The organism is Pseudoalteromonas atlantica, from assembly GCF_043641955.1.
Classification (GTDB): domain Bacteria; phylum Pseudomonadota; class Gammaproteobacteria; order Enterobacterales; family Alteromonadaceae; genus Pseudoalteromonas; species Pseudoalteromonas atlantica_A.
In genome coordinates this window covers 210,336-268,006 of sequence record NZ_JBHZRV010000006.1, presented here as the reverse complement: position 1 = coordinate 268,006, position 57,671 = coordinate 210,336, and the positions used below count along the sequence as shown (strand labels likewise).

Here is a 57,671-nt window from a genome sequence, read left to right as displayed (position 1 = left end):
TAATTTTTTCCGTTTTATTGTACATATTTCATGGTTAACGCCAACATAACCTTCAGTAATTAAGTTTTTTGCTTGGCCACCACCTTCTACTAAATCAAGAACTTTGAGTAGCTTGCATAGTTCAATCGGCTCTTCTTCTAATTCAATTTCAATGTATTCGTCGTTCATGTTTGGTCTCAGTGAGGTAGGGCATAGCCTTTATTATAAAGGCTTAGAGCGAGTTTTGCACTATCGCCTAATTGGCAATTAAAACTCTTATCTGAATTTTTAAAACTTTTTTAGTCTTTCTCACGTATTTAAAAAAACTGAAGCATTTAAGCGTTAAGCTCCAGCTTTCAAATCTGGCCTGTTATTTGCCAATACATGTTTCAAATTTATATCCGCTAGATAGCAGCAACCAAAGTGTAAATGTTATTACATTGATTATGGAGTAGAAAATGGGCGTAAGATTAGCAATGAGAAAAGAGTTAATGGGGTTGAATAACTCAGATATGTTAACAGCCGATGATGTCAGAACCCACCTTACAAAAACAGTTAAGCAGCGTTCACCAAATATTGCAAAAGGGTTTTCAGTGATTTCTAAGTTTAACGATAATCACAGTCAGCTTGTCAGTGGTGACAATAACAAAGAGCGCTTACTCAAATTTGAGCGCCATCGTTTGTTCAAAGATGTGTTGTACACCCGCCAAAGTGTTGATGCGTGGCTAAATAGTCAAATTAACTAAGTTGCTTTTAATGGCTGCCTCTAATAGACTACAGCTGTAATCAATCGGAGGCAACCATGAAAAACGGATTTTTAACATTCATCTTTCTCGTATTTTTGGCAGCATGCCAACAACCCACCGTTTATATTTTTAGTGACAATCTTCAGGATGAACAGCGTAATCAGCTTGATGCGGCGCTAAAAGCACAATCACTACCTTATGAGTATGTCGATATTGGGGTGCCAAGAGAATTTGGCGCAGCTACATTGATGTTAGCAAATGATAAAATTCTCCGCGCGCAGGTGCAGCAATTAGCGGTCATAATGCAAGAGTTGGGATACCAGCCAGAAGTAAGTTATACAACACGTGCAAATCACTTTTATGGTGATGGTAATATCGGTTTTTATTTAAAAGGTGCTGATCCGGATAAGGTGTTTTCGATGCCAAAACGCCTGCGTACCAGTCAATGCGAGCAGGATGAATTTAATGATTTAGCGGTGAGCTTTACTGATCAGCATGCTGAGTTCACATTAACCAGCGGCGCAAAAGTGACGTTGAAATGGGAATATTTATATGGTTACTTAGTTATTTACTATCGTAATTATTCGCAAACATACAACCACACTCAGCCATTGATCAATACACCTTTTGGCGCCAAGCCATCAGACACATACACCATAACGGCTTATGTTAATAAACCAAGCTGGTTAAATTGCTCATTACAAGTCGTTTATATGGATTAATGCAGATCTAACCATGGTTTTCAATATGCTCACTAAGCTTTGCAATACGCTCGCTCATTCCTTCAATTATACGGTCTTTAATTTTTTCGCGAATAACATTGGGTAATCGTGTTAACGCTTCTGGGGTGACAGCTAATACGATAGTATCGCACATTGCACGGGCGCTGGTGCTTCTAGCACGGTTATTAATAAACGCACCTTCACCTATAAATTCACCGGGCTCAATTGTGCCTAGGTCGAGCAAGTGGCTATGCCTAAAAATAACAATTTTGCCGCTCAATACAATATAGAGCTGTTTATCGTTATCAAATTGTTTAAACACAAAACGATTTTGTTGTACCAAATATAAGTGGCTAAATGATTCAAGCAATATTTGTCGTTCGTCTAAGCTAAACTCTTTAAAAAAGTTTAGCCTGTTGATGATCTCCATTTGCCTTATTAGTGGAATATGTTCAATTAACTTCATATAAATAGGTCATTGCAGTTACTAGCTATCAACTGATATTGCGCTCTTTTAACTTACGGGTCAACGTATTGCGCCCCCAGCCAATTTTAACGGCCGCTTCTTGCTTATGCCCGGCACAGTTAGCTAATGCTGTTTTTATTAAACGAGTTTCTAGTTGCGCTTGAATATTCGGCCAGATATTTTCTTTTCCTTGTTTTAACTCTTGATTGAGCCATTGTTGGAAAGAATCAAGCCAATCGCCTTCTTGTTGAGTGGCTTCAGCTTCCAGTATTTCAGGCGGTAAATCTTGTTCACTTATCAACTCACCAGGCGCCATAACAGTTAACCAGCGGCAAGTGTTTTCAAGTTGTCTAACATTCCCAGGCCAATTAAAAAGACGCAATTGTTCAGTGGCTTTAGGGCTGAGTATTTTACTTTCTACTTGTAGGTCTTTTGCGCTTTTATGTAAAAAGTGCTGCGCTAAACGCTCGATATCTTCGGTGCGTTCACGCAAAGCAGGTAAGCGTAACCTCACCACGTTTAATCGGTGAAATAAATCATCCCTGAATTTACCTTGCTTAACAAGATCTTCAAGGTTTTGGTGCGTTGCCGCAATAATACGTACATCAACTTTAATACTTTGATGGCCGCCTACGCGATAAAACTCGCCATCAGCAAGCACACGCAGTAAACGTGTTTGCACATCAAGGGGCATGTCACCAATTTCATCCAAAAATAAAGTGCCGCCATTTGCTTGCTCAAAGCGACCTTTACGTACGGTGTCGGCACCGGTAAATGCACCTTTCTCGTGGCCAAAGAGCTCAGATTCAACCAACTCTTTTGGGATTGCCGCCATATTTAAAGCAATAAATTGATTTTCTTTGCGAGGGCTGTGATTATGCAAGGCACTTGCAACGAGCTCTTTACCTGTGCCTGACTCTCCATTAATGAGTACGCTCATACTGGATGCTGACAGCTTACCAATCGCTCGAAATACCTCTTGCATAGCAGGGGCTTCACCAATAATGTGCGCACTTTTTGGGGGCGCAACTTTACGCTTTGTTTTCTTTGCTGAGTTTGCACGGCAAGCACTCTCAACTAAAGCGACCGCTTCATTTAAATCAAATGGTTTTGCCAGGTATTCAAAAGCGCCTTTTTGGAATGCATTTACTGCTGAGTCTAAATCTGAGTGGGCTGTCATGATGATTACCGGTAGCCCTGGATTTTGTTCTGCGATTAACTCCAGCAGTGCCATGCCATCCATGCCAGGCATGCGTACGTCAGAGACAAGTACTGTTGGTTGGCTAAATTTAAGCGCCGTTAATACATCTTGTGCATTAGCAAAACTTTCTGTATTAAATCCTGCGCGCGAAAGCGCTTTTTCTAAAACGAAGCGAATAGACGCATCATCATCAACAAGCCAAACTGTTTTCATGGCGACTCCAAACCTATTAATCCACAAAAGGCAGATATATATTAAATTCTGTGTGACCAGGCCAGCTGTCGCATTCTATATAGCCGTTATGTTGGTCTATAAGAGTTTGCGCTATTGAAAGCCCTAATCCGGAACCACCTTCTTTGTTGGTGATCATCGGATAGAAGAGAGTCTCTCTAATACTGCTATCTATTCCTGGTCCGTTGTCTGATATTTGGATCAGCAGTGCTTTTTTAGGCGCTTTACCGGGTCTGCGTTGTTGATGGTTAATGCGTGTTTTTAGTTTAATCACACCCCCATTAACAAGTGCTTGCTGGGCGTTGCGAACAATATTTAATACCACCTGTTGAATTTTCCCTTGATCGATATACACATCAGGAATACTCGGGTCGTAATCTTTTTCTAAGCTAATATTGTTATTACTATCAAGTGTACTTAATTTAACAACCGACTCTAACGTTTGGTGAATGTTACCGTATGTCTTTTTTAGTAACTGATTCGGCCCTAACAATTTATCTACGAGCTCACGTAAGCGATCGGCTTGTTCAATTATAAGTTCAGCACATTGGTCTCGCTCTTGCTGATCAACCTCATACTGCAATAATTGCGCCGCTCCTCGTATTCCACCAAGGGGATTTTTTATTTCATGGGCAAGACCCCGTATTAGGTTACGCGCGGCTTGGTATTGGTGCATCTGATTGGAAGCTTGGTCGTGGCGTATTTCATCATCTGTTTGGCGACATTCAAACAAAATATAAAACGCATCGTCAAGCTTTACACGTCGTGCGCTAATGGCTAACTTAGCGTGTCGAGAATCGACGAAAACCACGTCAGCTCTATGCTGGTGGCAATCAACTCCATCAATGAGTGAGTAGTGAGCTATACGTTTAAGGTCTACAGAATGGTAGTTAAATAAACTATCGAAAGGTTGGTTGAGCATCCGTTTTGGACTGAGTCCTAACAACTCACTGGCGCTGTCGTTTACATAAACAAGGGTAAAATCTTTGTCTACCAAAATCACGGCGGTGGTTAGGTTTTTCCAAATACTGGCGAGTAACTCAGGATTAAATTTTTTATTATCGGGCATGTTGCACCATTTTAGTGCGTTGATGATAAAGCCAGCTTAGCATACTTTATTTATTTACAGTCGCAACTTAGCTGACTGCTTTATATTCATAACGCAGACTGTCTATGCATAAAAAAGACACTGCTTGGACTTACTGCGATGACTTTGCCTGCTGGGTCAAATAGCTTAACTTGTAAAGAATGTTCACCACGGTCAACATTACGAAGCGCAAATGTATTAGTTGCACTTGGTTGAGCATGTGCGATTCCATCAACGAATAATTGAACTTTAAAGTCACTTTCAAAGCGAGGGGTTACGCGGCTATTTACGTATACCGAACCTGTATTTTCTCGGATAGTTTGCTCATTTTCCGGCGACGCTATTTCTATCTTAAAAGGCTTTATTGCAGTCGGTTTAGTTTCATTTAAAACACTGGTATCTGTTGTTGGCATCGAGAGTACTTGGCTTGTGAGTTTGACTTCTACTGCCCCAGGCTTGGGTGTGTCTGAAAAAACGAGTACGCCATTTTTATCTTTCCATGAATAAATCTTCTTTTCACCGGCATGACTGTAAAGACTGAATAAAATGATTATCAACAAACCAATAATGGTAATTTTCACTTTTCGGCCGACCTTGCATTTCAAAAAACTGATTAAACTTTAGTGGAAAAAATTACTTTTTGCCATAAAAAAAGCCCGACAAGCGGGCCTTGAGAACACACATTAAGACTTGTCTATAATCTAGACAATTCTATCTACAGCGCATTAAACACTGTAGTACATTTCAAACTCAATTGGGTGAGTTGTCATGTTAAGCTTTTCAACTTCTTGAGACTTAAGGTTGATGTATGCATCGATTAAGTCATCAGTAAATACGCCACCTTGCGTTAAGAATTCACGGTCAGCACTTAGTGCTGCAAGCGCTTCGTCTAATGAAGCCGCAACTTGTGGAATTTCAGCTGCTTCTTCTGCTGGTAAGTCGTATAAATCTTTATCCATTGCATCGCCAGGGTGGATCTTGTTTTTGATACCGTCAAGACCAGCCATAAGCATTGAAGCAAATGCAAGGTAAGGGTTAGCAGTTGGATCTGGGAAGCGTACTTCAATACGACGACCTTTCTCAGATGGTACTACAGGAATACGGATTGAAGCAGAACGGTTACGTGCTGAATATGCAAGCATTACTGGCGCTTCAAAACCTGGTACTAAACGCTTGTACGAGTTAGTTGAAGCATTAGCAAAAGCGTTGATTGCTTTAGCATGCTTAATGATACCACCAATGTAGTAAAGTGCATCTTCAGAAAGACCGCCGTACTTGTCGCCAGCGAATAAGTTAACACCGTCTTTAGCTAAAGACTGGTGACAGTGCATACCAGAACCGTTATCGCCAACGATAGGTTTAGGCATAAATGTCGCTGTTTTTCCGTATAAATGAGCCATGTTATGAATAACATATTTCATTTCTTGGATTTCATCTGCTTTTAATACCATTGTATTAAAGCGAGTAGCGATTTCGTTTTGGCCAGCAGTTGCTACTTCATGGTGATGTGCTTCAACAACTTGACCTAGCTCTTCAAGTACTAAACAAGTAGCTGAACGCCAATCTTGTGAAGAATCAACTGGTGAACATGGGAAGTAACCGCCTTTAACACCTGGGCGATGGCCTGAGTTACCGCCTTCGTAGTCTTTATCAGAGTTCCATGCAGCTTCTTCAGCATCAATTTTATACATTGAACCTGACATGTCAGTTTTATATTTAACGTCGTCAAAAAGAAAGAACTCTGGCTCTGGGCCGAAAAGCACAGTATCAGCGATACCTGTAGATTTCATGTATTCTTCTGCACGTTTTGCAACAGAACGCGGGTCGCGCTCATAACCTTGAAGTGTAGATGGTTCTACAACGTCACAACGAACAATTAATGTTGCTTCTTCTGTAAATGGGTCAAGCTTCGCTGATTCAGCAACAGGCATTAGTACCATGTCTGATTCGTTGATGCCTTTCCAACCTGCGATTGAAGAACCGTCGAACATTTTACCGTCTTCAAAAAAGTCTTCATCAACTTGGTGATGAGGAATAGAAACATGTTGCTCTTTACCTTTAGTGTCAGTAAAGCGTAAATCAATGAACTTGACGTCATTTTCTTTAATAAAATCTAAAACCGATTGTGACATGTGTCCTCCAACTGTTGGGTTTTATTATTGCTGCATAACTGCTTTTGAGTTTAAGTAAGCTGATTTTGTGCCAGTTTTATAACCGATTGTTTATAATGTGGAAAAATAAAAACACTTTAAATGCCAATAAACAAAAGCACCAAATTGGTGCGTAAATGTTACTTTTTGGTGCAATGTTTACAATGCCTGTTTGCTGACAATTTAATCACTTTGAAATTAGCATAACCTAAATGCTGAAGACTACCAAAAATATCCTAAAAATAGTCAAAATGACCGAAGTGAGCTAAATAATTGAAATTTAATTCATATATTTGTCACATATAAAACAGATACTTAGTGAAAGTATTAAGAAAGTTTTCAAATTTGTATTGGATAAACTTTCATCCATGTCATTAATGAGGGATAATATGCGCCCTTTTAAATCCTATGCTGGGACATCTGGTGAAAATGCAGATGAGTGCGTAGATCTTGCAGGATCAATGAGAATTAATTTCTCTGAGTAAATATATGAGCATCGAAAACTTAAGAAACATAGCGATTATCGCGCACGTTGACCATGGTAAAACAACCTTAGTTGACAAACTACTTGAGCAATCAGGTACATTAGAAACACGCGGCGGTAACGAAGAGCGCGTGATGGACTCAAACGACATTGAGAAAGAGCGTGGCATTACCATTTTGGCTAAAAACACGGCCATCTCTTGGAATGACTACCACATCAATATCGTAGATACCCCGGGACACGCCGACTTTGGCGGTGAAGTTGAACGCGTACTTTCGATGGCTGACTCAGTATTATTACTTGTTGATGCTCAAGAAGGTCCAATGCCACAAACGCGTTTCGTAACGCAAAAAGCATTCGCGCAAGGCTTAAAGCCAATCGTTGTTATCAATAAAATTGATAAGCCAGGCGCTCGTCCAGATTGGGTTATGGATCAAATTTTTGATTTATTCGATAACCTTGGCGCAACTGACGAACAGTTAGACTTTAAAGTAATTTATGCATCAGCTATCAACGGCTGGGCAACATTAGATTTAGACGAAGCATCAGACAACATGGAACCTATGTTCAAGATGATCGTTGATGAAGTATCACCACCAGAGGCAGATCCTGAAGGTGACTTCCAAATGCAGATCTCACAGCTTGATTACAACTCGTATAAAGGTGTAATTGGTATTGGTCGTATCAAACGTGGTTCTGTTGCGCCTAACCAACAAGTTACGGTTATCAGTGCAGACGGCACGACTCGTAACGGTAAGATTGGTTCAGTACAAAGCTACTTAGGCCTTGAGCGTATTGAAACAGACCGTGGTTATGCTGGTAACATCGTAACAGTTACTGGTCTTGGCGAGCTTAAGATTTCAGATACGCTTTGTTGTCCTAATAACGTTGAAGCATTACCACCACTAAGTGTTGATGAGCCTACAGTAACGATGACGTTCTCTGTAAATAACTCTCCGTTCTGTGGTAAAGAAGGTAAGTTTGTAACATCACGTAATATCCGTGAGCGTTTAGACAAAGAATTAGTACACAACGTTGCACTTCGTGTTGCGGATACTGATAACCCAGATAGCTTCCGTGTATCGGGTCGTGGTGAATTACACCTAGGTATCTTAATCGAAAACATGCGCCGTGAAGGTTATGAGTTAGCTGTATCTCGTCCAGAAGTAATCTTACGCACAGTTGATGGCGTGTTAGAAGAACCGTATGAAACACTAACTATTGACTGTGAAGAAGAGCACCAAGGTTCTATCATGGAGCAAATTGGTCTTCGTAAGGGTGAGCTTACTGACATGGCACCAGATGGTAAGGGCCGTATGCGTATGGACTTTATGATCCCAAGCCGTGGTTTAATCGGTTTCCAAACTGAGTTCATGACATTAACTTCAGGTTCTGGTTTACTCTACCATACGTTCGATCACTACGGTCCGCACAAAGGTGGCGAGCTAGGTGTTCGTAAGAACGGCGTAATGATTGCAAACGCAACAGGTAAAGCACTGACTAACGCATTATTTAACTTACAAGAGCGCGGCCGTTTATTCATCGGTCACGGTGTTGAAGTTTATGAAGGTATGGTTATCGGTATTCATAGCCGTGATAACGACCTGACAGTTAACGCGCTTAAAGGTAAGCAACTTACTAACGTTCGTGCATCTGGTACAGATGAAGCACAAACACTAACACCAGCACTTAACTATTCACTTGAGCAAGCGCTTGAGTTTATTGCTGATGATGAGTTAGTAGAAGTAACACCTGAGAACATTCGTATTCGTAAACGCCATTTAACTGAAAATGAGCGTAAACGTGCGGGTCGTGCTCCTAAGTCATAATCTATTAATTTAGATTACTGATTGAAAAGCCGCTGTATTGCAAAATACAGCGGCTTTTTTGTGGATGCAAGCTGTCAGGTTAGAGCAGTGTAGTTGGATCACTTGGTGTTTGTATAACTATGAGGTGAAAGCCGCTAGATTTCATAAACCGTGCAATATTATCTTTTTCCTCTAAAAGCGCAGCGTCTCTTATTCTCTTTGTGAATGATTCACTTAAAGATTTTTTGCACAAGGAGAAGGGAATGAGAAGAAAAAGAGAGAAGGCTTAAAGAAGCCGGTAATGCAAAGCTTCAATGTTTGTTAGCAGGGTATTTTTCGTTGGGTTTCGCTGCGCTCAACCCAACCTACGCGCCAACTTTTTCACTTTTTCGATAGTAATGTGATCTTACCAAAAACGTCGGCATCGATATAGCCGAGGTTGCGGCTGCCGTTAACAGGCTGTATTTCGTGAGAACCCAAAAAGTGTTCGCGAACTTTACTACCGTCGTTATCGCAGTAGGCGAGCATAAAGCCGACTACTTGTTTTTCCGTTAATTTTAGCTGAGTGTTTTGCGCACCTTCTTGATAGTCATTAGGGTAGAGCTTTATTGCGACTTCCCAAGTGATGTTATAGGGCGTAGTGGTACTGCGTTTCCAGTTACTAACTAAGTGGTCGGTATATAAATGTGCTTTTTTATCAGGCCCGTAATCAGCAGCTTGGTTATCAAGGCCAATATGATAGGCAAATGCTGTATGGTTGAATTGATGGTTACCGCCAGATGCGTCACTATCAATAAAGACCTCGAGAGCATCATCATCCCAGTATTTTTCGGTTGGATTTGGGTGTGTATCAATCAGTACATCATCAACAATATCGGCTTGCAAGTATAGATAATCTTCATCCCACAGTAAGCGGTAGCGACCTTTAAAATCCTTATCTGAGCTTGGTAGGGTGCCATCCATTAAGTATGGCATGTTTTGCCAAGTGGCTTTGTCCCAAGCGCTTTCAGCAACACCATCAATATTAATAGGCGTGGATGTGTGTTCTACATCAATAGCGATAGCTGTATTACTTATCAATAAGCTTGAAATCAGTGTGAATGCTTTCATGTCATTCTCAAATATATTTTTTACTAATATTGTCTGAAACATAGTTTGAAAACAACAAGTAAAGGGGTACAGTTGCCAAATAACATCTGTAGTAACAAGCATATGGTAAAAACAAATTTTTACATTTTTAGTATCAAAAGTAGGTAAAATAACTGCATTGCTTAAACTAATACATATTCAAGGAAGTATTTTGGCTAAAGCGTTACCCTTAGTTATGGTTGTGTTGTTGTCAGGTTGCACTTCTTCACAAATGATGAGGTCGGGTTGTGATTTTGTTGTTGGCAGCGCGCAAAGTCAGCAGCGACAAGTGCAAAACCTAGCTATTGATAGGACAGATACAAATCAAGAAATGAATGTGATTAATGGTTTTTTTCAGGTGCTGCTGGGGCCCATCAACCGTTCACTTGGTGATGATGAATGCAGCACAGAAGACGATGATAATATGTATCCAAGCGTCGCTTTATAAAGCGACGCTTTCTCCTTCATTAAGAATATAAAGTGGCGTTTGAGCATCCATTTCATCGTACATATGTAGTAAACGTAGTAGTGCTGAGTGGCTGCTGTGATCGCCCATTTTCCAACTTGAATTTCCATACCCCCATGGGATCATGACTTTACAGTTAAGGTCTTGTGCTGCACTTAGCGCATCCTCTGGTGTGGTATGAACGTAACGATACCAGTCGCCACTTTCTTCATGATAATAAGAGGCTATGGGTATTAAACAAATATCAATTTCACCGTATTTTTGCTCAATATCGCTAAAATGCTGTGAATAACCTGTATCACCGGCAAAAAACAGTGTTTTACCATTTTGCTCAAGTAGCCAGCTACTCCATAGGTCTTTATCGTTATCTTCATAGATAAACGGCACTAAAACACGACTACTAAAATGGTGTGCGGGCAGTGCATGAATGGTTAAATCATCAACCTTGGTTTTTGCATACCAAGCCATTTCGCTAATATTAAAGCCACCCGAGGGAAAATTATCCGCCATACCTAGCGGTGTTAAATAGCGAGGTGCATTACCAATTTCTTCGATATCAGCTTTATTAAAATGATCATAATGAATGTGCGAATACATCACAGCGTCTAAGTTATTCATTTCGCTGTTTGTGAGCCAATCGCCAGGTTTACGGTAAAATCCAGAGGCGAGTCTAAAGGCTAAATCAACGGGAGAATCAAATTGCTCTTTAACTGGATCAAATACCACTTGTTGGCCGTTGGGGGTTTTTACCATAAACCCTGCATGGCCGAGCCAACGAACAACGAAACCAGTTTTTAGTTGAGGATTTATTTGTTCGCCTTGGTATTGGCAGTTTTCGGCCTCTGTTTCACATACTAAGCTAGGATTTTTTGGGTAGCAGTCACTTTCACAGCTAATAGGGTAAGTTTTTTCACCGGGGTATAGGTTATGATAGCGGCCAGCTCGTTTACCATCTTGATGAAGTGGTACAACCGTATCTGGACCAGCAATTATCTGCACATGATTCGCGGCGCTACATGCTGCTAATATGCTCGAAGCGATGATCAAACTAAAGGTACGTATTTTCATTGTTAGCTGTGTTTATTATTATAATTGTTTAAAGTGTACCAAAAACAGCTGACTAAAAAATATTTAAAAAGTAACAAAAAATAACAAAAAAGCCTGCACAATGCAGGCTTAATGTCTTCTTTTCTCGTCAACTCGAAGTTGATTTATCCCGCTTTATTCATCTGCTCAATGAACTTATTAGAATCAGCGATAGATTTATTCATGTCATCCATTAACACTTTAATGTCGCGTTTAAGGCTAGTAAATTCACCTTGTATTGCTGTTACAGCTTGCGCATTAAGGTTATGTTTTAAGTATAAAACATTATCTCGTAGTGATGATAATACAGGCTCCATTTTGCTTTCGGCATTACGCATTGAGCGTAATAATTTTTCAAAGTCGCGCTTGGTTGAATTAAGTTGCTTATTGCTTTGGCGTTTTAATGATGCGTTTGTATATTGCTCTAATTCATCGGCCCATTCGTCGAACAATGCCTCTGCCACGTCCTCAACTTTATTTATATTAGTAGTCACATCATTGGCTGCTGAAAGGCTTGACTCGTAATCACTATTAAGTTGGTCATAAGCTTCTTTTAGGTCGCCGCCATCAAAGTTAATAAGGGTAGATAAACGATCTAAGGCTGATTGGAACTCTTCTTGAGACTCTTCCTGAGAGTCTTTTGTTTCTTCAACACGGTCAACCAAAATATCGCGCTTGTGTACACCAACTGATTCCATGGCAGAATAATAAGCAGATTGGCAACCCGTTAAGGTCATCGTTAACGCAAGTAAGGGTGCGCTAAGTACTGAAAGTTTTTTCATTGAGATCCCTTTTAATTCCCGATTAGTTTTTAAATTATGTGGTGGATTGCTATGATAATCAAAACTATTTTGCAAAAAGTTAATTTATGAATGACAGGGTAGCACACTATAAGCATCAAGCTGGCTCATTTTTACGCCAGCAGCCGGGCTGGTGGATGCAATATCTTAACCGTTGTATTGATGACCAAATCACAGTCAATGCGGGCTATTTAGCGTATGTAACATTACTCTCATTAGTGCCTTTAATTGCGGTTGCAGTGGCTATATTTTCCGCTTTTCCTGGTTTTGAAGATACGCGAGTTGCGATTGAAAACTTTTTGTTCACTAATTTTGTACCCGCATCTTCAGATGCAATAAGAGAGCATGTGAGTTCATTTGCAGGTAATGCTAACCAGATGACAGCAGTTGGGGTGAGCTTTTTAGCAGCGATAGCGTTGTTGCTGATGAAAAATGTCGATGCGACGCTCAATCGCATTTGGCGAATTAAAAAGAAGCGTCCTTTGATGATTTCATTATCTGTATATTGGATGATTTTGACCTTAGGCCCGGTTTTGTTAGGGGCCAGTATCGGTATATCTTCGTATATTGTTTCTTTAGTTTCATTTGCAGATCAAGGAATTCCGGGTTTTAGTGGCTTTTTGATAAAACTTTTACCCTTTATAATTTCTATGGCTGGCTTTATTTTGCTCTATACTTTAGTTCCAAATACACCTGTTCCATTTAAGGCTGCGATCCCCGGTGCTATTTTTGCTGCGGTTTTGTTTGAGTTAACCAAAAAAGGGTTTGCTTTGTATATTAGTCACTTTCCATCCTATGAGTTAATTTATGGGACAGTGGCAACCATCCCAATTTTGTTTGTTTGGGTATACCTTTCGTGGACGGTCGTGTTACTAGGTGCAGAGTTTACAGTGTGTATTAGCCCTAAGGATGTCGAAGATACACCTGAGATCCAACTTGAAACGGACTCATCACACACATAACATTTGCACCGCTGATACAGGAGTCAGCGTTATGCAGTTATACCCAAGCATTACCCCTTATAATGACTTTCATCTGAGTGTAGGTGAGGGTCATCAGCTTCATGTGCAAGAATGTGGTAACCCCAACGGGCTTCCTGTAATTATTTGCCATGGTGGCCCTGGATTTGGTTTAAATCGCGATAATTGTCGCTTTTTTGATCCCACTCGTTATCGTATTATTTTATATAGCCAACGTGGTTGTGGCCTGTCTACTCCTCACCAAGTAAGTAAAAATGCCACTGACCATCTCATTGAGGATTTGAATTACCTCAGACAATCATTGGGTATCGATAAGCTATCGCTTTGTGGAGCATCATGGGGCGCAACGCTATGCTTACTGTATGCCATTAAGTATCACCAGCACGTTACAGGACTTATACTACGCGGTACATTTTTAGGGGCTCACGCTGATTTTCAGTGGTTATATGGCCCAAATGGTGCTGCGGCACAATTTTACCCTGAGCTTTATCAAGACTTTTCACAGGGTCAACCTGATGTGAAAAGTATTTTGGCGTTTTATAAGCAGCATTTATATGGCGATGATCAAATTAGTACCAGCCACTATGCAAAGCAATGGTGTCAATGGGAGGCTGTATTATCACAAGGAAAACAGTCACCGCAGTGGGCGCTAAGTTGCCCTCAGCAAGGTCTTATTATGGCTCGTTTAATGGTGCATTTTTTCATCGCGAATTGTTTTATTGATGAAAACTACATTGTGAAAAATGGCCATAACTTACATAACATCCCTATGTGGTTTATTCACGGGCGACATGATTTAGTCTGTCGTTTCAGTGCAGTACAACAGTTTGCAAAACAGCTTAATGCACAGCTATTCGTGCTAGATGAAATTGGGCATGGTGTTGATAATAATGTATATTTGTCTGCAGTGCGGCGTGCCGCCGATCTTATGTCTATCAAATTATCGAGGAATAAATGCAAGGATTAATTCAGCGGGTAAAACACGCTAAAGTAGAAGTAGATAATCAGGTTATCGGGCAAATAGAGCAAGGCATTTTATTGTTGCTGGGTGTTGAAAAGCTCGACGACAAATCAACCGCAGATAAACTGCTACATAAAGTGAGCAACTATCGCATTTTTACAGATGAAAACGATAAAATGAATTTGAGTTTAAAGGACATTCAAGGTGAGTTGCTTGTTGTATCGCAGTTCACATTAGCGGCAGATACCAAAAAGGGTATGCGACCTAGTTTTTCATCTGCAGCAACGCCAGAGCGAGCAAATGAAATTTATGAATACTTTGTTAGCCAAGCAAAAGAGAAAGGCTTAAAAGTGGCTTCTGGGCAGTTTGCCGCCGATATGCAAGTAAGTTTATGTAATGACGGTCCAGTAACTTTTAATTTAAAGGCCTAAAAGGCTTATTTACTGATCATAACAATATGATTTGTGTAGTTGGGTATTTTTTCGATACTGGGGGGCTTGCCAAATGTGGCGATCAAAAGTTGTTCTAGTTGTTTGAGTTGTGATTGGTGGGCTGATAAAAAGTTAATAAATAAATGCCCGTCCGTGCTCAGTACATTGCGTATTTTTTCATAAAATAGGTGTTTATATAAAAAGACAGGCGCATCTAATTGGCTAAAGAGATCAAGAATAACCCAATCATATTGTTCGTTCTTATCAAGCACTAATTGAGCGTCAGAACACTGTAAATTACTGGCATGGGCACTATAAAAAAAGCGTTTATAACAATGGATAATGCTGGCGTTTTTTTCCACAGACATGAGTTGGCAATCAGGATAAGTGTGTTGTATGTAGTTATGAATAGCGCCACCCCCAAGGCCTAGTTCAAGCACCTTTTTAGGTTTAGCCAAAGGCAGCCATAAACAAGCTAGCGATTGCAGGTGTGGGAACAATAGCTGGTTTGGATGATTTTTTTCAACTACGGATTGTAATATATCGTTGATGAGTAACCAGCGAAACTGCTTGAATTGGCGAACTTGAATGCAATCAGCGCCATGTTTGTGCCAATAGATAAGCTGTCCGATGCGATTGCAATCTTCAATAAAGCTTTGCTTTACAATGCCAGCGCTTACAATTAAATTTTCCATATACGTAGCTTAGACGAGTCAACCTAAACCGCCAGCCTGTTAAGTTCGTTTTACAGTTAAAATAAGGACTCACCAAAGTCGTATTCCAAGTTTTTAAAAGATAGCGTATGGTAGGTCGCAATAAAAAAACGCTGCTTTATGTTATCTATCGATAGTAGATATGTTAAATGCGGTAATAGAACAACAGGAGAATGTATGTTTCAGGTAACTACGCCACAAAGCAGTGAAGATTGGCAGGCATATTATCAATTACGCTGGCAGGTATTACGCGCACCTTGGCAGCAGCCACGCGGCTCTGAACAAGATGACTTGGAACAGGATGCTGAACATCGGTTTATAAAAAATAAAGCGGGTGAAGTACTCGGTGTTGCGCGTTTGCACTTTAATAACCAACAGCAAGCACAGGTACGTTATATGGCGGTTGCTGAGGGTAACCGTAATCAACATATTGGCAGTCGCTTATTGCATGAGCTAGAAAAAATAGCCTGGACGCAAGATGCTGATGAGTTAGTGTTATTTGCACGTGAACGCGCATTAGAGTTTTATAAGCGCCATGGCTATGAGTTAAAAGAAAAAGCTCACCTAGCTTACGATGATGTACAGCACTTTAAAATGATTAAGCAAAAGCCGTCTGAACCTGGCTGGTTCCGTCATCCTAATTGGACTCAAGTGTTACAAAACACATGGCGTGAATCGATTCCAATTAGTGATGCGATGGGAATTAAAGTTGAAAGCTATACGGATTGGCAATTTACCACCCGCGCTGATTTGGATGCTAATTTAAATTTACACAATACGATGTTTGCTGGTTCAATCTATAGTTTAGCAACGTTAACAGGTTGGGGCGCAACTTATTTAGCACTCAAAGAAGCCGAGCTTGAAGGTAATATTGTGTTAGCCGACGCTAATATTAAATATTTAAAACCGCTTAATAACGATCCTCGTGGCTGCGTTGATTTAAGTGGTTGCAAAGGCAAATTGGCTGAACTTGAAACTGAAGGTAAAGCAAGTTATCGAGTCCCTGTCGCTATTTATGATGGTGATGTGTTAGTTGCTGAGTTTGAAGGCATATTTAAAGTTATAAAGTAATTAAGAGAAAAATAAGGCCAAGCGATTGCTTGGCCTTATTGTTAGAGTAAATCAGTTAATAAAATACCCACACCTATACGTTCAATATCTGCGTTGTAATCAATTAAGCTTTCACCATAACCATTAAAGTATTGTGCATAGCCTCGCAATCGCCCCCATAGCGGGAATGACCAATCAAGCTGAATCGCACCGCGGTTGTCTGAATTTAAGTTATTTCGTGTCATAAAACTAAATTCGTGGTCTTCGTAGCGATAAGCTCCACCAAACTCAAAATAGCCCATGTATTTGTATATATCTGGGTTATCGTCGCCCTTGGCTTCCATAGGGTCTTCTTTTCTATCTTCAGGAATGCGATACCAAGGTTTAAAACTAAATACAAAGCCATCTTTCTCCCATAGGAAGTTAGCATAAACTCGGTTCCATGAACGGGAATTTGGCTGGCTGCGGCCATTAGATTGATGAGACATACCTATAGCTATCGCCATTTCATCACCCCAAAGTACGTTCTCAGGGTCGAGATAATTAACCCAGAAAACTTCAGGTTCGTAGTTTGTTTCACGAAAAGGGGATGAGATTTCGTTATTATAAAATTGCCAAAATGATTGCAAAGTAAAACCAAAAAAAACAGCTTGATCGTCATCTGAAAAATCATTGTAAATCGGTACTTTGATTGAGAGTTGGTATTTTACTTCTAGATTATCAAGTTGCTCGCCACTGGGTTCGTCAGATAGCTCATTTAGCCCACCAAAAGGGCGAGTGTTTGGGTTTGATACATAGGATAATGGCAGCAAATAGTTACGCTTATGGGGCGTAATAACATTGCGATTTTTTTGACTTACTTGCTCACGTGCTTTGCGTTTATCAAGCGCTGTTATTTGCTTGCTTTCATCTAAAGCAGAACATTTTTTTCGAAGCTGTGCTAGAGTTTGATTTTCGTCCCCTGCGATTGCTTCGTTTAAAATACATTGTTTTACTAATTCAATATCACTGTCTTGTTCGTTTGTCTTTTGTGAGTCGGCTTGTTGTGCCAACACGCTAGTTGATAACAAAGTAGTAAGTAAAATCCCATTGCGCCAAGTCATTATTATTCCTTTGGTAAACTAAATAGAGAGTCTATGTGGAGCTGCTGGACTTGTGCCACCGCTTTAAAATGGCTGAAAGTATTTATTCAATATGTCTGTCCAAGGATAACTTTAACAGAAGATCTGTGAATTGTTACTGAACTTAGTAAGTTTTGCTGCCTTTTGATTACAAATACAAAGAAAAAGCGGCCGAAGCCGCTCGTTCAATGCACTTTTTCCAGTTGGATAATCGTGCTCTCACGCAATGAGAAGGGGTGAGCTTATAGCTCAAATACGTTGGTGAAGAATTTGTAGAGTTCGGTACCTTGATTCACACTTGCTGAGGCAAAATGCAAAATTGCGATTGCATCACAATCAAGTGTTAGAGTTTGCAAAGGTTGTTCACTTAAGTAGCGCTCCATTCGAAGTACTTTAGCAATCGGCTCACCTGCTTTAATATGGCCGCCTAGAGGCGCAATATATTCAACCATGCCACCCATAGGCGCGTAGTAAGCGAAGTAGTCAGCGAGCATACAAGCATAGCGCTTCATTTGTTTTGGTTGAAATGGCGCATCAACAAAAACCTGCTTATGGTTTAAGTAACTTAAAATACTGTTGGCGTCATCAAGTGCTGCGCTTAAGTCGATTTTTTCTTGGCTACCAAGCTCAACAGTAAACGCTTCAACTTGTACGCTAAATTCACGACCTTGTTTTGCTAACTGTTCAGTTAATTGCCACCAAGGGCAAAAGCTGGCTTCGTCCATTGCTCCATCAAAATCATTTGGAATGAGTAGTACATGGGGGATATTAAAATAGCTGGCGCTTTGCTTTGCGTAATCAGGGCAATATAGGTGCTGGCTAGAAATAGGGCCTGTGTGTAAGTCCAGTACAATATCTGCTTGGTGTGCGAGCTTTTGTAAATTAAGCGCAATACGTTTACCTGTGGTTAAACGATAATCTGGCCCCGCTAATTGTTGCTCTACTTCCTCTATCAGCGCGGATTTAAAAGCATTTTTTAGGGTTTGGTCATCGGCATCACTGTATTGCTCTGCAAATTTAGCAGCTAATTGACTGTTGCAATGATACATACGGTTCCAGTTAGTACCAGTAATTGGATCAAAACGGCCTAACGTAAATTCGCCTGATTTTTGATTACAGCCAATTGGGTTGGCGTAGGGCACTAAAGTAATATCGCCTTTTAAATTGAGTTGCTTTAATTGTTCGAGCAGTTGATAAATGACAGCGTTGCCTTGCACTTCAGCGCCATGCATATTTGCTTGCACATAAACGCTTGGTCCGGTGCCGTCGCCTTTTAAACGATACACAGGAATGGTTAGCGGTAAGCCGTTTGCAACTTCACCTACGATGATGTTTTCTTGGCTGATTGGGGTTGTATTACTCATCTCAATTACCTTAAGTAGTGGCTAGCATCTTCAGCTTGGCGAATACAGGTTAGCTTACCGTTTTGTAATACATACTCAGCAGCAAGTTCATGGCATAAAAAGTAAGGCATGCTTTCAGTAAAACCATAAGCGCCGCATTGACTAAATGCGAGCCAGTCATGCTCGTTTAAATCATTGGGAAGTTGATGCTCACCTAAGCAATCAAGTGCAGTACATAATGGCCCGTATAAGCTCATTGCTTGGTTTGGGGCTTTTGAATCACGTAGTAATTGCGCTGGGAAATCTTGACTGGTAACCGCTGGGCGCAATAAATGATTAATACCGCCACTTATAATAACTTGCTGTTGTCCGTAGTTTAATTTGCGCTCGACCACAGGAGTTGCGTAATGACCACATTCGCCGACTGCATAACGGCCAAGTTCCATCCATAACTCTTCTACGCCAGCATCGCGTTTAATTTTCGCAAGTGCATCGATTAACGCATCCCAGCTTAAGGTAGGTGCATCGAGTGTATAAGGAATACCTAAGCCACCGCCTAAATCGAGTACTTTTAGATTAATATCTAAGTCGCTTGCTAGCTGCTGTAATGGCGCGATCATTTGTGACCAAAGGTGGGCGAGTTTATCGCTACTAAGCATATTTCCCCATTGAAAAATATGCAGGCCATCAAAGTTAAGTGCAGGATAATCACTCGTGTTGAGTGCTTGCCATTCATCGCAGCCTAAGCCAAATGGTGTAAGGCTGTCGCCCCCTAGTGGATTTTTTTCACCTTCAGGCCAACGTAATTGCACACGCAATAACACCTGTAGTTGGCACTGTTTTGCAATTGCTTGCTCATTCAGCCAACGTACTTGATTGAGACTTTCGGCGACAAAAATACGTACGCCTCGCTCAATAAAGTGTTTAATTTGCTTTGGGCTTTTAGCAGGCCCGGTGTTGAGCACGCGCTCACTGTTAATGCCTTGAGCAAGTACTTGCTCAAGTTCGCCTTTACTTGCAACATCAAAATTAAAGCCAGCGTTATCTAAACTTTGTATCACTTTAGACAGTGGATTGGCTTTAACCGCATACCAAAGCTTTACTTCAGTTTGCGCCACTAAACGCGACAAGTGCGCATCTAGTGAGTCAAGGTCGTAGACAAAAAATGGACTATCAAGCTGAGTCGATAGCTCATCAATAGCGTTTTTAACTGGCGTGCTCAAAAAGGTCATTAACGTAAAACCTCTTCTAGCAGTAATGATGCATCACTTTGTTCATCACGGTATTTTACGATTAACGCACATGACATGCTTAGACCTTGCTCGCGTGCCCACTCATTTGAAGCCGGGCGTGAGCCTGGAATGACAATAGCGTACTCAGGAATTGGCTCGCCTTTATCAAGTTGACGCTCGTTAACGCAGTCATAAACCGGGATGGTAGCTGATAAGCGTACGCCTGGGGCAAGTACTGCGCCTTTTTTAACTACAACACCTTCAACGATTACACATCCTGCGCCGATAAATGCATCGTCTTCGACAACCACAGGGCTTGCGCCAATTGGTTCAAGCACACCGCCAAGTTGCACCGCTGCACTTAAATGCACGTTTTTACCAACTTGTGCACACGAACCAACAAGGGCGTGGCTATCAACCATAGTGCCTTCGTCAATAAAAGCACCAATATTAACATACGCTGGTGGCATAATAATTGTGCCTTTAGCAACGTGTGCACCACGACGAACGCTTGTTCCGCCCGGTACCATACGTACACCAGCTTCTGCTGCAAAACCTTGTGGTGCTAAGTTGTGCTTGTCTACAAATCCGCCTGGAAACTCGGTATTAGTGCCGTTTTTGAACGCCTCTAAAATACCTTGTTTTACTTCAACGTTAGCGTGCCATTGGCCGTTTTCGTCTTGTGTTGCAGCGCGAACGGCGCCTGATTCTAAATTATTTAATAGTTCTAACCAGCTCATTATAAAAACCTGTATTAATGCCAAGATAAAATGGTGTTATTTGCATTGTTAATGCAATCTGTTTGGGTTAACTCTAAGTGAGTTAATGGTGGACGCAAATACGGGCTGTTTAGTCGCCCTTGTAGATGCATCAAAACTTTGACGGGAATGGGGTTTGCTACGGCAAACAAGCTTTGGATTGCTTGTGACCAATCGGCAAATAAATTTGGATGCTGACCGCTGAGGCTGCGTTTAACAAACTCATGTGTTTGTGTAGGCCATGCATTAGCCGCTACAGAAACCAAGCCTTTTGCGCCAGCTTGGGCAAAATAAGGCATAAGGGCATCATCGCCACTGAATATCGCTAATTCTGGCGAGGCTTTTCTAAAACCTTCAAATTTAGCAATGTCGCCGCTGGCTTCTTTAAGAGCCCATAAATTTTTATGATCTTTTAAATTGCTAACAACAGCTGGTGGAATATCTACTGCGCTGCGCCCAGGTACGTTATAGAGCATGCATGGGTGATTACTTGCGTTGAGTAGGCTTTCAAACCAGTGAGTTTGGCCCACAACACCCGGTTTGGCATACAGCGGTGAGCCCAATAAATAACCGTGGATGGGGAGTTGATTGCAGTACTCTACCCACGCAATTTGTTGTGTTAGGTTCATACCGCCAACGGCAACCATTAATGGCACAGTAGGTGCTAACTGACATACATGCTCAATAATGGCTTGTTGTTCTTTCAAACTAAGTGCTAAGCCTTCGCCAGTACTACCGAGTAGTAAAATGCCATTATTAGCAGCTTGTTGTTGTGCAACTAGCTGTTCAAGTACTGCATAATCGACTTCGCCGCCATCAGTAAAAGGCGTGACGAGTGCAGTCCATAACGGGTAGTCGTTTAAATTAAAGTTGTTTTTCATCTGCAACGAACTTATTAGGTGTTCGCTGAGTAAAACGAGGAAGAATTAGAAATACGCCGCATTTACATCAGTCGAACTTTAAAATTCGAAGAGCGAATGGGCTTAAATAATAGGGCGCAAAGGCCTTATTATGCTAAGACCAGAAGCTCTCCACCAAACTTATCAACAGCGCAGCTGTTATTGGTGACAGTCGCTGGGATTCAACCCAGTCGCCCGAAATAACCCTTCACAAAAAGTGTTATTTCTCGGCGTTAATTCCCCTCACGTATGATCACTGGAGTGTGTGCTCCTCACATACGTTACCTGAATAACGCACCTCTTCTAGCCCACAGTGTGAGTTTAAAACGATTAAACTCACACCTTAAATAGGGGTAATGGCGGTGATTAAAGCATTTTAGCCGTCTAGGTGTCAAGGCTGTAAACGATCGTTTATGACTAGTGGTTACGTATAGGGCTATTTTTTCGTACACTAGTAAATAGACAAAGCAAGGGTAGTTAATCAATGGAAAAGTTTCAGGATATTTATCAACGAGCAGCTCAGCGAAAAGGCGGTAAAGCAATGTTAGGGCAATTGCTGCATGCGCCACTTTCACAGGCTCAGCTTAAAAATTTGCCCGATGATGCTTGGCTTGAAGAGTTTACCCGCAAGGTTTTTCAAAGTGGCTTTTATTGGTCTGTTATTAATAGTAAATGGGCTGGCTTTAGGGAAGTGTTTTGGGATTTTAGTGTTGAAAAGTTACTGATGATGCCACCTGATATGTTAGAACAAAAAGCCAGTGATGAGCGTATTGTACGTAATTTTAAAAAAGTACAAACCATTACTGATAACGCATATATGATTCATGAAGTAGCGAGTGAACACGGCAGTTTCAGTGCGTTTATTGCTAATTGGCCTACAGACGACATAATTGGCTTATGGGCGTATTTAAAAAAACACGGCGCGCGATTAGGTGGTAATACAGGGCCTTATGCATTACGCACTTTAGGTAAAGATACGTTTTTACTTTCACGCGATGTAGAAAGTTATTTACGCGCGCACAAAATCATAGACGGTGGCTTACAAACTAAAAAATCGCTTAGCGCCGCACAAGCATTTTTTAATGAGCTGCAGCAACAAAGTGGCTTAAGTTTGCAGGAGCTAAGCTTAATCGTAGCCTATAGTGTGGGTGATAACCGTGTGGGTATTCAAACAACTGAACCGCAATAGCGGCGAAAGGTAATTTAATGAAATTAGTATCACGCTATACCGATATTGCAGAGCAATTTTCCATAGTCGATAGACCGAGTCCAGTTGGCGAACCTTCGCTGTTGTTATTTAACGAGGCTGTGGCTAAACAGTTAAGTATTGATGTTTCATCAGAGCAACAAGCCGCAGTGTTTAGTGGTAATCAAATAGACTCAACTGTAGCGCCTATTGCGCTGGGCTATTCTGGCCATCAATTTGGCCACTTTTCACCTCGCTTAGGTGATGGGCGCGCGCATTTACTTGGGGCTGTTGCTGATCAACAAGGGTTACTTTGGGATATCCAGCTAAAAGGCTCTGGGGCGACACCGTTTTCTCGTGGTGGTGATGGCCGTTGTGCTATTGGTCCGGCAATACGTGAATACATAATGAGTGAAGCAATGCATGCATTAGGTGTGCCGACAACTCGATGTTTAGCGGTCGTCGCAACGGGCGAAACCGTTTACCGGCAACCACCGCAACCTGGCGCGATTGTGACTCGAGTTGCATCAAGTCATATCAGAGTAGGGTCATTTCAGTATTTAGCAACGCAAGGTGATGTTAAAGGTTTAAAAGCCTTGGCTGATTTGGCAATTACACGACATTATCCACATATACAAAGCTCGGGTCCTGAGCGTTATTTAGCCTTCCTAAGAGAAGTAATTAAAAAACAAATAGAGCTAGTTGTGAGCTGGATGCGGGTGGGTTTTATTCATGGTGTCATGAATACAGACAACACGCTTATTAGCGGTGAAACCATTGATTATGGCCCGTGTGCGATGATGAATAGTTTTGATTTTGATACAGTATTTAGTTCTATCGACCGCCAAGGCCGCTACGCTTTTGGCAATCAACCCAATATTGCTAACTGGAATTGCGCACGGTTAGCTGAGAGTTTAATGCCGTTAATAAACGAAGATGATGAACAAGCCGTGGCTTTACTGAGTCCTTTAATTAATAGTTTTGCAGAAAAGTTTAATCACGCATTTACTGAAATGTGGGCGCAAAAGCTAGGATTGGATGGGCATGATCTACAAGATAGTAAGTTAGTGGCTGAGTTATTAGCATTGTTAAAAGATAACTCTCTTGACTATACCAATACGTTTGACAGTTTAACGAAGTCGTTGAAAGAAGATATACCAATTCCTTCAGTATTATCGTCTTGGTCTGAAAAGTGGGTTCAAAGGACGCACAAACAAAGTTATTCAATCATGCGAAAAGCCAACCCAATGTTGATCCCGCGTAACTATATGGTAGAAAAAATCTTAAAAGACTTTGCTGAATCCAACCACAGTCCCATACTAAGCGAATACTTACAAGCACTGCAAAACCCCTATACTCAAAGCATCAATGAGTCATGGAATAATCCAGCTTCAGATGAAAAAGGTTACCAAACTTTCTGTGGTACTTAATACGCTGGGTTGCATGAAAACATGCTTGTGTAGCATCAATATGAGTTTAGGTAATGAATTATTATTGGCTAAATGCTCTTAGTGGCAATTATTAACTGTTATTTATAGACATTTATTGCAAATAAACACGGTTACTACTTGTTGATTCAAAATTAAGCAATATAATGCTAATAAGGGTTTTAAAATCTGTATCGCTAACTTGAAACAAGTGGTGATACGTTAAATATTTGAATTTATATGTTTATTGTAAGTTTAAAGTGCTGCGTTTGCGTAGGTTAGGTAAAGTTTTTTATCTGGTCTATACTGATTAGCGCTTTTATTCTAAAAATACTTTTATAAAAAACACCATGAATGTGTTTTCGTTAAGTAATGATTAACAAAAGATTCTGTACTCTGGTAATACTTAATTAGGCTAGGGTCACTTAGCTACAATTTTAATTGTGAAAATGGGAAGGAAACAATGAAATTAAAATCTCTTACTATTGCTTTGGCACTAGCTGCAACTAGCGCTTCAAGCTTCGCGGCTGAAAAAGAAGGTTTCTTTATCGGCGCATTTGGTGATTACTATGACGCTTCTTGGGAAAATGTTCGTGGTAGTGCCGGCACTAACGTTGATGATTCAACAGGTTGGGGTCTTGAACTAGGTTATCGCTTTAGCGATTACTGGAGTGCACGTTTAGAGTATGCTGATATGGACTTTGATATTTCAAGTTCAAATCCAGCAATGACAGCAACAAGCCTTGAAGGCGATCGTTTAGGTGTCGATGCACTTTATCACATCAATGGCGGTCCTTTTTACGGCATCGTTGGTCTTAAAAACGTTGATGCAATGGAAAGCCTTACATTTGCTAACGTAGGTGCTGGTTACCAACATTATTTCACTGATAACTTCGCGTTCAACGCAGAAACATCAATCTTCCAAGGTCTTGACCGTGGTTACACAGATGTTGGCGCTAAACTAGGTCTAAGCTACTTGTTTGGCAACCAAAGCTCATCTTCTGCACCAGTAGAAGCAGCGCCAGTAGCAGCGGTTGTTCCAGTTGCTGTAGCTCCAACAGACAGCGATAACGACAATATCCCTGATGCAGATGATCAGTGTGCTAACACACCGATGACAGATGCAGTAGACGGCACTGGTTGTACTTTATATGAAGATCGTGAAGTAACTAAAAGTTTAGTTGTTACTTTCCCTAACAATACATCTAAAGTTTCACAGAAATATTTAGACGATATTGACGCAGTGGTTGCTTTCTTAAATGAACACCCAGGTACAGAAGTACTTCTAGAAGGTCACTCTTCAGCTGTAGGTAAAGCAGACTACAACAAGTGGTTATCTAAGAAACGTGCAGATGCTGTTGCAGCTCGTTTAATTGCAGATGGCATTGATAAAGACCGACTAACTACTGTTGGTTTAGGTGAAGAACGTCTTAAAAATGAAGCTAACACGGCAGCAGCACATGCTGAAAACCGTCGTGTTGAAGCACATGTATCAGTGATTGAACGCGTTAAAGTTAAGCGTTAATTTATACTGTTTTAAAAACCCAGCATTTGCTGGGTTTTTTTATGCCTGTTATTCAGCGATGAGCAATTTATACCAACTCGCAATAATACTTAATCATTTTGAGGGGCTAAATGTGTCGCTACCTGCGTTAAAAAATTCTCATTTAGAACAACTAAATAGCAAATTTTTTGCCTTGCTACCAACACGTTTTTCCACCCTCAAAGTAGATCACTTTATTAAGCGAATTGGCATTAGATGATATCCTTTCACTTTTCAATATTTACTCAGTTTGTCGGATGTTTGCTTTGCTATGCCGATTTTAATCTTACCTAAACATACTACGCTTCACCATTAGAATGCTCCAAATCCTTGTTACTAGGATAATTGTTCACACCTAAGAGTACTTTATCTGAATAAAGTCCTTTTGATTATACTAAAAAGGCTGACAATAAACTCATAAAAAAAGCTTTATAATTAAAGGTTTATGCATAAGTTAGTTATTTAAGCGCTTTTATTGCGAATTTTTTATTAAGTCAACGTTCATTTTTGCTTGACGCCTAATTGTAAGAGGCTAAAATTACGTATGTTTAATATATTTTAACAAATGTTATTTTTTGTTACCATGGAGGGTACGGTGAGCTTCGCTCTCTTCTATTTTAGGTAACTTTATAGCAGTGAGTAAGGCATTTTCATGAAATTACCTCTATTAATACCTGTCCTTTTTAGCGCAACAGCCTATGCAACCCCTAACCCTTCTTTTAGTGAAGTCCGTATAGGTTTTGAAACCATAGGCTACAGTGAAACCCTAAACGATGTAGCAGGCTTTGGCCAGCTTAGCCAATCGATAGATGTTACTAACCCAGCAATACGCCAGCTTTCGTACACAGGGATAGATGATGATTGGGGTTTTTATGTTGAAAGTGCTGCAACAATCTCGACCGATATTGCAACTGAAACCTGGTATATGGGGGAGTTCGGTGCTATTCAGCAAAATGCATTTAAACTCAAAGCCAATGAGATTGGTTTTAAAGGAGCTTATAATTTTTCACAAGCAATACAATTCACATTAGGTACAAAGTTTTTCACTTCCAGCTTCACACGTTCAAACTTTTCTTTTGTACAGCCTGGTGCAGATTCATTTGATAAGGCCTTAATTGCTATTTCAGATGATCCTACTAACCCGGCACGCTTTACCTTACCAGGTATGGAAGGTGGGCAAACAGGTTCACAACAAAATTACTCCTCTCAACTGCGTCCGGTTATATCAGTATCTGAAGATCAAATGGGCATTTTGCTGACTTTAGGTGCTCGCTATGACAGCCGCCTAAAAGACAGTTTTAATAAATATAGCTGGTATCTAGAAGGCGAACTAAGCAGCCCTATGTACTCTGAAATTCAGAACACTCAATTTGAAACAACAACATTAACTGACAGCTTTAATGGTTGGGGAGTGTTTGCCAGAGCAGGTATGCGTTATCAGGTTATGAATCACATTGCGATTCTAGCTGGCATAGATGCGCAATATAAATCACGCGATATTGTTACCGAAAATCTTGAAAATGGCCAACGTTTAAGAGTACCAGAAGTTGAATACAGCAATGTTTCATTCACTCTTGGCGCACAGTGGAGCTACTAATGAGAAAACTATTACTCGTAACTATTTTTATGGGAATCACATTGAGTGGTTGCAAAACGATTGAGTCAGTTCAAAAAGATCTTGCAGGCTTGGCGGGTGAACAAGCAACACCTGAGCAACAACAAGCCGCTTTTCAAAAAGCAGAACAAGCTTTTGGGGAAGCATTAACGGCCTATAACCTTATAAAGTCTGAATCGCTCGCAGAATATGATATTGAAAAAGTAAAGGAAGCGCAAAAAATCTGGCAAGTGCTTGAGGCCGAGTTTGAAGAACTAAGGCTTACGCCAGATCGTGCGCTTGATAGTGCATCATTATTTTCATCAGATACGGTTGCTGATGAAGTAATGGAGCAATGTCAGCAAGTTATCAGCCTTGTAACTGCTGCTAACCTTTCAAAAGATCGTATTACAGCTGTATTAAAGCCTGTGAGAGAAGAGTTTGCAGTGCTTACTCAAATTGACGCAAAAATTCACTTTGAAAAACGTTATACCGTCTTAGAGCAGAGACATGAAGAGTTAAAAGAGTTACTAATTGAAGGTGAAGAATCACAAGTAAGACAGTATGTTCCTCAACTTTTAGAGCAGCTTACAGCACTGGAAAAGGATGCTGTTGTGCAGTTTTATTTTTCAGAGCACATTCGCAAAATCTATCAATTAGCCGATTCTGATAAGCCCGACGTGTTCCCTGTTGTATATAGCGATGTTAAGTCTCAGTTAGAACAAGGCCAGAACTATGCCAAGAGTAATTACCGAGATTACGACAACATTAAGCTTGAAGCGAATTTAGTGGCACATCAAATAAAACGAATTAATAGCCTTTTCAATGAATACTTAAAAACAAAAACAGCATTAGATGATAAAGATATTGAAAGTAAGTTACTTAAATTTGAGTATGAGCTAGCTGAATTAACTGAAGCTGTTGGTTTAGGAGATTTAAGACATCTATCATTCACTGAGCAATTACAGCAGATTAAAGCCGCGTTGTAATACATATTTAATCTAAAGTCGTTTAGGGCGGCTTTTATAAATTTAGGGATGTCACTCACAGGCTTCCCTTTATAATGAGGGATAAAAATGGACTTATTTAATAAAAAGCTTCGTGTAGGTATTTTTACTGGAGCATTACTTTTAGCTGGCTGCGGTGGTGGTGGCGGTGATGAGGGCACTCCTACACCTGCACCACCTCCTGTAACTAATGAAAGCCCTACAGTTAGCCAAACTACTATTGAGGATGCACTTGAGCAAGAAGCGTTAACATTAAGCGCTACTGCTTCAGACAGTGATGGTAGTATCGCATCTTACAGCTGGAGCCATGATGCCAGTTTTGAGTTTACCAGCAGTGGCTTAAGTACTGCTGAAGCTACATTTACCTCTCCTGATATTACAGAAGATGTAACGGTTAACTTTACTGTTACAGTGACAGATGATGACGGTGCAACCGCTTCATCAACACAAGAAGTCCTTATTAAACGCAAAGTCTCAAATGTTACTATTACTGGTATCGTGACAGATGAACCTATTGCCAATGCTGAGCTTGAGATTGTGGTTGGTAGTGAGTCTTTCAATGTTCAAGCTGGTGATAATGGTCGTTACACTGCAGTGTTAGATATTGATGAATCATCAGCTAAAAAGCTAGTAAGAGTTAAAGCAAAAGGATTAGATACACTCAATCCAGGTGTGGAGTTTGTATCGCAATTGAGCTCAGTCGAAAAACTTCTCGCGCAAGCAGGTGACGATAAAACTCTCGATAGTAATGATAATTTTGGTGTAAATATCACCAATGTTACCACTGCTGAATTTGCACTTTTAACTCGTGGTGGTACGGAACCAGAAAGTGAAGAGGAACTCGATAGTGCCCTGTTAAATGTCGATGCGGATGAAAAAATTCAGTTAGCAACTCTTATTAAAATTGTAGTCGACAACCCAGACTATTCTTTACCAGAAGGTGTTAATAGCACACTAGAGCTTGTTGCAAACGAGCAGGTAGCAAAGCAGTTTGAAGAAGAAGTAACAGAGAAAGACCCTGAAATCATCGAAAAAACTAAAAAAGAAATTAAAGAAGATGATGATCTAGTAACTGGTGCGACAGGTTCGCTAGAGGGTAATTACATTATTAACTCACCTCGCTACCACACAAATACAGCGTTTCACTTAAGCCTAATGGCAGATGGTAGCGGGCAGTTTAGCTCTAATACCAGTAGCGCAATTACTTGGTCTGAAAGTGCCGGTGTGTATACATTAGAGTTTGATAAACAGGTTACGATTTATCAAAATTCAGATGCTGAAAGCTCAGAGTCTTTAGTTTTAACAGGGCTTAGTTTCATAGTATTAGCTGAAAACGATGTATTTAGAACCATTGAGATCACGCGTTCAACAGAGCGAATGATAGTTGATAGAAATTCCGGCTCAGTCACAATGACGACTGAAGAAGATGAAACGTACACTACGAATCTAATATATAAAAATAAAACCATTTCATTATTGGCTGAGCAGCTTATAGGTGAGTGGGCATTTCATGCGTATGAGAATGATTACGATACTAGTGACGAGCCTGACCTACCTGAAACCCTGCAATTCTATGCTGATGGTACGGGCGATGTTGGTGGTAACAGCAGCGAAGCATTTACTTGGCAACTAAATAGCCATAGCTTAACTGTTAATTATGATGAAGATGGTGAAACAGGGCAGCTTGAGCTTTGGTTTACAAAAGCACTAAGTGGCGGATATCAATTAGTTGGTCTTGATAGAAGCTTTGATGAGCCGAGCGACACCCTAACAGGGTTATTAATCAAAAAACAAGCCGTTACCACGACGAATGAAGATTTAGTTGGTCGCTGGCATGGGTTTATAGGCACGTCTCAATCGTATGATTTGAATATACATAGCGATGGCACAACCATGATTGGTTTGGGTATTACTGACTGGCAAGGGCATTTAGAGGATGGTCAGTTTACACGTAAGCGCTTCATTTATAACAATGAGGTTGTTACATCATGTGAAGGCTTTGATACAAGCTGTTACCTTAATAGTGAAATGATTCATGAGTTTATTAGTATTGTTGATAATCTTTTTTATATAAACCGAACTATCAATTACTACTTACCAAACGGTGAGATTAGCTCTAAAGACGGCGCAATATTAGTTTATGAATATAGTAAAGACTTAACCTACAGCGCTTTCACCGAAGAGCTATTAGAAAATTACACTGAATTTTATTCAGCAGATGGACAGACCGACAGAGTTTATGCTGAATATGACGAAAGCGGTAATGTGACATACGCTGTAGAAGTAGAAGGCCAAACTTATTTCGGTGCAACTTTTAATGACGGTGTATTAAGTTATGACCGTAATGGTGAAAAATGGCATTTCGAACTTGTTTCATCAGATACCGATAGCATTGTTGTTTGCCACTATAAAGACGGCGGTACATGTAATGCTGCATCAAAAATGACTTACTTACCAAAGCGCCCTAAAGTTACCCTTACTGCTAACTCAAATGGTAATGGTGAAATTTCACCCGCATCACAAGAGTCATTTTTGTATCAAAAAGTTGGGTTCGAAATCATTCCTGACGATGACTTTGTTTTAGACTCAATCGAAGGCTGTGAAGGTTATATTGAAGGTAGTCATTATATTGCGTTCGCTGGAAATATGGATTGTGAAATTAATGCGACCTTTAAAGAGCAGGAGGAGACTGTCGGTAAGTTTATAATTGGCAATCAAGACCTTTATTATGCAAGTGCATATACAATTGAGCTTAAAGATGATCAAACCGGAACATTAACTTATAACGATAAGGTTGATGTGGTTTGGACTGAAAACTCTGAAGGAGTACTTGAAATTACTCCACAGCAAGAGTTTATTCTTAATGAATTCCAAAATATAGAATACCAAGAAGGTTCTCCGGTTGAAGTGGCTTACAAAAATATTGCTACTAGCTTGAGATTAATCCCGCGACAGGTTAAAGGAAGTAACTGGTATGAGTTAGAACAGACTATCGAACAATATAAAAATGATGTATTTGTAGAACAATCAGAAAGTTCATATGAGGTTAACAAAACGTCGCTCGATCAACGTTTGGCTATCATGGCTGATGATATCGCAGGTGATTGGTCTGTAGATTTAGTGAGTGAGCGTACGGTCTACAATGTTACTTTCAATCCAGATGGCACAGGTACTTCCCACGATATAAGTGATTTATCAGTAGAAAACTTTACATGGCAAGTACTTAACAATTCAATAGTGCTTGACTTAACGGGTTCTGATACAGAAACTCTTTTTGTCACTAAAGATTTAAATGTGGGCTACCAGGTAGTTACCCAAGGCATGTTTGAAGATGAGCAATATACAGATGCTGGAATTATGGTGCGTCGTAACGAGCAAGCAATCTCAGCTGATAACTTTGCCGGGCGTCATCAGTTCAGAGATGGTCATGATATCGACTCTCACTGGGCTGAAATGCAAATCTACCAAGATGGTGAGGTTTTCTTTACTACAGGCACAAGTTCGTATCAAAAGGGGTTTGAGGGCGGTCACTTAATCCGTGATTTGTATTATGACACAACGGATGGTAACTGGCAGAAAGTTGACAGTTGTGACATATCTTCACCGGATTGTCGATTGTATGGTGAGTTTAAATATACGCTAGTGGCAATCGATGGTGAGCGTTACTATGTTGAGCGTACAACACATTTTTATGATGATAATCAAGTTACAGATTCTACTTCACATTTATACATTCATGATTACAGCCCTTCAACAAAGGTCGATAAATTGAATGAGTATGATTTAGACTATATTAGCCTTTATCAAAATGATAGTAATGGCATTGCTCGCTGGTTTGTTACCTATGGTGATTACGATGAAGCCCAAGATAAACAACACTACACTTTCCAAATTGATGATGCTGAGCCGGTAAATGTTGAGCTGATTGACGGTAAATTAGAGCTTATACTTGATGGTCAAGATACCGTTATTGAGTTAATCGATAACAATCGCCGTGATATTACTTTCTGTAAGTACTTAAAGGGTAATAGTTGCCAGGTCGGTGATGAAGTGTATTTATCATTTGATGCGCCAGAGCACACGATATCAGTAAATAGCGATGGGAATGGCTCATTAGCTGTAGGAGATGAGAGTATTGTTGAGCATGGCTCGAATTGGTCGACATCTATTGAGCCAAATTCAGGTTATGTGCTTGATAGTATTTCAGGTTGTGACGGCTATGAAGACGGCAGTGATTATAGAGTCCCTTATGTGAAAGAAAGCTGCCAAATTGATGTAACCTTTAAAGAGTTTGTTCCGTTATCTACTCAAGCAAATATTACAGATCCTGCACTTGCAATGTGTGTTGATAATTCAGGTGAAACAAGCTTAGAAAGTGTGATTGAATTAAATTGCCGGTGGAATGGTGAGATTACGTCTTTAGAGGGGTTGGAGGCGCTACCTAACTTACAAATTTTACAGCTTGCATACTTAAACATCGGCACTCACCTTGATTTATCTGCTTTAGAGCAGCTTACTGAGTTTGTAATTGGTTATAACACAAACTCTGAACAGCAAAAACAAATAGAAACAGTTCAATTTTATGACTCCAGCCTAATTACTCGTTTAGAGTTGAGAAATCAAAATATTTCAGATATTGACTTATCTGCATATACGGCACTGCAATATTTGAGTTTGTATTATAACCCGTTGACTCTGATCGACTTATCAAATCAAACTCAGCTAGTTAATTTGGACTTGCAAGGGACTGAATTAAGCCAGTTGGATTTAACCTTTAACACTCAATTAGAGTATTTAAGTCTTAATGGCAGCAGTAGCTTAACTGAACTCAATATTGGGCATTTAACAGAGCTAAGAAATGCGTTTTTATGGGGGCAAGCAGGGGTAACAGAGCTTGACGTCACCAATTTAACTAAATTAACTCGCCTTGATATTGGTAGAATGGGGATTTCAGCGATTAATCTAACAAATCTCGTCAATTTAGAGAGTCTTGGCATCGCGTACACCTCGATAAGTGATTTAGATTTTTCAGCGTTACAAAGCTTATTTTCATTAAATGTCGAAGGTGTTGAGCAGTCACTTGTGCCATGGTCACAGGCGTATCACATATCAGGTTTAACGATAGGTGGAGCTAATTATACCAGTTTTGACTTCTCACCTTTTACTAGTTTAACAAGACTGCAAATGTCTCAATCTGGTATAAATGACTTATCGTCTATTGCAAACCCCGAGCTAATTTTATCACTGGATTTGTTTAACAATTATCAGCTTGAACAGCTGAACATTAGTGAGATGACATCTTTATACTGGCTTCAGGTAAATAACTCTCCAATTTCTATACTAGATTTTAGTACTAATAGCAATTTAACAAACGTCTACATTAGACGGAGTGCATTAGAGACAATTAGTGGAATAGAAGCTATTGCTGATAAATCAGCAAGGATCAATTTTGATAATAACCCGTTAAGCAGCGATACTGTCAGTTATTTAGATGATTTACGTGATAACCAAGGTTATTATAATATTTCGTATTCAGTAAACTACAGCGTTACTGTGAATGTAACTGGTAATGGCACTGCTAGTGAATCTAGCTTTACTTTGTCAGATGGTGAAAGCCGCGGGATAAATTTATACCCTGACACTGGTTATGAAGTTGCAAGCGTAACAGGCTGTGATGGTACTTGGTACTCAGCTGATTATTACGAAGTGGGACCGTTAACTTCGTCATGTGAAATTGATATAGAGTTTGTTGAAGCAATTCCACTTGCAGAAAAAGCAGGGATTACCGACCCTGCATTTGCTCAGTGTGTTAATAATTTAGGTTATAGCCGCTTAGATGATGTGACTGGCTTAAATTGCTCTTTGAATAGCAGCGGGCAAATTCTTTCAATTGAGGGGATAGATTCTTTTACCAACTTAGAGTCAATATATTTTGATAGGCTTGACATATCTGGGCCGCTGGATCTACCAGCGCTTCCTAACCTTAAACGCATTGATATTAAAAACTCTAATATAACAGCGCTGTTAGTAGATGATCCTAGTATAATCACGCAGCTTTACTTAACGTCAATATCACTGCCTAATTTTGATGTTTCTGAATACACTAACCTTGAACGGTTAGAACTATCGGAAAATAATTTAGGAAGTATAGACTTAAGCCAAAACACAGCACTAAAGCACTTATTAGTTACCTATAATAGCTTAACTGATATTGATTTGAGCAATAATGTAGAGCTTACTTTTTTGCGCCTTGCTGATAATGAGTTAACGTATTTAGATCTTAGTAATAATATTAATATTAAAGAACTTCATATAGCTTTTAACCAACTTACCTCAATGGACTTAAGAGGGTTAACGCAATTATATTACCTTAACGCTGAAACTAACATGCTTACATTCATTGATCTTAGCCAAAATACCTTGTTAAATGAAATAGATCTTTCCAGTAATCAGTTAACCGATATTGACATCTCTAGTATCAGTGAATTAATAGTTTTACAAGTTAACTACAATCAATTAACTTTTATTGATTTAAGCAATGCAAATGAGTTAAGAGAGCTTTATATAGCGGAAAATGAATTAACTGAGTTGAACCTTGAAATGAACCCTGATTTAACTCGTTTACATGCGTGGAGTAACAGCTTAGCTTCTATAGATTTAAGTAATAATACAAAGCTTTTAGAGGTGAATGTTCGTAATAATTCATTATCGAGTATTGATTTAAGTAATAATATGAGTATTGATGAACTAAATATACGTAAAAACCAACTTACTACCGTTGATTTAAGTAATCTAACTAAACTAGTTTATTTTTATGCACAGGAAAATCTTCTAACTTCGATAGATATCAGTAACAACACTGAGCTTGAAAATGTGAATATTGATAGTAATTTACTTCAGCAAATAGACACAAGCAACAATGTCTTGCTTACAAGGCTGTCATTAAATAATAATGAGATTAGTGACATAAGTGGTTTGGAGTTTATAGTTGATAAAACAGCCTATATAAGTTTTCGAGGAAATAACTTATCAGCAGAAGCTATATCTTATATACAAGGTTTACGAGATGGTCAAGGCTATACGAATATTCAATTTGATATGTCTGTTGCAGTTAATATAATAGGTAGCGGTAGTGTAGGTGAAGAAAACTTCACACTTAATGAAAATGAAACTAGAGATATATATTTATACCCAGATACGGGTTATGAAATAGGCTCGGTGACAGGCTGTGATGGTACGTTAGAGACAGGCTATTATTCTGTAGGTCCGCTAACAGCATCATGCGAAGTTAATGTTGAGTTTGTAGAGACAACACCATAAGTTTATTGAATACCTTTTGTAGTTGATAAAACGACCACGCCACGTGGTCGTTTTTATTTTTAAATTAAAAATTCAATAAAACCCGCATTTAGATCTTACTTTTATACTTTTAAACTCCTTTAATTAAATAAAGGCGCAAAAAATCCTCTCCACTTGCATTAAAATCCCCTTCAATATTTATGAGTTAGTCTCTTATTTTTTAGGTGATATTTTATGACAGCATTAAACAACCAGAACCTATTACAACTTCGTTTTGTAAACCAAGCTCATATCGAGGCGGTCAAGCCATCATTTGCTAATCTTCCAGCTAATCCTTATGCCGATGGTGCGTTTCGTAAACGTCGTTATTCAGTGATTAAAGTGCAAGATGGTGAACTAAAATTACAAGCCACTAAAGCGTTTGTACAAGATGATTCAATCAATACCTTTCAGGGCAATGTTGAGCGCACTTACGAAAACTTAGAACCAAGTTTGCTACAAACAGACGGTATGAAAAGTATCGTTAATGAGTTTCGTGCGATTACAGGTATTAGTGATGAGCGTGATATTGAAATTCACCAGTTCAGAATGTTAGCAATCGAGAGTGATACGCCTCCTGCGCCAGAAGGTATTCACCAAGACGGCTTTGATCACGTGTGCATTTGTGGTGTGTCACACGAAAATTTAGAAGGTGGTGAGCTTTTGGTTTATGAAAACAAACAAGCTGAGCCGTGTTTTAAAATGGAAATTAAAGACGGTATGTTTGCACTGATCAATGACCGTGAGGTATGGCACAACGCTACACCAATGAATAAAATTGACGCCAGTAAAGACGGTTACCTAGACTGTTTTGTATTAACGGCTTAAGGAATGGCAATGAATTTAACTAAACTACGCCGTCAATTTCCGGCATTAATGCAACAAGTTGCTGGTAAGTCACCTATATTTTTAGATGGCCCGGGTGGCTCGCAAGTGCCACAATCAGTGCTTAGCGCAATGTCGGCTTACTTAGGTTATTACAACTCTAACTTGGGTGGGGCATTTTTCTCAAGTGATAAAACGGTTGAGCTAATGGCTAATGCGCGCCAAGCAGCGGCTGATTTATTAAATGCCCCTTCTCGCGATCAAATCGTATTTGGCGCGAATATGACCAGTTTAACATTTAGCTTTAGCCGCGCAATTTCACGTGAATGGCAAGCGGGTGATGAAATCATCGTGACCAATGCTGACCACTTTTCAAATGTATCGTCGTGGCAACAAGCAGCACAAGATAAAGGCGTGAAAGTTAGTGCAGCACGTATCAATGAAGCGGATTGCAGCCTAGATTTAGCACATTTTGCCAGCTTGCTAAATACCAACACCAAGCTTGTTGCAGTAACGTATGCATCAAATACCACTGGGTCTATTAACGATATTCAACGTATTGTTGCCATGGCTCATGAAGTGGGTGCATTGGTTTATGTTGACGCTGTGCATTATGCACCGCATGAACTGGTTGACGTGCAAGCGCTAGATTGTGACTTTTTAGCGTGTTCTGCGTATAAGTTTTTTGGCCCGCATTTAGGCATGGTTTATGGTAAGCGTGAGCACCTTGAAGGATTTACGCCTTACAAGGTTGAACCTGCGAAGGATATTATTCCAGGGCGCTGGGAAACCGGCACGCAAAGCTTTGAAGCACTCGCAGGTTTAATTGCTGCGGTTGATTATATTGCTGACATTAGTGAGCTTGATGATAGTTATTCACGCCGTGAAAAACTAACCGTGGCGATTGCTAAAACTAAACAGCATGAAATGGCGTTAAGTGAGCACTTCCTAACTCGCTTGGTCAATTATCCTAAAATCAAGCTGTATGGTATTGATGATTTAGAACGTTTATCAGAGCGCACCCCCACCTTTGCTTTAACCTTTGCAGGGCTTGAGCCGCGCCAAGTATCTGAGTTTTTAGGTAAGCAGCATATCTGTGTGTGGGATGGTAACTTTTACGCACAGGGTTTGTGTGAGCAGTTAGGTGTGTTGGATAAAGGTGGCGTAGTTCGCATCGGTTGCATGCATTACAACACCATTGAAGAGCTTGATCAGCTGTTTGATTTGTTTGATGAACTTTTAGGGTAAAGTTTCAAGCAACAAGGTTCAAGTTTTAGAAGCTTGAACCTTGCTCACATGCCCTTAAAGTTTACAATGCGCTCGCAGCTCGTTTAGCTCTGTGGCTGTCCGTATATTTGCTCTGCGCGGTTAAACATTACCCATGAAGTCAAAATATATTTATCGTTAGAGACGGGTTTATTGCCACGATGAGTATGGGTAAAGTAGCCAGGTGCAATAACCATTGTACCTTTCTTTGGTGAAATTTTACGCTGTTGGTAATAAAACTCAGTCTCGCCACCTTCTTCAACATCGTTTAGGTAAAACATAAAGAGTAAAACCCGGTGCAGCGCTTCGTTGTGGCCAGCTTGTGGGTAAACTTCGCTGTGCCAATAAGGGTAGCCGCCTTTGTTTGTTTCGTATTTTTGCGCTTGAATATTGCCCAAGCGAAAAATTTGCTGCACTAATAATGGCAGCTGTGGTTTGCCTATCTCATCAAAGTTAGCTTGCGTTAAATCGGTCGGAACGCCTGTTTTTGGGTGATACACTTTTAGCCCAAATGCACCTATCATCATGAAAATATGTTCTTCAAGATATTTAAATACATAGCCTGCAGTGGTCTGTTGAATGTGTTTTAGTTGCTCTGAATATTCAGGGTAATTATATAAATGTAGGTCTTGGCTGTCTTTTTTAGCTAAATCGACACCGCCTGAAGTCATACCTTGTTTTAGATGCGGGCTTTGTTCAAAGAGCGTGATAAAGTTATCGCAAAATTCATTGCTTAGGGCGTTATCGTAAACGCGAATAAAGTCCGTCATGAGCTGCCTTTATTGGAATTATTATGTTTATAGAAAAAATTACACCGCGCTTTAGCGAAACCGATGTATTAGGACACATCAACAATACCGTACTACCGGTATGGTTTGAAGCCGCCCGAGCGCCTATTTTTAGATTTTTTACCCCTGATTTAAATCCGCATGACTGGAAGTTGATTATCGCTAAAGTCGAAGTAAGTTTTGTTGGTGAGCTTTTTTATGGTCACGACGTTGAAGTTAAATCCTCAATTGAACACATTGGTTCAAGCTCTTTTGTTATTCGCCAAGAGGCTTACCAACAGGAGCAGTGTTGTGCCGTAGGCAAAACCGTAATGGTGCGTTATGACTTTGAGAGTAAGTGTTCTGTCGCGCTATCTAAGACTGAAAGAGAGGCTTTGTCAGCGCACTTAGTCATGAGTGAACAGCTGTAGCTTATTATTACGATAAAGGCCCTTAGTTAGTGATTCCTCAAGCAGGTATTGTTTACAGAACTCGAATGTTTTTAGAAGACAATAAACTGCAACTTGTTAGTGATTAAGATAGAATGCCCCCATTATTCTGATGTTGTTTTTGGGTTACTTAATTCATGCTGTTGATGATCGATAATTATGACTCGTTCACTTATAACTTGGTGCAATACTTTCAGCGTCTTGATCAAGAGGTGTTGGTAAAGCGTAATGATGAGTTAAGCGTTGCACAAATTAAGCAGCTAAATCCTCAGCATATAGTGATTTCACCAGGGCCTTGTTCACCTAATGAGGCTGGGATTTCACTACAAGCTGTTGAACAACTAAAAGGGATTTATCCTATTTTGGGAATTTGTCTGGGGCACCAAACCATTGCCCAAGCATTAGGTGCAAATGTTGTGCGTGCTAAACAGGTTATGCATGGTAAAACATCACCGGTATATCATCGTGAGCAAGGGGTATTCAAAGGCTTGGCAAATCCGTTAACCGTATGTCGCTACCACTCTTTAGTTGTTGAGCCGCAAGGGTTACCCGCTGAACTTGATATAACTGCGTGGACACAAACCCCTAGCGGCGAATTTGAGTATATAATGGGGCTTGTGCACAAAGAACTTGCTCTCGAAGGGGTGCAGTTTCATCCTGAGGCAATATTAACAGAACAAGGGCTTGAATTACTTGCCAACTTTTTAACTCGGTTCTAGGCTTAGGGTTAATTCACCGTTCTTCGATTACTTTATAAAAGAAATTATTAAATGACAGACATCAAGCGCCAACAGATCACCGCCAATGTTTTAGAGCAGCGAGCACATGACTTATTGCTTGGTCATAACTTTGCGCAACGTCAAATTGGCTATATTCATACGCTTGAAATTAATTACGGTGAACCAATAAAGCAGCGTACATTACTTGAAGTAGAAATGGCGGCGCATACGAAACGTAAAGAGACGAGCACAGCACACCATAAGTACCGCGCGCAGGCTAGTCAGCAGCTACATAATGCGATTGAAACTGCAATGAAAAAGCAGCTTGCTGATATAGATAGTGTATTACATGAAACAATTGGTATTGAAGATAATGTGCCTGCTATTTTAGATATCTTGTCTGTAAAGTCTGCGTCTGTCGGTCGTTTGGAGCCCCTTGTAAACGATTTAAGTTGGTTAGGGCGTGAACTTGTTACCTTTGTAAACTTACCTTACTATCGCAAACAGCGTAATAAGCATACCTCAGTTAAGGTCGACAGTCCTTCACTTGCATTACGATACATAGGCCTAGATAACCTAAAGTTTGTGGTGCCAACATTTGCTGTACGCCATTGGATGCCGCATAGCACAGAGCCTTTTCCATTACTTAAACGTCGCCTGCGTGATAATTCAATGGCATGTGCAATTGCTGCACAAGAAATTGCAAAATTAAATGGCGTTAATGAAATTCACGCCTTTACGCTCGGTATGTTATTAGATGTTGGCAAAATAGCATTGGTGCGTTTGTATTTGCGTACGTTTGAATTAGTTTGGCGTCGTAAAGTCACTTTAGCGAGAGAAGAGCAACACAAAGACTTGCATACTGCATTGTTAGAATTAAAGCCAGATCCTTTGTTTTTGAGTACGTTACTCAGCGAGCAATCATTAAAAATAACAGCGAAGGTAATTGAAAAAATGGCATTTCGTTATTTGCCTTTTAATTTTGTGATGGAGCAACTGACTACAGGGCCTGCAAAGGGTGATTCACTGTTGCCTTTAACAGCGGTAATGCAAAAAGCGCGCTGCTATTCGCAGTATGTTACGCTTACAGAGCACCAGTTGGTTGAAAGTGATGAGGCACAGCGGTGGTTTGAATATATAGACTTTACTAAAGCTGAGTTGCAGCATTTAGAGAAGGTTAATTTACAGAACTTCCATATTAAATTAGATTGATCACACCCTACGATTGACCCGTTGAGACAAAGCCAGCCTGACTTTGGCTCTGCTATAGGTAATTGCGTCTATCTGATTGCAGCTGTTCTGAGAGTAATAATGTATTATTTTCACTTTTACAGGTTAAAACTCGACTAATTATAAAATAATTGTTAATTTTTTTGCGACTATTCATTCATCATTCAGTCCATTCTATCTCTACTATTTCAATGCGACAGACTCGTGCAGTGAGTTATAGAGCGCTTGATGCTCCAAAAATGCAACAGCATTTAGCAGCAAATAGTTATTCACTATCTATGAAATAATATCTCAATCCCTTTATTTACAAGGGTTTCATGAAAGTTTTATAAGAGACAATAGCGTTAAACTCTGAAATAATGGCTACCTGAAAATTGAACCAGAGAGTCTTTTTTAAAATTTAGGCTATGCTGATTTGCATCATTGAATATGTGATGAAGTTTATAATCTAGCGGCTTTGCACTCTCTGCGATATCACAATTAAGAGGAATTAAAATGACAGTCAATCGCGAATTATTTGATCAAGTAATGGTACCTAACTACGCACCTTCAAGCGTAATTCCTGTTCGTGGCGAAGGTTCGCGCGTATGGGATCAGCAAGACCGTGAGTATATCGACTTTGCTGGTGGTATTGCTGTTAACTGTCTGGGTCACTGCCACCCTGCATTAGTCAATGCATTAAAAGAGCAAGGTGAAAAAATTTGGCATTTATCAAATGTTATGACCAATGAACCAGCACTTCGCCTAGCTAAAAAGCTAGTTGATGCAACATTCGCTGATAAAGTTTATTTTGCCAATTCAGGCGCAGAAGCAAATGAAGCGGCGCTTAAATTAGCGCGTCGTTTAGCGCTTGAAGAATTCGGTGCTGAAAAGTCACAAATCATTGCATTTAATAAAGGCTTCCACGGCCGTACATTCTTTACGGTAACAGTGGGTGGCCAAGCTGCTTACTCAGATGGTTTTGGTCCTAAGCCTGGTGATATTGTACATTGTGATTACAATGATTTAGCTGCATTTGAAAAGCTAATTTCAGATAAAACATGTGCCGTAATGATGGAACCTCTTCAAGGTGAAGGCGGTATCATCTCGCCAACGGATGAATTCGCTAAAGGTGTTCGCGAGTTATGTGATAAGCACAATGCACTACTTATTTTCGATGAAGTGCAAACAGGTGTTGGCCGTACTGGTGAGCTATATGCATATCAAGGTTTAGGTGTAACGCCTGATATCCTGACTTCTGCTAAAGCGTTAGGTGGTGGTTTCCCTATTGGCGCAATGCTAACAACGACTGAAATCGCTAAGCATCTTAAAATTGGTACACATGGCTCTACATATGGTGGTAATCCACTAGCATGTGCTGTTGGTGAAGCGGCTTTTGATACAGTTAATACACCAGAAGTTCTTGCTGGCGTTAAAGAAAAAGAAGCGTTATTCCGTGAGTTATTAACGGCAATCAACGACAAGTACAGCGTATTCTCCGAAGTACGTGGTCAAGGCTTGTTAATTGGTGCTGTGGTTAACGAACAGTTTAAAGGCCGCGCGAAAGAGTTTTTAGTTGCCGGTATAAACGAAGGTGTTATGTCATTAGTTGCAGGTGCTGACGTTGTTCGTTTCACTCCTTCACTTGTAATACCAGAGGCTGATATCCGCGAAGGTATGGCACGCTTTGAAAAAGCAGTCGCTAAAGTTGTGAACGGCTAATAACCCGTTTCATTTTATTGAGGGCAAGTAACACACTTACCCTCACATTCCAATTTTACCGTTATATAAGGGAGCAAGCGGACTCATGATGATCCTTCGCCCAATCCAGCAATGTGATTACCCAGCTTTATTGAAAATCGCCCATGAATCAGGGCATGGCTTTACCTCTTTGCCGAATAACGAAGCGTTATTACAAAAGAAAATAGACCATTCATTAAGCTCATTCGCAAAAAGTGCATCTCACCCGGGTGATGAAGGTTACTTGTTTGTTCTTGAAGATAGCGAAACAGGTGAAGTCGTCGGAACTTCGGCTATTGAAGCCGCTGTAGGTTTAGATGATGCATTTTACCATTACCATTTAAGTAAAGTGATTCACTCATCACGTACGCTTGATGTATACAAAGCGGTTGATATTTTAACGCTCTGTAACGATTACACCGGTGCTACTGAATTGTGTACGTTATTTTTAAAAGATGGTTACCGTAAAAATAATAACGGTAAGCTGCTGTCAAAAGCACGCTTTATGTTTATAAAACAACATCAAGAGCGTTTCGCTGAAACAGTCATTGCTGAAATGCGTGGTGTATCAAATGAAAATGGCGATAGCCCATTTTGGCAATGGCTCGAAGAGCACTTTTTCTCAATGGACTTTCCAACAGCCGATTACCTAACAGGAATTGGCCAAAAAGTGTTTATTGCCGAACTAATGCCTAAGTACCCAATTTACGTGAACCTGTTAAGTAAAGATGCGCAAGAAGTGATTGGTAAAGTGCATAGCAATACACGCCCAGCAATTGAGTTATTAAAAAGTGAAGGTTTCACCTTTAATGGCTACGTTGATATTTTTGATGCGGGCCCGACTGTTGAGGCGAAAGTAGGTAATATTGCGACCATTCGTAATGCCAATAACTTTACTGTGAAAATTGGTGACAACAGTGGCGACACGCCAGTAATGTTAGCGAATGATAAATTAAATGACTTTAGAGCAACTGTCGCACAGTTAAACTTTGATGCGACAAGTGCAGAGCTTACATTGCCACAAGCAATGGCAGACGCACTTCATTTACAAGCGGGCGATACCGTTACCGCAACAAGCTTATAATTTAGGAGAAAGTATATGACTCATCCTGCACAATTTATTAATGGTCAATGGTCACAAGGCCAAGGCGACTCATTCAATTCAGTTAACCCTGCAAATAACGACGTTATTTGGCAAGCGAACTCGGCATCTGCTGAGCAAGTAAATAGCGCAGTAAGCTCTGCACGTGAAGCATTTTACACTTGGGCTGATAAATCTTTTGATGAACGTTTAGCGATTGTAAAAACGTTTGCTGCAACGCTTAAAGAACATAGCGAAGAACTTGCTGTAGCGATTGCACAAGAGACAGGTAAGCCATTATGGGAAACGCGTACAGAAGCGGGTGCCATGGTGGGAAAAATTGCTATTTCTGAAAAAGCTTTTTTAGATCGCACCGGTGATGTTGAAAACCCAATGCCACAAGGCCGTGCTATGATCCGTCACAAGCCACACGGTGTTGTTGCTGTGTTTGGTCCTTATAACTTCCCGGGCCATTTACCTAACGGCCATATCGTTCCTGCGCTTTTAGCCGGTAACACTGTGGTATTTAAACCATCAGAGTTAACGCCTATGGTAGCTGAGCTAACGCTTAAGCTATGGGAAAAAGCAGGCTTACCAGCTGGGGTTATTAACCTTGTGCAAGGTGAAGTTGAAACAGGTAAAGCACTTGCTGCGCACAAAGAGATTGATGGCTTGTTTTTCACCGGTTCATCACGCACTGGCCATATTTTACATGAACAGTTTGCAGGTCAGCCAGGTAAAATTCTCGCATTAGAAATGGGTGGTAATAATCCACTAATCATTACTGATGTAGCAGACACTAAAGCGGCAATCCACGATATTCTGCAATCTGCATTTATTTCAAGTGGTCAACGCTGTACGTGTGCTCGTAAATTATTTTTACCAGCAGGTGAGCAAGGTGACGCAATTCTAGCTGGATTAATTACCGCGACTAAGGCAATCAAAGTAGGTAACTACGATGACGCTGATCAACCATTTATGGGATCGATGATTTCATCAGCAGCCGCTGCAGGTATGGCTAAAGCGCAACAGCAACTAGTTGAGCTAGGTGCAGAAGTTTTAGTTGAGCTTACACACACTGAAAATACCGGTTTTGTAACACCAGGTATTTTAGAGTGTAGCAATGTAACTGACTTCCCAGATGATGAGCACTTTGGTCCTTTATTAAAAGTATTCCGCTTTACGGACTTTGATAGCGCGATTGATAAAGCAAACGACACAAGCTTTGGCTTATCGGCAGGTTTGCTAAGTGATAACGCAGCTGATTATGACCACTTCTTACGTCGTATTCGTGCAGGCATCGTAAACTGGAACCGTCCAATAACAGGCGCATCAAGTGCAGCCCCATTTGGTGGTATTGGTGCTTCAGGTAATCATAGAGCAAGTGCATATTATGCGGCAGATTATTGCGCATACCCTGTTGCTTCAGTTGAACTTGAAAAAGTCGCTATGCCAGCAACATTGAGCCCAGGTCTAAAAATTGACTAATATTGTACTCTAGTTTGGTACTAAATAACTAAAAAAGCAGCCTAGGCTGCTTTTTTTGTATTGGTTACAGAGCAAAGGTAGCAATTAAAAGCGCTTTCTGCTTAAATCATTAGAGTCCCAATAATTTTATTACAGGTGTTTTAATTATGGTTTTAGATAGGCAAGGGTATGATGATCTCATCATGTATCTTACTCAAAATTTAGCGTTATTTGAGAAGCCCGGCGAAATAAAACCTGGCGCTCCTACGATAATGGAGTTAATTGAAGACGATATCGCTGAAAATGTTATGCTTTTATGTGAGCAACATACAGAGCTTTCAACAGAGCAGCGTGGCATGATCGTGCGTGAGGTTGATGGCATTGTATATGACTTACAAGAAGTGCTCAGCAGTGTTACCAGCAAACAGGTGACCATAGAGCAGCATGCTTTTATTGATGAGTTTGCTGGACTAGTGAAAAATTTATTTGATAACGCTGTTGCTGAAGGGGCTTAAATAAACTGATTATCGCTTTTTATTCTACGACACTCGCATCTTGAGGTGGCTTGGGTATACAATCAAGAAAATAATTTTTTTGAGAAGTAATATGCAAGCGAATGTAAAATGGGTTGAAGGCGATACGTTTATTGGTCTTTCTAATTCTGGCCACAATGTAGTTTTTGATGCTGGCAGCGACAGCGCAGCACCAAGCCCAATGGAAATGGTATTAATGTCAGCAGGGTGTTGTTCATCCGTTGATGTGGTAAGCATTCTAAAAAAAGCCAAACAAAACTTCTCAGATGTTCAAGTTCAGATAAACGCAGAGCGCGCTGAATCTGCTCCTCGCGTGTTCACCAAGATAAACCTACACTTTGTTGTTACCGGTGATAATGTCTCTGAGAAACACCTTTCACGTGCTGTACAGTTGTCTGCTGAAAAGTATTGCTCAGTTGCATTAATGCTTGATAAAACAGTAGAAATTACCCACAGTCACGAAGTTGTACAACAACAGGTAAAATAACGCTTTTTCCCGTGGTGAAATTCGTATAAAATCCGCGAACTTTCATTCTGCAGTGGCAGATTTCACTAGTTTATAGGTTGGTTTATCATGAACAAACCCTTCGATAAAATTAAACTACATGGCTTTAATAACTTAACCAAAAGTTTAAGCTTTAGTATTTACGATATTTGCTACGCAAAGACCGAACAACAGCGTAAAGAATATATTGAATATATCGACGAACAGTACAATGCTGATCGACTAACCGATATTTTAGGTGAAGTGGTTGATATTATCGGCGCAAACATTCTTAATGTTTCTCGCCAAGATTATGATCCGCAAGGTGCCAGTGTCACAATATTGGTATCTGAGGAGCCAATCGAACAACAGCAAACGTATGATGTTGACGAAACGCCAGGGCCATTGCCTGACACTGTTGTTGCGCATTTAGATAAAAGTCATATCTGCGTTCACACGTATCCTGAAGCACACCCTGATGATGGTATTTGTACGTTCCGTGCTGATATCGAAGTGTCAACGTGTGGCATTATCTCGCCACTAAAAGCGCTGAACTTCTTAATTCATAGTTTGGATTCAGACGTGGTTACAATCGATTACCGTGTACGTGGTTTTACCCGCGACGTAGATGGTGTGAAACACTATATTGATCATGCTATTAATTCTATCCAGAATTACATGACTGAAGATACCAAAGAAGCGTACCAAATGATGGACGTGAACGTGTATCAAGAAAATCTGTTCCACACTAAGATGATGCTAAAAGAGACTGATTTAAATACCTATCTATTTGGTGTGTCTACAGATGACTTATCTGGCGACGAAGAAGAAGAAATTCGTTCTAAGTTAACCCGTGAGATGCAAGAGATTTTCTACGGTCGTAACTTACCAGATACAGAATAAGCTAAGCTTGTTTAAAAACGGCGCATAACGAAAGTTATGCGCCGTTTTTGTTTGTGTAAGCTAGTGAGAGTAAGGTTAGCTAGGGGATGCAGGCTTTCGGCTATGAAAGTTTGCATAAAGTGCTTTCAACGTCGCAGGTAAACTTGCCTGTAAGCTTTGGCATGTATTGGCGCAACCTGCCAAAATAAGCGCGATCTGTACTTCGTAGTTTTCACTAGACAGTTTCTAACTCTAATTAGCATAAAGACCTGTTAACGTTAATAATCTAAGGGTAGCTTTGATTGAGGAGAGGCGAGCGCCATATTCAATATCAAGTTTTCAATTCTATAGCAGGCTATCAGCCAGCTCATTCCTAACTTAAAGGGCTTTATTGAAATTACTCTTTTAAGATAATGAGTTTTGCAAAACTTGCAAATGATGCTTATATTTTATAAGCGATACGAAGGAGATCTGATGGCTAAATACTCGCTACTGCTAATTTTTATTTTCATAAATACAGCTTTCGCAAAAGTAAAAGTCGGGGCAGCCCATTGGGTTGGCTATACTAATACAGACGAAACGGGTATCTATATTGAATTACTTAAAGAAATTTATATAGACGAAGATTTAGAGTTCGACTTTAGTACATATAAAAGAATGACTAAGCTATTTGAACAAAAAAAATACGACGTTGTGGTAGGGGTTAATAAGGAAGACGTCCCTTCAGCATATTATCCTCATTGGCATTTAGATTATGATCATCCAGTTAATGCATACTTTTTAAAATCGACAAATAACCTTAGCAGCCTGCCTGATTTAAACAACAAGGTATTAAGCTGGTTTAATGGTTACGATTTCGATAAATACATTGAATATGACCACGGTTATTATCCAGTATCGACTGTCGAAAAAGCAATGTCGCTATTGTTTAATCAACGTATAGACGCTTTTGTTGATTATGATTACAACATTCCAGAAGAATACAAATCAAAACTTAATTCTTTCCCTCTTGTGGCAGCTAGACCCGTTTATTTGGCTTTTTCAAATGATAAAAAAGGAAAAGAATTAGCCACTAAGTTTGACCAAAAAATGACAAACCTAAAAGCTTCAGGGATACTAAAAGAACTTTACAAGTCAGATTACATGAATACCAAGTTTGCAACTTTTAACCCAGGTGAGGCTAAAATAGTATTGAGCACTAATGATGAATCTTTATTACGATATAATACGTTTGGTGAAGAAAAGTCCTTGGAGTCGAAGCTTTACAAGCTTATTTTAAAAAAATTGGCAGACTATAAGGTTGAGTTTGTCAAAACATCAGGTTCTGAAAATGAAGAACAATATGGCACCAGCCATTGTTATGCAAATAAAATACAGACCATAGAAAGAAAAAATCTATATCTAATGTCAAAGCCTTTTTCTTTGTATTTAGCTCCTCGTCTTTACTCAAAGTATGATTTAACTAAATATGATAAAACGGCAACGTTAATTGAATTATTAACGACAAGTAAATTTAGACTTGGTATATCAAAAGAAAGAATATTTTCTTCCAACATACAACTCCAACTTGAAAACGTTAGTGAATTACAAGTTAAAAATGCGGCCTTTAATACCTTTTCCAGATTGCAACAACTGGCTATGTTGGATGAATTTGATCTAACTATCGAATACCCTAGTGATATAGCCACATACTGGCACGAGGTAACCGATGCTGAAATTTATTCTTTTGATTTGAATCTAAAGTCTCCATTTACTGTTGGCCATTTAATGTGCAAACGAAGTGGAGAAAGTGCTCGTTTTGTACATGATTTTGATAAAGTAGTGTCAAAGCTAATCCAATCTAGCGAATATAAAGAGATCATAAGAAGCTTCGCAATTGGTTTAAGTTCTGAACGCTTTGAATATATTTATCAGCAAGCCCTATTAAGAGAAATGAATTAGAGTATTACTCTTCTTTGTACTGGTTAGAGCTTACTGAACGTCTGGTTATGTGTATAAGTGTGATTGCCTGTATTAGTCCAAAATAGCTCAGACAATTAACCTCACTTTAAGCCAATTGCAGCAAGTCCCATTTGTTGCCGTATAAATCTTCAAATACCACCACAGTGCCGTAGGCTTCTTCACGGGGTTGTTCGTTAAATTTAACGCCCTGTTGCTGCATCATTTTATAATCTCGCCAAAAGTCATTGGTGTGTAAAAATAAAAACACACGACCGCCAGATTGATTGCCTACAGAGTCTAATTGCTGTGGCGTACTTGCTTGTGCAAGCAGTGAGTTAGTGCCATTCGAATTAGGAGGAGCGATTAATACCCAGCGTTTGCCATTGCCAATATTAGTATCTTCAATTAAATCGAACCCCAGTTTTTGAGTATAAAATGCGATGGCGTCATCGTAGTTTTCGACCACTAACGCGACGCTTCCTATTTGTTGTTTGATATTGGGCATTGGCTAACCTTACGGCTTAAGAACTGTGTATGGCTGTTTTATCACATAACAACAATTCATCAGAGGCCAAAAGGTTGTGTAGAGTCGTTCATGGTTGATTTTACCAACCATTTGACTGCTATTGTTACCACTTATATGCTGGTAAAAAACCACAACTAAGGTTCAGCATGCCAGCAAACTTATCTCAATGTGTATTTAGTGCGGAACAAGTGCGCACACACGAACCTAATGCAGCAGAGCAAAGCGCTGTGTCTATGTATACGCTTATGGATCGTGCAGGTCAGGCAGTGTTTGAGCAGGCGATTAAGCATTACCCACACGCGCAAGATTATGTTGTTTTAGTTGGTGTCGGCAACAATGCTGGTGATGGCTATATTGTTGCAAGCTTGGCAAAACAAGCTGGCAAACAGGTTACGGTGATTGCTGTACTACCAGATAAGCCGTTAACAGGTGATGCGCTTACAGCGCAAAAAGCATGGTTAGCCGTTGGTGGTGAAATATCAAATTATGACCCGCTAACAATAAAAACTGCAGACATTATTATTGATGGTTTGCTGGGCACAGGTCTTAAAAGTGAGGTGCGAGAGCCATTTACTAAAGTAATAAAAACGGCCAACGATAGTCCCGCGCCAATTATTGCGATTGACTTACCTTCGGGTATTAATGCTGACACCGGTGTTGTACAAGGTATTGCTATTCAAGCCGAGCTTAGTGTTACGTTTGTTGGCATAAAGCAAGGCTTAGTAACGGGCGAGGGCAGAGCTTATGCGGGTAAATGTGAATTTGCAGACTTAGGCGTTGGTCAGGCGTTTATCCAATTGGCAACGCCAAGCGCAGCGCTTATTAATTATGACACCACTCAAGGCTTAGCTAAGCGACAAAACAATAGCCACAAAGGCAGCCATGGCAAGTTACTGTGTGTTGGCGGTAATGCGGGCACTGCCGGTGCAATAAGGTTAACTAGCGAGGCGGCGCTTCGTACAGGCGCAGGTATGGTTAAGGTGTATACCCACCCAGATTCTGTATTGGCTATCAGCATGGGTCGCCCTGAGTTGATGGTGACGACAACTAATCTTCACGCAGCATTAGACTGGGCAACGTGTATAGCGATTGGCCCAGGGCTTGGCCAAGACTCATGGTCTAAATCTACCTTCAAAACGGTTATTCAACACTGTGTTGCCCACAATAAAGCAATGGTGGTCGACGCCGACGCATTAAACCTTATTGCTCAGCAATCATCGCCTATTGCACTGAAAAACACGGTGTTCACACCGCACCCAGGCGAAGCCGCACGGCTACTTAATTGCGCCATTAGTGATGTAGAGTTAAACCGTTATCAAAGTGCATGCAAATTAGCTGAAACATATTCAACTACTTGCGTACTCAAAGGGGCGGGCAGCGTTATCGCTAATACCACTAAAAGTTGGGTATGCACTGATGGCAACCCCGGGCTAGCCGTAGGCGGCAGTGGTGACGTACTCACAGGGGTTATTGCAGGCCTTATTGCACAAGGGGTAACGACTGAACAAGCTGCGTGTTTTGGTGTTATCTTGCACGCAAAAGCCGGAAATATAGCCGCACAGCGCGACGGCGAACGAGGTATGCTACCGAGTGATCTGTTTGCGATAGTTAGGGAGTTGGTAAACTGACTTACATTGGGTTAGTGTTTTGTCACTTTGCTTAAAAACTTAGTGAGAATGAGCTCTTTTTCTACTTGAAGGAGCTTATCTTCAGTTGTTACTTTTTCAATGTTGGCAATCATTTCCAAGCGTGTAATTTTTTCATAGGCGAGCTCGCTTTCATTGAGCTCACTAACTAATACAGACTTTACTACCCCAAAGTTAGGGTCATCAACTTTATTAAAATCAAACTCTGCATCTAAATACTCACCGTAAGGTACGTTGTAAATAACAGCAATCCAGAGTTTTTTTTGATTTTCATCGTTAGATTTTAACCAGTGTGTTTTCGGAACTAAAATATCAGCCGAATAATAAATATCATCATAGAAAAAGTCACCATCAATTCTACAGTAAGCGAGTGACTCTCCTTTACTGTCTGCCAGCTCTATTTCGGCCGTAAGTAGTTCTTTTTTACTACCGCCTAACTTAACAAAATCTTCTTTACTTATCCCTATGTAAGGGTTATTAAATTTTTTACGTTGCATTATTATTTCCATAACGGTGGACTTTAATAGCTAAAAGTAAAATGTATGCTTAATTTTTACATAATTTGTCTATTTAACTAATTTGTAGTTTTACCCGTAACAGTTAGTGTTATTTTTTTCCTAAACATAAATATAATAATAGCTAAAAAGAAAACCAACAAATGCAGTGGATATTCAATAAAGTAAACTAAAGGAGTTAATGCCCCTCTCACAGCTGTTTTTAACCATTCACGCTTACTGATATAGTCAGCGATAGGGGGGGAGTAATGATAATATTGTGCAACAAAATATTGCCCAGGTGTGTTGGTTAATAAGTATTCATCTCTAAAAGTTCTTAACACTTTTACTTTAGGCATAAAGTAGCTACCATAAGCCGCCGTTGCAATAAAACAACCTCCGTCATCACTAACACCTTCTTTAGGTGCTTCAAGCGATGTGTCAGTTCCACCACCACCCGTATCAGAGCCACCAGAATCATCATCACCAGATGAGCTTTCATTCGGTGTTACACTGAGTAAATTACCATTTTTATCGTAGGTGTAACTGACTACAGTACCGTCTTTATAGGTGGCCTCAGCGATACGTTTGGAAATGTCGTATTTGTATGTAACTGCGTAACTATTAAAGTTAAAACATACGAACAAAACAATTATTATGGACTTACTAACAGTCATTTATAACCCCTATTAATGATAGCATTTATTTAAACTACACTCACCAAAGACATCTTTGTTTATCCTTATCCTGGTTCGTTCTATGGCTTTACAAGTTCTCGTTGAGCCCCAAAACTCATAAACGGGAACATAATAGTATGGAGAACCTGCAATGTTTTTATTTAAACTATTCACTTGCTGTTGTGGCCTTATATAAAAACCTTGGCCGTTCTTTTTATTCGCTGTCGTTCCCTCTTTATACGATTGAGCGTCACCATTTTTCCTAATTTGATACACTGTTTGTTCACCTATATAGTCATTGTTATTTTTATGGAGGCGAGTGCTAGCATTTACTGTTGTTGAAGAGTTATTTGCTATATTAAGTAACTCTTCTGAAAATGTTGGTACAAGATCTTCCTGCTTTTTTCTAGGTTTCGGTGCCAACAACTTTGCTAGTTTTGGACCAGCTGCCCTACTAAATTTAACCGCCGGCATACCGCCAAGCTTCACATAAAGCTGCAATAGTTCAAACAATGTATTATCTTCTAGAGGAGTTAATCCACTTGGATCCACCAAATTGACCGGATCCCCCCCCACATAGGCATATCGATTGAGCGACCCTAAATCGCTAATATCACCACGAATAGGGTCTTTACTCACAAAGCGACGTAGCTCAGGTGAGTAGTAACGAGCTCGCATATAGATAAGCCCGTTATTGTCTGTGATAACGCCATCACGACCGTTGTAACCAAATGGTGTTGTAATCGCTTGGTTTTGCTCTGCAAACTCTGGCGCATCAAAACGCGTACCAAATGGCGTATACCCATAACGAGCAACTACATCACCATTTTGATCACTAATAGCGACTACAGAACCGCGATAATCGTAGTGGAAGTAATATTCCTGTGAGGTTTGATTTGCTTTGTTACTTCGTTGTGAAACTAAACCATAAGGACTATAAATAAAGTAGTGATAATCTACCGAATCATCAGGGTTCGTTACCTCTTGCCACGCAATTTGCGGTAGACCTAGGTAGTCAGGGAGCAATGAATAACGAATAGTTGTGTCACCACTTTCACTTGAATAGGTTTGTGTATCGCGCATACCTTCAGCATTGTAAGTGTATTGGTGATTGCCAGCACTAGCCAACTGATTTCGGGCGTTAAAGTCTAATGCCATATTACCTACATTGAGTGTATTGCCATCGAGGTCAAAGTCAAAATTTTCTGAATTTTTACTCACAATACGATTATCGGCTGAATAGGTCATAACCTGCTCAGCTAATAGCTCAACAGGTGGTGCAAATCCAGGTGTAATATCTTCCTTAGTAACTTGCCCAATAGCATTGTAGGCATAATGCTGTTCAAGTATTACAGTGCCGTCTGGCGCAGTATCAATACTACTGGTTAGCCTATTTAGCTCGTTGTAGGTGTTTACCAAAACAGTGCCATTTCCACGAATAACTTTTGTAATATTTTGGTTCGCGTCATACTCATACTCAGCAGCGATAACATCCTGATTTAATGCAGAAACAGAAGTTACTAAATTGAGTGCGTTATATGTGTACTGAATTGGGAGGTTAGTATTCCCATTGTTATTGATGTATTGAACCTGTTCTATGTTACCAGCTGCATCTCGAAGAAAGTTAACACCACGGAAGTTATTGTCATTTTGCTTGTATAAACTGACTCTATTTAAGTGGTCATATGTTCTAGTAATCGTAAGTTCATTTTCCGTAATGCTTGTAGCGTTAGCATTTTGGTCATACCCATAATTAATAGTAGAAATAGGGTCTGTTACGCTGATTAGACGTGAAGCTATATCATATTCGTAGCTACTTTGTTGATTGCGCCCATTGGTAAAGCTTTTAACTAAGCCATTTTCATTATATGAATATTGCAGCGATACATCGTCAGCTGTAGTTTCTGTCTCTACTTGAGCATTATTATTAAGGGCAAGCGTACGCGTATCATCAGCTGGTGCGGTAACACTGATAACGTTGTTATCGTTATCGTAGCTTTGCTTTGCAATAAGTGGCTCATCGTTACTGCTTGGGTGAGTAATGCTGATTAAGCGTGAGAGCTTGTCGTATGTGCTGCTCCACACTTGTGATAAGGCATTAGTTGTTTGGGAGGTTTGCCCGAGTAAGTTATATACGAAAGATTGTTTATTACCAACGGCATCCTCCGTTTGTTTAGTGCGATCCATTTCATCAAACGTTGCTTTGATGGTATTACCTTTAGCATCACTGGATTCAATTAAGTTGCCATTTTCATCAAATTCGGCTTTAACTATATTCCCTAATGCATCGGTTGTTTCGATAACGCGACCAAGCGCATCACGCTTTATTTTGATGGTATTGCTATTTGGATCGGTACTCTCGATTAACAGACTCTTACCATCATATTTATATTGATAAACTATATCCTGAACGTTTTGATTAAGACTGACGATACGCTTTTCTATTAGATCGCCTTGACCATTATAGTTGTACAGCGTTTGAGCCGCGGTGCTAGAAGTGCCGCTATTACAACGTTTATCGCAATACTCTATAACATTGCCTCTGGCGTCATAGACCCATGTTTCAAATAATCCGAGAGGATCAATTTTTCTAGTCACTCGGCCCAAGCCATCGCGTTCATAGCTAGTATTATTACCTTGAAAATCAGTTTCAGACTCAATAAAACCATCAGCATCATGATAAATACTGCGAGTGTATCCTTCGGGGTTTGTCTCACTCGTTAATAAGCCATTTGTATAACCATAGTATGTGGTTCTGCCTTCAGGTGTGGTTACGCTTGATGGCTGATTATTTTCGTTATAGGTAAATGAGGTAATTAACCCAAGTGCGTTTGTTATGGATTCAACATTATTAGTACCAGTTACGTAGCTATAAAGGGTTTCTTCCCCTAGTGCATTTATATGTTTAATAGTATTGCGTTTAGAGTCATACTCTTTTTTATCAACAGCACCGTCTGGCATTGCTAATTCGGTAATATCACCAAACTCTGTATACGCCATGCTGGTGGAATAACCACGGCCATTAGTAACAAGCGTTGGTTTTCCTTCTTCGTTGTATTCAAAGTTTTGCTCATGAGAAAGGGCGTTTACTTTTTTAACAAGCTGATAATTTTTATCAAAGGTTTTTTGAGTGATTTCACCGTTTCTATCATTGATAGTTGTAATAACGTGTTCATCGGTTTCTTGATAAGATAGGCGAAGCGGTAAATTATCATCACGCGAATCTTCTTGCTCAGTTGCACGACCTTTATTGTCGTATGTAGTCGTACTAACTAAGATAGAATTTAGGAAATGGTCAACGATCTGATCAAGGTTGTTGTAGGTGAACTCTTCAACCATACCATCAGCATGAGTAATTTTGGTTAATTGCTTGTTTTCATAGCTTAAACTAACAAATCTGCCTGCTGTAGTTGAGGCTTCAACCAAGAAACCGTCATTGTTATATATGTAGGTAATACCTACATTACTTACAGGCTCATAGGCTCTTTTCAAGCGACTTTGTGCATCAAACTCAAAGTTAGTGCCTTGTCCTAGGTGGTTCTCTATACGAGTTAGGAAATTAAATTCGTTGAAAATATAAGTTAAGCGATTACGTCGTTCAACTTTGAATGTGCCGTCTTCAAGTTTGGTTAGTTTATCTAAACGACAGCCAAAGCTTTCTGTGTTATATGTGCCATCACCTTTAGGATTAAACTTATGCTGTTGATTATCAGACCACCAAATAGTGACGTCGCCATTTGGTGCTTCTGCTATTTGCGCCGCATAGGCATTAGCAAAGTCCCAACCCACTCCAATTCCGCTTTGACCACGAATAAGTGAGTTATAATTGATAGCAAACGTAACAGGTACAACACCATTTGCGGTAAGTAGCCGCTTATTTTCAACCTTAGCGCCGTTGCTTGCAAGGATAGGGTTTGAGTCTTCGGTAATAGTAGCTGCTGTTATTTCACAATCAGATATTTTTTGAGGTGCAGTTTCAGCCCCTTCATAACCAGAAACTACTTCTTCCGTTTCTTGAGGCTGCACAACGGGAATAGTATGTGTAAACACACTTTCATTACCGTTTTCGTCAGTTGCAATGAATTTAAGTGTTAAATCACTTAAATCGTTATTGGTACGAGTGTATGAAAACGCGATATCTTGTCCGAATGGGTTACTTACATTAACTTTACGATCGAGGTTGTTATCACCCTCCCAGTCGGCTTGAATGCTGACAAGATCGCCATCTACATCTTTACTTTTCACTGTTATAGTAAATTGCTTATTTAATATAACGTAAGGAGGTATATTATCGCTCCAGACTAACGGGGCATTAGAGTTAACTGGTGGCGTTACTTCAACATGCCAATATTCACTACCAGCAAGTACCTTATGCTTGTTTTCATTTTGAGTATCTTTTAAGTAAAAACGTTTTTGTCCGTGTACGTTAGGTGTGCATGACATAGTAATTACAGACTCCGAAGAGCTTAGCAATTGGCAATGATCATTAGTACCTTCAATATTACCAATGGTCGTATTTGTTAAGTTTTCGCCTACTAATGTAAACACTGTTGCTGTATCTTGAGGTACAAGTTTAGGACTAAAGTCAATTAAACGAGTTTCTGTGTTTGGTTCTTCTTGCTCTATAAAGGTTGCTGAAATCGTTAAGTCTTCTTTTATCAATAATTCGCAAGCAGCTGCTTTACAGTCATTCGGCTGAGGTTCATGATCATAATTCCATTCGCTAAACTGCCAACCTTTGGCTGGGCTTGCTACTAAAGTTACTTTGGTATCATTTTCATATTGATAGCTACATGTGCTACCACAATCAATCTCATTGGTTGGAGAGCTGAATACTTCACCTTGGCCTGAGTAGTTTACAGATAATATAGAGCTGTTTTCACGGACTCCTTGAATATCTACCGTCCAATTTTCAGAGCCCGCAAGGCGCGCGCCCCCAGATTCGGCTTTGACATAGAAATCTTTGCTGCCTTCAACGTTGGGGGTACAAGAGAATTCTGCTTGAGTTGAAGAGCGGCTGACACGGTC

47 protein-coding genes and 1 riboswitch (1 of these 48 only partly in view) are annotated in these 57,671 nt (G+C 40.0%); of the genes, 27 read left to right on the top strand and 20 right to left on the bottom strand.

The features are described 5' to 3' along the window. Window positions 1-168, bottom strand: partial view of an RNA-binding S4 domain-containing protein gene (locus tag ACHUE3_RS13790; protein ID WP_394192969.1) — the beginning only. 216 nt of this gene lie to the left of the window's left edge; 168 of the gene's 384 nt are visible here — the first part of the coding sequence; it begins with the start codon at window positions 166-168; the stop codon falls past the left edge of the window. Window positions 169-437: 269 nt separating this feature from the next. Between ACHUE3_RS13790 and ACHUE3_RS13785 the strand changes: the two genes are divergently transcribed. Together ACHUE3_RS13785 and ACHUE3_RS13780 are read left to right on the top strand one after the other, a co-directional pair. After that, the gene (locus ACHUE3_RS13785; RefSeq protein WP_394192968.1) at window positions 438-725 is read left to right on the top strand and encodes a hypothetical protein; all 288 of its coding nucleotides are present in this window, start codon (window positions 438-440) and stop codon (window positions 723-725) included. A gap of 56 nt (window positions 726-781) precedes the next feature. After that, complete coding sequence (locus ACHUE3_RS13780; protein ID WP_394192967.1) at window positions 782-1,447, top strand: hypothetical protein; 666 nt, start codon at window positions 782-784, stop codon at window positions 1,445-1,447. 7 nt (window positions 1,448-1,454) lie between these two features. On the opposite strand, the gene ACHUE3_RS13775 is transcribed toward ACHUE3_RS13780, so the two are convergent. From ACHUE3_RS13775 to glnA, 5 genes are all read right to left on the bottom strand, one after another. Beyond that, a complete protein-coding gene (locus tag ACHUE3_RS13775) occupies window positions 1,455-1,913 on the bottom strand; it encodes a Crp/Fnr family transcriptional regulator (RefSeq protein WP_394192966.1) in 459 nt (152 codons plus the stop codon). 28 nt (window positions 1,914-1,941) lie between these two features. Continuing rightward, window positions 1,942-3,327, bottom strand: a complete 1,386-nt coding sequence (ntrC, locus tag ACHUE3_RS13770) for a nitrogen regulation protein NR(I) (RefSeq protein ID WP_394192965.1) — start codon at window positions 3,325-3,327, stop codon at window positions 1,942-1,944. 16 nt (window positions 3,328-3,343) lie between these two features. Next, window positions 3,344-4,414 carry a nitrogen regulation protein NR(II) gene (gene glnL / locus ACHUE3_RS13765; RefSeq protein WP_394192964.1) on the bottom strand — a complete coding sequence of 357 codons (1,071 nt, stop codon included), beginning with the start codon at window positions 4,412-4,414 and terminating at the stop codon, window positions 3,344-3,346. An 86-nt stretch (window positions 4,415-4,500) separates the two neighbouring features. Beyond that, window positions 4,501-5,013 carry a DUF4124 domain-containing protein gene (locus ACHUE3_RS13760; RefSeq protein WP_394192963.1) on the bottom strand — a complete coding sequence of 171 codons (513 nt, stop codon included), beginning with the start codon at window positions 5,011-5,013 and terminating at the stop codon, window positions 4,501-4,503. Between the two features lie 144 nt (window positions 5,014-5,157). Next, window positions 5,158-6,564, bottom strand: coding sequence for a glutamate--ammonia ligase (glnA, locus tag ACHUE3_RS13755; RefSeq protein WP_394192962.1), 1,407 nt, complete (start codon window positions 6,562-6,564; stop codon window positions 5,158-5,160). 507 nt (window positions 6,565-7,071) lie between these two features. On the opposite strand from glnA, the gene typA reads away from it, so the two are divergent. Next, window positions 7,072-8,895, top strand: coding sequence for a translational GTPase TypA (gene typA, locus ACHUE3_RS13750; RefSeq protein WP_394192961.1), 1,824 nt, complete (start codon window positions 7,072-7,074; stop codon window positions 8,893-8,895). A 360-nt stretch (window positions 8,896-9,255) separates the two neighbouring features. Here the strand turns inward: typA and ACHUE3_RS13745 are convergent, their stop codons facing one another. Further along, on the bottom strand, window positions 9,256-9,984 hold the full coding sequence (locus ACHUE3_RS13745) for a CBM9 family sugar-binding protein (RefSeq protein WP_394192960.1): 729 nt from the start codon (window positions 9,982-9,984) through the stop codon (window positions 9,256-9,258). A 190-nt stretch (window positions 9,985-10,174) separates the two neighbouring features. On the opposite strand from ACHUE3_RS13745, the gene ACHUE3_RS13740 reads away from it, so the two are divergent. Then, complete coding sequence (locus ACHUE3_RS13740; protein WP_394192959.1) at window positions 10,175-10,450, top strand: hypothetical protein; 276 nt, start codon at window positions 10,175-10,177, stop codon at window positions 10,448-10,450. Here ACHUE3_RS13740 and ACHUE3_RS13735 read toward each other — a convergent pair. Both ACHUE3_RS13735 and ACHUE3_RS13730 read right to left on the bottom strand, forming a co-directional pair. Then, entirely contained in the window at window positions 10,445-11,536 is a 1,092-nt protein-coding gene (locus tag ACHUE3_RS13735; protein WP_394192958.1) for an MBL fold metallo-hydrolase, read from the bottom strand. The genes ACHUE3_RS13740 and ACHUE3_RS13735 overlap by 6 nt on opposite strands. A gap of 143 nt (window positions 11,537-11,679) precedes the next feature. Continuing rightward, a complete protein-coding gene (locus ACHUE3_RS13730) occupies window positions 11,680-12,336 on the bottom strand; it encodes a DUF2959 domain-containing protein (protein ID WP_099295467.1) in 657 nt (218 codons plus the stop codon). Between the two features lie 86 nt (window positions 12,337-12,422). On the opposite strand from ACHUE3_RS13730, the gene ACHUE3_RS13725 reads away from it, so the two are divergent. Genes ACHUE3_RS13725 through dtd form a run of 3 tightly spaced genes read left to right on the top strand, consistent with a single transcriptional unit; the run spans window position 12,423 to window position 14,726 of the window. Beyond that, on the top strand, window positions 12,423-13,316 hold the full coding sequence (locus tag ACHUE3_RS13725; protein WP_394192957.1) for a virulence factor BrkB family protein: 894 nt from the start codon (window positions 12,423-12,425) through the stop codon (window positions 13,314-13,316). Window positions 13,317-13,347: 31 nt separating this feature from the next. Further along, complete coding sequence (locus tag ACHUE3_RS13720) at window positions 13,348-14,301, top strand: alpha/beta fold hydrolase (RefSeq protein WP_394192956.1); 954 nt, start codon at window positions 13,348-13,350, stop codon at window positions 14,299-14,301. Next, window positions 14,289-14,726: a D-aminoacyl-tRNA deacylase gene (dtd, locus tag ACHUE3_RS13715; protein WP_394192955.1), complete on the top strand. Its 438-nt coding sequence runs from the start codon at window positions 14,289-14,291 to the stop codon at window positions 14,724-14,726. Before ACHUE3_RS13720 ends, dtd begins: the two co-directional genes overlap by 13 nt. A 5-nt stretch (window positions 14,727-14,731) precedes the next feature. Here the strand turns inward: dtd and ACHUE3_RS13710 are convergent, their stop codons facing one another. Next, window positions 14,732-15,421: a spermidine synthase gene (locus tag ACHUE3_RS13710; protein WP_394192954.1), complete on the bottom strand. Its 690-nt coding sequence runs from the start codon at window positions 15,419-15,421 to the stop codon at window positions 14,732-14,734. Between the two features lie 195 nt (window positions 15,422-15,616). Here ACHUE3_RS13710 and ACHUE3_RS13705 point away from each other — a divergent pair, with 195 nt between their 5' ends. Continuing rightward, on the top strand, window positions 15,617-16,510 hold the full coding sequence (locus ACHUE3_RS13705) for a bifunctional GNAT family N-acetyltransferase/hotdog fold thioesterase (RefSeq protein ID WP_394192953.1): 894 nt from the start codon (window positions 15,617-15,619) through the stop codon (window positions 16,508-16,510). A 41-nt stretch (window positions 16,511-16,551) separates the two neighbouring features. On the opposite strand, the gene ACHUE3_RS13700 is transcribed toward ACHUE3_RS13705, so the two are convergent. The 5 genes from ACHUE3_RS13700 to dapA form a co-directional block, all read right to left on the bottom strand. Beyond that, window positions 16,552-17,592, bottom strand: a complete 1,041-nt coding sequence (locus ACHUE3_RS13700) for a phospholipase A (RefSeq protein WP_394192952.1) — start codon at window positions 17,590-17,592, stop codon at window positions 16,552-16,554. A gap of 260 nt (window positions 17,593-17,852) precedes the next feature. Continuing rightward, window positions 17,853-18,974, bottom strand: coding sequence for a succinylglutamate desuccinylase/aspartoacylase family protein (locus ACHUE3_RS13695; protein ID WP_394192951.1), 1,122 nt, complete (start codon window positions 18,972-18,974; stop codon window positions 17,853-17,855). Between the two features lie 5 nt (window positions 18,975-18,979). Then, window positions 18,980-20,185 (bottom strand): PLP-dependent decarboxylase, encoded by a 1,206-nt coding sequence (locus ACHUE3_RS13690; protein WP_394192950.1) that lies wholly within the window; start codon window positions 20,183-20,185, stop codon window positions 18,980-18,982. Then, window positions 20,185-20,925 (bottom strand): 2,3,4,5-tetrahydropyridine-2,6-dicarboxylate N-succinyltransferase, encoded by a 741-nt coding sequence (locus ACHUE3_RS13685; RefSeq protein ID WP_394192949.1) that lies wholly within the window; start codon window positions 20,923-20,925, stop codon window positions 20,185-20,187. Before ACHUE3_RS13685 ends, ACHUE3_RS13690 begins: the two co-directional genes overlap by 1 nt. A gap of 14 nt (window positions 20,926-20,939) precedes the next feature. Then, window positions 20,940-21,824: a 4-hydroxy-tetrahydrodipicolinate synthase gene (gene dapA / locus ACHUE3_RS13680; RefSeq protein ID WP_394192948.1), complete on the bottom strand. Its 885-nt coding sequence runs from the start codon at window positions 21,822-21,824 to the stop codon at window positions 20,940-20,942. 135 nt (window positions 21,825-21,959) lie between these two features. Further along, window positions 21,960-22,153: riboswitch (Lysine riboswitch) on the bottom strand. Between the two features lie 173 nt (window positions 22,154-22,326). Between dapA and ACHUE3_RS13675 the strand changes: the two genes are divergently transcribed. The 8 genes from ACHUE3_RS13675 to ACHUE3_RS13640 all read left to right on the top strand — a co-directional run bounded on the left by ACHUE3_RS13675 (window position 22,327) and on the right by ACHUE3_RS13640 (window position 38,010). Then, window positions 22,327-23,031, top strand: coding sequence for a DNA-3-methyladenine glycosylase I (locus ACHUE3_RS13675; protein WP_394192947.1), 705 nt, complete (start codon window positions 22,327-22,329; stop codon window positions 23,029-23,031). 17 nt (window positions 23,032-23,048) lie between these two features. Further along, complete coding sequence (locus ACHUE3_RS13670; RefSeq protein ID WP_394192946.1) at window positions 23,049-24,458, top strand: protein adenylyltransferase SelO; 1,410 nt, start codon at window positions 23,049-23,051, stop codon at window positions 24,456-24,458. A 460-nt stretch (window positions 24,459-24,918) separates the two neighbouring features. Then, a complete protein-coding gene (locus ACHUE3_RS13665; RefSeq protein WP_394192945.1) occupies window positions 24,919-25,980 on the top strand; it encodes an OmpA family protein in 1,062 nt (353 codons plus the stop codon). A 670-nt stretch (window positions 25,981-26,650) separates the two neighbouring features. Next, a complete protein-coding gene (locus tag ACHUE3_RS13660; RefSeq protein ID WP_394192944.1) occupies window positions 26,651-27,595 on the top strand; it encodes an autotransporter outer membrane beta-barrel domain-containing protein in 945 nt (314 codons plus the stop codon). Beyond that, window positions 27,595-28,581, top strand: coding sequence for a hypothetical protein (locus tag ACHUE3_RS13655; RefSeq protein WP_394192943.1), 987 nt, complete (start codon window positions 27,595-27,597; stop codon window positions 28,579-28,581). Before ACHUE3_RS13660 ends, ACHUE3_RS13655 begins: the two co-directional genes overlap by 1 nt. An 87-nt stretch (window positions 28,582-28,668) precedes the next feature. Further along, entirely contained in the window at window positions 28,669-35,919 is a 7,251-nt protein-coding gene (locus ACHUE3_RS13650) for a leucine-rich repeat domain-containing protein (protein ID WP_394192942.1), read from the top strand. Between the two features lie 213 nt (window positions 35,920-36,132). Next, window positions 36,133-36,765: a 2OG-Fe dioxygenase family protein gene (locus ACHUE3_RS13645; RefSeq protein ID WP_394192941.1), complete on the top strand. Its 633-nt coding sequence runs from the start codon at window positions 36,133-36,135 to the stop codon at window positions 36,763-36,765. Window positions 36,766-36,774: 9 nt separating this feature from the next. Then, window positions 36,775-38,010: a cysteine desulfurase-like protein gene (locus ACHUE3_RS13640; protein WP_394192940.1), complete on the top strand. Its 1,236-nt coding sequence runs from the start codon at window positions 36,775-36,777 to the stop codon at window positions 38,008-38,010. 83 nt (window positions 38,011-38,093) lie between these two features. Here the strand turns inward: ACHUE3_RS13640 and ACHUE3_RS13635 are convergent, their stop codons facing one another. Further along, window positions 38,094-38,798: a 2OG-Fe(II) oxygenase gene (locus ACHUE3_RS13635; protein ID WP_394192939.1), complete on the bottom strand. Its 705-nt coding sequence runs from the start codon at window positions 38,796-38,798 to the stop codon at window positions 38,094-38,096. Between the two features lie 23 nt (window positions 38,799-38,821). On the opposite strand from ACHUE3_RS13635, the gene ACHUE3_RS13630 reads away from it, so the two are divergent. The 10 genes from ACHUE3_RS13630 (at window position 38,822) to ACHUE3_RS13585 (ending at window position 49,300) form a co-directional block, all read left to right on the top strand. Then, complete coding sequence (locus ACHUE3_RS13630) at window positions 38,822-39,226, top strand: acyl-CoA thioesterase (RefSeq protein WP_394192938.1); 405 nt, start codon at window positions 38,822-38,824, stop codon at window positions 39,224-39,226. A gap of 155 nt (window positions 39,227-39,381) precedes the next feature. Then, window positions 39,382-39,963: an anthranilate synthase component II gene (locus ACHUE3_RS13625; RefSeq protein WP_394192937.1), complete on the top strand. Its 582-nt coding sequence runs from the start codon at window positions 39,382-39,384 to the stop codon at window positions 39,961-39,963. Window positions 39,964-40,014: 51 nt separating this feature from the next. Continuing rightward, the gene (locus ACHUE3_RS13620; RefSeq protein WP_394192936.1) at window positions 40,015-41,175 is read left to right on the top strand and encodes an HDOD domain-containing protein; all 1,161 of its coding nucleotides are present in this window, start codon (window positions 40,015-40,017) and stop codon (window positions 41,173-41,175) included. A 513-nt stretch (window positions 41,176-41,688) separates the two neighbouring features. Further along, complete coding sequence (locus ACHUE3_RS13615) at window positions 41,689-42,894, top strand: aspartate aminotransferase family protein (protein WP_394192935.1); 1,206 nt, start codon at window positions 41,689-41,691, stop codon at window positions 42,892-42,894. Between the two features lie 85 nt (window positions 42,895-42,979). Then, window positions 42,980-43,996: an arginine N-succinyltransferase gene (gene astA / locus ACHUE3_RS13610; protein ID WP_394192934.1), complete on the top strand. Its 1,017-nt coding sequence runs from the start codon at window positions 42,980-42,982 to the stop codon at window positions 43,994-43,996. Between the two features lie 15 nt (window positions 43,997-44,011). Further along, window positions 44,012-45,481 (top strand): succinylglutamate-semialdehyde dehydrogenase, encoded by a 1,470-nt coding sequence (astD, locus tag ACHUE3_RS13605; RefSeq protein WP_394192933.1) that lies wholly within the window; start codon window positions 44,012-44,014, stop codon window positions 45,479-45,481. Window positions 45,482-45,627: 146 nt separating this feature from the next. Further along, window positions 45,628-45,975: a DUF3802 family protein gene (locus tag ACHUE3_RS13600; RefSeq protein ID WP_394192932.1), complete on the top strand. Its 348-nt coding sequence runs from the start codon at window positions 45,628-45,630 to the stop codon at window positions 45,973-45,975. Between the two features lie 91 nt (window positions 45,976-46,066). Beyond that, a complete protein-coding gene (locus ACHUE3_RS13595) occupies window positions 46,067-46,480 on the top strand; it encodes an OsmC family protein (RefSeq protein WP_394192931.1) in 414 nt (137 codons plus the stop codon). Between the two features lie 87 nt (window positions 46,481-46,567). Then, window positions 46,568-47,380, top strand: a complete 813-nt coding sequence (speD, locus tag ACHUE3_RS13590) for an adenosylmethionine decarboxylase (protein WP_394192930.1) — start codon at window positions 46,568-46,570, stop codon at window positions 47,378-47,380. Window positions 47,381-47,833: 453 nt separating this feature from the next. After that, window positions 47,834-49,300, top strand: coding sequence for a substrate-binding periplasmic protein (locus tag ACHUE3_RS13585; protein WP_394192929.1), 1,467 nt, complete (start codon window positions 47,834-47,836; stop codon window positions 49,298-49,300). 106 nt (window positions 49,301-49,406) lie between these two features. Here ACHUE3_RS13585 and ACHUE3_RS13580 read toward each other — a convergent pair whose 3' ends face one another. Continuing rightward, on the bottom strand, window positions 49,407-49,805 hold the full coding sequence (locus tag ACHUE3_RS13580; RefSeq protein WP_394192928.1) for a VOC family protein: 399 nt from the start codon (window positions 49,803-49,805) through the stop codon (window positions 49,407-49,409). Between the two features lie 167 nt (window positions 49,806-49,972). Here ACHUE3_RS13580 and ACHUE3_RS13575 point away from each other — a divergent pair, with 167 nt between their 5' ends. Beyond that, a complete protein-coding gene (locus tag ACHUE3_RS13575; protein ID WP_394192927.1) occupies window positions 49,973-51,454 on the top strand; it encodes an NAD(P)H-hydrate dehydratase in 1,482 nt (493 codons plus the stop codon). Between the two features lie 11 nt (window positions 51,455-51,465). On the opposite strand, the gene ACHUE3_RS13570 is transcribed toward ACHUE3_RS13575, so the two are convergent. From ACHUE3_RS13570 to ACHUE3_RS13560, 3 genes are all read right to left on the bottom strand, one after another. Further along, window positions 51,466-51,969, bottom strand: a complete 504-nt coding sequence (locus tag ACHUE3_RS13570; RefSeq protein ID WP_394192926.1) for a hypothetical protein — start codon at window positions 51,967-51,969, stop codon at window positions 51,466-51,468. A 77-nt stretch (window positions 51,970-52,046) separates the two neighbouring features. Further along, window positions 52,047-52,643 carry a CFI-box-CTERM domain-containing protein gene (locus ACHUE3_RS13565; RefSeq protein WP_394192925.1) on the bottom strand — a complete coding sequence of 199 codons (597 nt, stop codon included), beginning with the start codon at window positions 52,641-52,643 and terminating at the stop codon, window positions 52,047-52,049. Window positions 52,644-52,655: 12 nt separating this feature from the next. Next, window positions 52,656-57,671, bottom strand: a 5,016-nt coding sequence (locus tag ACHUE3_RS13560) for an RHS repeat-associated core domain-containing protein (protein WP_394192924.1), incomplete at its 5' end; no start/stop codon positions are given.

Coding starts and splice junctions, on each gene's coding strand:
- ACHUE3_RS13735 (WP_394192958.1), bottom strand. CDS start 11,536: ATGAAAATACGTACCTTTAGTTTGATCATCGCTTCGAGCATATTAGCA.
- dapA (WP_394192948.1), bottom strand. CDS start 21,824: ATGAAAAACAACTTTAATTTAAACGACTACCCGTTATGGACTGCACTC.
- ACHUE3_RS13720 (WP_394192956.1), top strand. CDS start 13,348: ATGCAGTTATACCCAAGCATTACCCCTTATAATGACTTTCATCTGAGT.
- typA (WP_394192961.1), top strand. CDS start 7,072: ATGAGCATCGAAAACTTAAGAAACATAGCGATTATCGCGCACGTTGAC.
- ACHUE3_RS13615 (WP_394192935.1), top strand. CDS start 41,689: ATGACAGTCAATCGCGAATTATTTGATCAAGTAATGGTACCTAACTAC.
- glnL (WP_394192964.1), bottom strand. CDS start 4,414: ATGCCCGATAATAAAAAATTTAATCCTGAGTTACTCGCCAGTATTTGG.
- ACHUE3_RS13565 (WP_394192925.1), bottom strand. CDS start 52,643: ATGACTGTTAGTAAGTCCATAATAATTGTTTTGTTCGTATGTTTTAAC.
- ACHUE3_RS13705 (WP_394192953.1), top strand. CDS start 15,617: ATGTTTCAGGTAACTACGCCACAAAGCAGTGAAGATTGGCAGGCATAT.
- ACHUE3_RS13685 (WP_394192949.1), bottom strand. CDS start 20,925: ATGAGCTGGTTAGAACTATTAAATAATTTAGAATCAGGCGCCGTTCGC.
- ACHUE3_RS13620 (WP_394192936.1), top strand. CDS start 40,015: ATGACAGACATCAAGCGCCAACAGATCACCGCCAATGTTTTAGAGCAG.
- ACHUE3_RS13780 (WP_394192967.1), top strand. CDS start 782: ATGAAAAACGGATTTTTAACATTCATCTTTCTCGTATTTTTGGCAGCA.
- ACHUE3_RS13580 (WP_394192928.1), bottom strand. CDS start 49,805: ATGCCCAATATCAAACAACAAATAGGAAGCGTCGCGTTAGTGGTCGAA.
- ACHUE3_RS13625 (WP_394192937.1), top strand. CDS start 39,382: ATGCTGTTGATGATCGATAATTATGACTCGTTCACTTATAACTTGGTG.
- astD (WP_394192933.1), top strand. CDS start 44,012: ATGACTCATCCTGCACAATTTATTAATGGTCAATGGTCACAAGGCCAA.
- ACHUE3_RS13595 (WP_394192931.1), top strand. CDS start 46,067: ATGCAAGCGAATGTAAAATGGGTTGAAGGCGATACGTTTATTGGTCTT.
- ACHUE3_RS13645 (WP_394192941.1), top strand. CDS start 36,133: ATGACAGCATTAAACAACCAGAACCTATTACAACTTCGTTTTGTAAAC.
- speD (WP_394192930.1), top strand. CDS start 46,568: ATGAACAAACCCTTCGATAAAATTAAACTACATGGCTTTAATAACTTA.
- astA (WP_394192934.1), top strand. CDS start 42,980: ATGATGATCCTTCGCCCAATCCAGCAATGTGATTACCCAGCTTTATTG.
- ACHUE3_RS13635 (WP_394192939.1), bottom strand. CDS start 38,798: ATGACGGACTTTATTCGCGTTTACGATAACGCCCTAAGCAATGAATTT.
- ACHUE3_RS13600 (WP_394192932.1), top strand. CDS start 45,628: ATGGTTTTAGATAGGCAAGGGTATGATGATCTCATCATGTATCTTACT.
- glnA (WP_394192962.1), bottom strand. CDS start 6,564: ATGTCACAATCGGTTTTAGATTTTATTAAAGAAAATGACGTCAAGTTC.
- ACHUE3_RS13575 (WP_394192927.1), top strand. CDS start 49,973: ATGCCAGCAAACTTATCTCAATGTGTATTTAGTGCGGAACAAGTGCGC.
- ACHUE3_RS13660 (WP_394192944.1), top strand. CDS start 26,651: ATGAAATTACCTCTATTAATACCTGTCCTTTTTAGCGCAACAGCCTAT.
- ACHUE3_RS13745 (WP_394192960.1), bottom strand. CDS start 9,984: ATGAAAGCATTCACACTGATTTCAAGCTTATTGATAAGTAATACAGCT.
- ACHUE3_RS13570 (WP_394192926.1), bottom strand. CDS start 51,969: ATGCAACGTAAAAAATTTAATAACCCTTACATAGGGATAAGTAAAGAA.
- ACHUE3_RS13710 (WP_394192954.1), bottom strand. CDS start 15,421: ATGGAAAATTTAATTGTAAGCGCTGGCATTGTAAAGCAAAGCTTTATT.
- ACHUE3_RS13690 (WP_394192950.1), bottom strand. CDS start 20,185: ATGACCTTTTTGAGCACGCCAGTTAAAAACGCTATTGATGAGCTATCG.
- ACHUE3_RS13655 (WP_394192943.1), top strand. CDS start 27,595: ATGAGAAAACTATTACTCGTAACTATTTTTATGGGAATCACATTGAGT.
- ACHUE3_RS13700 (WP_394192952.1), bottom strand. CDS start 17,592: ATGACTTGGCGCAATGGGATTTTACTTACTACTTTGTTATCAACTAGC.
- ACHUE3_RS13640 (WP_394192940.1), top strand. CDS start 36,775: ATGAATTTAACTAAACTACGCCGTCAATTTCCGGCATTAATGCAACAA.
- ACHUE3_RS13675 (WP_394192947.1), top strand. CDS start 22,327: ATGGAAAAGTTTCAGGATATTTATCAACGAGCAGCTCAGCGAAAAGGC.
- ACHUE3_RS13725 (WP_394192957.1), top strand. CDS start 12,423: ATGAATGACAGGGTAGCACACTATAAGCATCAAGCTGGCTCATTTTTA.
- ACHUE3_RS13775 (WP_394192966.1), bottom strand. CDS start 1,913: ATGAAGTTAATTGAACATATTCCACTAATAAGGCAAATGGAGATCATC.
- ACHUE3_RS13670 (WP_394192946.1), top strand. CDS start 23,049: ATGAAATTAGTATCACGCTATACCGATATTGCAGAGCAATTTTCCATA.
- ACHUE3_RS13730 (WP_099295467.1), bottom strand. CDS start 12,336: ATGAAAAAACTTTCAGTACTTAGCGCACCCTTACTTGCGTTAACGATG.
- dtd (WP_394192955.1), top strand. CDS start 14,289: ATGCAAGGATTAATTCAGCGGGTAAAACACGCTAAAGTAGAAGTAGAT.
- ntrC (WP_394192965.1), bottom strand. CDS start 3,327: ATGAAAACAGTTTGGCTTGTTGATGATGATGCGTCTATTCGCTTCGTT.
- ACHUE3_RS13650 (WP_394192942.1), top strand. CDS start 28,669: ATGGACTTATTTAATAAAAAGCTTCGTGTAGGTATTTTTACTGGAGCA.
- ACHUE3_RS13665 (WP_394192945.1), top strand. CDS start 24,919: ATGAAATTAAAATCTCTTACTATTGCTTTGGCACTAGCTGCAACTAGC.
- ACHUE3_RS13785 (WP_394192968.1), top strand. CDS start 438: ATGGGCGTAAGATTAGCAATGAGAAAAGAGTTAATGGGGTTGAATAAC.
- ACHUE3_RS13695 (WP_394192951.1), bottom strand. CDS start 18,974: ATGAGTAATACAACCCCAATCAGCCAAGAAAACATCATCGTAGGTGAA.
- ACHUE3_RS13585 (WP_394192929.1), top strand. CDS start 47,834: ATGGCTAAATACTCGCTACTGCTAATTTTTATTTTCATAAATACAGCT.
- ACHUE3_RS13630 (WP_394192938.1), top strand. CDS start 38,822: ATGTTTATAGAAAAAATTACACCGCGCTTTAGCGAAACCGATGTATTA.